At 59.5% G+C, this 57,671-nt stretch carries 54 protein-coding genes, 1 tRNA gene and 1 pseudogene (1 of these 56 running past the window's edge); 27 read left to right on the top strand and 29 right to left on the bottom strand.

Features of this window, described 5'->3' with window-relative positions; all coding sequences use genetic code 11:
- Positions 1-3: 3 nt before the first annotated feature.
- The 10 genes from RTE01_RS11260 to mltB form a co-directional block, all read right to left on the bottom strand.
- Positions 4-96, bottom strand: a tRNA-Ser gene (locus RTE01_RS11260).
- Positions 97-420: 324 nt separating this feature from the next.
- Entirely contained in the window at positions 421-606 is a 186-nt protein-coding gene (csrA, locus tag RTE01_RS11265) for a carbon storage regulator CsrA (RefSeq protein ID WP_000906486.1), read from the bottom strand.
- A 238-nt stretch (positions 607-844) separates the two neighbouring features.
- The gene (alaS, locus tag RTE01_RS11270; protein WP_134527363.1) at positions 845-3,472 is read right to left on the bottom strand and encodes an alanine--tRNA ligase; all 2,628 of its coding nucleotides are present in this window, start codon (positions 3,470-3,472) and stop codon (positions 845-847) included.
- A gap of 253 nt (positions 3,473-3,725) precedes the next feature.
- Entirely contained in the window at positions 3,726-4,226 is a 501-nt protein-coding gene (gene recX, locus RTE01_RS11275; protein WP_041147727.1) for a recombination regulator RecX, read from the bottom strand.
- Between the two features lie 135 nt (positions 4,227-4,361).
- Positions 4,362-5,420: a recombinase RecA gene (gene recA, locus RTE01_RS11280; protein WP_041146866.1), complete on the bottom strand. Its 1,059-nt coding sequence runs from the start codon at positions 5,418-5,420 to the stop codon at positions 4,362-4,364.
- 80 nt (positions 5,421-5,500) lie between these two features.
- Complete coding sequence (pncC, locus tag RTE01_RS11285) at positions 5,501-5,998, bottom strand: nicotinamide-nucleotide amidase (protein ID WP_041146867.1); 498 nt, start codon at positions 5,996-5,998, stop codon at positions 5,501-5,503.
- Between the two features lie 136 nt (positions 5,999-6,134).
- The gene (locus RTE01_RS11290) at positions 6,135-7,016 is read right to left on the bottom strand and encodes a metal ABC transporter substrate-binding protein (protein WP_134527366.1); all 882 of its coding nucleotides are present in this window, start codon (positions 7,014-7,016) and stop codon (positions 6,135-6,137) included.
- A 7-nt stretch (positions 7,017-7,023) separates the two neighbouring features.
- Positions 7,024-7,887 (bottom strand): metal ABC transporter permease, encoded by an 864-nt coding sequence (locus tag RTE01_RS11295; RefSeq protein ID WP_041146869.1) that lies wholly within the window; start codon positions 7,885-7,887, stop codon positions 7,024-7,026.
- Positions 7,884-8,594, bottom strand: coding sequence for a metal ABC transporter ATP-binding protein (locus RTE01_RS11300; protein WP_166793751.1), 711 nt, complete (start codon positions 8,592-8,594; stop codon positions 7,884-7,886). The genes RTE01_RS11295 and RTE01_RS11300 overlap by 4 nt, the downstream gene beginning before the upstream one ends.
- A gap of 203 nt (positions 8,595-8,797) precedes the next feature.
- Positions 8,798-9,874: a lytic murein transglycosylase B gene (gene mltB / locus RTE01_RS11305; protein ID WP_041146871.1), complete on the bottom strand. Its 1,077-nt coding sequence runs from the start codon at positions 9,872-9,874 to the stop codon at positions 8,798-8,800.
- A 297-nt stretch (positions 9,875-10,171) separates the two neighbouring features.
- On the opposite strand from mltB, the gene srlA reads away from it, so the two are divergent.
- From srlA to gutQ, 7 genes are all read left to right on the top strand, one after another.
- Complete coding sequence (gene srlA, locus RTE01_RS11310) at positions 10,172-10,735, top strand: PTS glucitol/sorbitol transporter subunit IIC (RefSeq protein WP_134527369.1); 564 nt, start codon at positions 10,172-10,174, stop codon at positions 10,733-10,735.
- Entirely contained in the window at positions 10,732-11,697 is a 966-nt protein-coding gene (gene srlE, locus RTE01_RS11315) for a PTS glucitol/sorbitol transporter subunit IIB (RefSeq protein WP_041146873.1), read from the top strand. The genes srlA and srlE overlap by 4 nt, the downstream gene beginning before the upstream one ends.
- Positions 11,698-11,710: 13 nt before the next feature.
- Entirely contained in the window at positions 11,711-12,073 is a 363-nt protein-coding gene (srlB, locus tag RTE01_RS11320; RefSeq protein ID WP_115192061.1) for a PTS glucitol/sorbitol transporter subunit IIA, read from the top strand.
- 17 nt (positions 12,074-12,090) lie between these two features.
- Positions 12,091-12,870 (top strand): sorbitol-6-phosphate dehydrogenase, encoded by a 780-nt coding sequence (gene srlD / locus RTE01_RS11325; RefSeq protein WP_041146875.1) that lies wholly within the window; start codon positions 12,091-12,093, stop codon positions 12,868-12,870.
- Positions 12,871-12,935: 65 nt separating this feature from the next.
- Positions 12,936-13,295: a transcriptional regulator GutM gene (gutM, locus tag RTE01_RS11330; RefSeq protein ID WP_115192060.1), complete on the top strand. Its 360-nt coding sequence runs from the start codon at positions 12,936-12,938 to the stop codon at positions 13,293-13,295.
- Between the two features lie 68 nt (positions 13,296-13,363).
- Positions 13,364-14,137, top strand: coding sequence for a glucitol operon DNA-binding transcriptional repressor SrlR (srlR, locus tag RTE01_RS11335; protein WP_041146877.1), 774 nt, complete (start codon positions 13,364-13,366; stop codon positions 14,135-14,137).
- Entirely contained in the window at positions 14,130-15,095 is a 966-nt protein-coding gene (gene gutQ, locus RTE01_RS11340; protein WP_041146878.1) for an arabinose-5-phosphate isomerase GutQ, read from the top strand. The genes srlR and gutQ overlap by 8 nt, the downstream gene beginning before the upstream one ends.
- Here the strand turns inward: gutQ and norR are convergent.
- On the bottom strand, positions 15,058-16,602 hold the full coding sequence (gene norR, locus RTE01_RS11345) for a nitric oxide reductase transcriptional regulator NorR (RefSeq protein ID WP_141335022.1): 1,545 nt from the start codon (positions 16,600-16,602) through the stop codon (positions 15,058-15,060). The two genes, gutQ and norR, sit on opposite strands and share 38 nt — an antisense overlap.
- Before the next feature lie 186 nt (positions 16,603-16,788).
- Between norR and norV the strand changes: the two genes are divergently transcribed.
- The 4 genes from norV to RTE01_RS11370 all read left to right on the top strand — a co-directional run bounded on the left by norV (position 16,789) and on the right by RTE01_RS11370 (position 20,223).
- Entirely contained in the window at positions 16,789-18,234 is a 1,446-nt protein-coding gene (norV, locus tag RTE01_RS11355) for an anaerobic nitric oxide reductase flavorubredoxin (RefSeq protein WP_134527372.1), read from the top strand.
- Positions 18,231-19,364: an NADH:flavorubredoxin reductase NorW gene (gene norW / locus RTE01_RS11360; RefSeq protein ID WP_076946050.1), complete on the top strand. Its 1,134-nt coding sequence runs from the start codon at positions 18,231-18,233 to the stop codon at positions 19,362-19,364. Before norV ends, norW begins: the two co-directional genes overlap by 4 nt.
- 90 nt (positions 19,365-19,454) lie before the next feature.
- Positions 19,455-19,679 carry a hypothetical protein gene (locus RTE01_RS11365; RefSeq protein WP_166793701.1) on the top strand — a complete coding sequence of 75 codons (225 nt, stop codon included), beginning with the start codon at positions 19,455-19,457 and terminating at the stop codon, positions 19,677-19,679.
- A gap of 319 nt (positions 19,680-19,998) precedes the next feature.
- Complete coding sequence (locus tag RTE01_RS11370) at positions 19,999-20,223, top strand: hypothetical protein (RefSeq protein ID WP_134527378.1); 225 nt, start codon at positions 19,999-20,001, stop codon at positions 20,221-20,223.
- Between the two features lie 264 nt (positions 20,224-20,487).
- Here the strand turns inward: RTE01_RS11370 and RTE01_RS11375 are convergent, their stop codons facing one another.
- Positions 20,488-22,305, bottom strand: a complete 1,818-nt coding sequence (locus tag RTE01_RS11375) for an ATP-dependent nuclease (protein WP_134527381.1) — start codon at positions 22,303-22,305, stop codon at positions 20,488-20,490.
- 682 nt (positions 22,306-22,987) lie between these two features.
- Here RTE01_RS11375 and RTE01_RS11380 point away from each other — a divergent pair.
- The gene (locus RTE01_RS11380) at positions 22,988-23,449 is read left to right on the top strand and encodes a SymE family type I addiction module toxin (protein WP_080773226.1); all 462 of its coding nucleotides are present in this window, start codon (positions 22,988-22,990) and stop codon (positions 23,447-23,449) included.
- A gap of 49 nt (positions 23,450-23,498) precedes the next feature.
- On the opposite strand, the gene RTE01_RS11385 is transcribed toward RTE01_RS11380, so the two are convergent.
- The 4 genes from RTE01_RS11385 to RTE01_RS11400 form a co-directional block, all read right to left on the bottom strand.
- Positions 23,499-24,512 (bottom strand): HoxN/HupN/NixA family nickel/cobalt transporter, encoded by a 1,014-nt coding sequence (locus RTE01_RS11385; protein WP_041146886.1) that lies wholly within the window; start codon positions 24,510-24,512, stop codon positions 23,499-23,501.
- Positions 24,509-26,743 carry a carbamoyltransferase HypF gene (gene hypF, locus RTE01_RS11390; RefSeq protein ID WP_141335024.1) on the bottom strand — a complete coding sequence of 745 codons (2,235 nt, stop codon included), beginning with the start codon at positions 26,741-26,743 and terminating at the stop codon, positions 24,509-24,511. The genes RTE01_RS11385 and hypF overlap by 4 nt, the downstream gene beginning before the upstream one ends.
- A 12-nt stretch (positions 26,744-26,755) precedes the next feature.
- Positions 26,756-27,283, bottom strand: a complete 528-nt coding sequence (gene hydN, locus RTE01_RS11395) for an electron transport protein HydN (protein ID WP_041146888.1) — start codon at positions 27,281-27,283, stop codon at positions 26,756-26,758.
- A 134-nt stretch (positions 27,284-27,417) separates the two neighbouring features.
- Positions 27,418-28,431: a LacI family DNA-binding transcriptional regulator gene (locus tag RTE01_RS11400; protein WP_134527384.1), complete on the bottom strand. Its 1,014-nt coding sequence runs from the start codon at positions 28,429-28,431 to the stop codon at positions 27,418-27,420.
- Positions 28,432-28,696: 265 nt separating this feature from the next.
- Here RTE01_RS11400 and ascF point away from each other — a divergent pair, with 265 nt between their 5' ends.
- Both ascF and RTE01_RS11410 read left to right on the top strand, forming a co-directional pair.
- Positions 28,697-30,139, top strand: a complete 1,443-nt coding sequence (ascF, locus tag RTE01_RS11405) for a PTS cellobiose/arbutin/salicin transporter subunit IIBC (protein ID WP_041146891.1) — start codon at positions 28,697-28,699, stop codon at positions 30,137-30,139.
- A 27-nt stretch (positions 30,140-30,166) separates the two neighbouring features.
- On the top strand, positions 30,167-31,591 hold the full coding sequence (locus RTE01_RS11410; RefSeq protein ID WP_041146892.1) for a 6-phospho-beta-glucosidase: 1,425 nt from the start codon (positions 30,167-30,169) through the stop codon (positions 31,589-31,591).
- A 46-nt stretch (positions 31,592-31,637) separates the two neighbouring features.
- On the opposite strand, the gene hycI is transcribed toward RTE01_RS11410, so the two are convergent.
- From hycI to hycA, 9 genes are all read right to left on the bottom strand, one after another.
- Positions 31,638-32,108, bottom strand: coding sequence for a hydrogenase maturation peptidase HycI (hycI, locus tag RTE01_RS11415; RefSeq protein ID WP_134527388.1), 471 nt, complete (start codon positions 32,106-32,108; stop codon positions 31,638-31,640).
- Positions 32,101-32,511: a formate hydrogenlyase maturation HycH family protein gene (locus RTE01_RS11420; RefSeq protein ID WP_041146894.1), complete on the bottom strand. Its 411-nt coding sequence runs from the start codon at positions 32,509-32,511 to the stop codon at positions 32,101-32,103. The genes hycI and RTE01_RS11420 overlap by 8 nt, the downstream gene beginning before the upstream one ends.
- The gene (locus RTE01_RS11425; RefSeq protein ID WP_041146895.1) at positions 32,508-33,275 is read right to left on the bottom strand and encodes an NADH-quinone oxidoreductase subunit B family protein; all 768 of its coding nucleotides are present in this window, start codon (positions 33,273-33,275) and stop codon (positions 32,508-32,510) included. The genes RTE01_RS11420 and RTE01_RS11425 overlap by 4 nt, the downstream gene beginning before the upstream one ends.
- A complete protein-coding gene (locus RTE01_RS11430; RefSeq protein ID WP_076946039.1) occupies positions 33,275-33,817 on the bottom strand; it encodes a formate hydrogenlyase complex iron-sulfur subunit in 543 nt (180 codons plus the stop codon). Before RTE01_RS11430 ends, RTE01_RS11425 begins: the two co-directional genes overlap by 1 nt.
- Positions 33,818-33,826: 9 nt before the next feature.
- The gene (gene hycE, locus RTE01_RS11435; RefSeq protein WP_045857645.1) at positions 33,827-35,536 is read right to left on the bottom strand and encodes a formate hydrogenlyase subunit HycE; all 1,710 of its coding nucleotides are present in this window, start codon (positions 35,534-35,536) and stop codon (positions 33,827-33,829) included.
- 18 nt (positions 35,537-35,554) lie between these two features.
- Positions 35,555-36,478, bottom strand: coding sequence for a respiratory chain complex I subunit 1 family protein (locus RTE01_RS11440; RefSeq protein ID WP_041146898.1), 924 nt, complete (start codon positions 36,476-36,478; stop codon positions 35,555-35,557).
- A gap of 2 nt (positions 36,479-36,480) precedes the next feature.
- Entirely contained in the window at positions 36,481-38,307 is a 1,827-nt protein-coding gene (hycC, locus tag RTE01_RS11445) for a formate hydrogenlyase subunit 3 (protein ID WP_141335026.1), read from the bottom strand.
- Complete coding sequence (locus RTE01_RS11450; RefSeq protein WP_041146900.1) at positions 38,304-38,912, bottom strand: 4Fe-4S dicluster domain-containing protein; 609 nt, start codon at positions 38,910-38,912, stop codon at positions 38,304-38,306. The genes hycC and RTE01_RS11450 overlap by 4 nt, the downstream gene beginning before the upstream one ends.
- Positions 38,913-38,994: 82 nt before the next feature.
- Complete coding sequence (gene hycA, locus RTE01_RS11455; RefSeq protein ID WP_041146901.1) at positions 38,995-39,444, bottom strand: formate hydrogenlyase regulator HycA; 450 nt, start codon at positions 39,442-39,444, stop codon at positions 38,995-38,997.
- A 214-nt stretch (positions 39,445-39,658) separates the two neighbouring features.
- Here hycA and hypA point away from each other — a divergent pair, with 214 nt between their 5' ends.
- The 8 genes and pseudogenes from hypA (at position 39,659) to RTE01_RS11495 (ending at position 46,979) form a co-directional block, all read left to right on the top strand.
- Positions 39,659-40,009, top strand: coding sequence for a hydrogenase maturation nickel metallochaperone HypA (hypA, locus tag RTE01_RS11460; RefSeq protein WP_041146902.1), 351 nt, complete (start codon positions 39,659-39,661; stop codon positions 40,007-40,009).
- Between the two features lie 87 nt (positions 40,010-40,096).
- Positions 40,097-40,969, top strand: a complete 873-nt coding sequence (gene hypB / locus RTE01_RS11465) for a hydrogenase nickel incorporation protein HypB (RefSeq protein WP_134527391.1) — start codon at positions 40,097-40,099, stop codon at positions 40,967-40,969.
- On the top strand, positions 40,960-41,232 hold the full coding sequence (locus tag RTE01_RS11470) for a HypC/HybG/HupF family hydrogenase formation chaperone (protein ID WP_041146904.1): 273 nt from the start codon (positions 40,960-40,962) through the stop codon (positions 41,230-41,232). Before hypB ends, RTE01_RS11470 begins: the two co-directional genes overlap by 10 nt.
- Positions 41,232-42,353, top strand: coding sequence for a hydrogenase formation protein HypD (gene hypD, locus RTE01_RS11475; protein WP_141335028.1), 1,122 nt, complete (start codon positions 41,232-41,234; stop codon positions 42,351-42,353). The genes RTE01_RS11470 and hypD overlap by 1 nt, the downstream gene beginning before the upstream one ends.
- Positions 42,350-43,360 (top strand): hydrogenase expression/formation protein HypE, encoded by a 1,011-nt coding sequence (gene hypE / locus RTE01_RS11480; RefSeq protein WP_041146906.1) that lies wholly within the window; start codon positions 42,350-42,352, stop codon positions 43,358-43,360. Before hypD ends, hypE begins: the two co-directional genes overlap by 4 nt.
- A 231-nt stretch (positions 43,361-43,591) precedes the next feature.
- Positions 43,592-45,664 (top strand): formate hydrogenlyase transcriptional activator FlhA, encoded by a 2,073-nt coding sequence (gene flhA, locus RTE01_RS11485; RefSeq protein ID WP_141335030.1) that lies wholly within the window; start codon positions 43,592-43,594, stop codon positions 45,662-45,664.
- Positions 45,665-45,701: 37 nt separating this feature from the next.
- Positions 45,702-45,906 (top strand): annotated as a pseudogene (locus RTE01_RS11490) (TOBE domain-containing protein); the annotation flags it as partial.
- A gap of 125 nt (positions 45,907-46,031) precedes the next feature.
- On the top strand, positions 46,032-46,979 hold the full coding sequence (locus RTE01_RS11495; protein WP_041146908.1) for an alpha/beta hydrolase: 948 nt from the start codon (positions 46,032-46,034) through the stop codon (positions 46,977-46,979).
- Between the two features lie 59 nt (positions 46,980-47,038).
- Here the strand turns inward: RTE01_RS11495 and RTE01_RS11500 are convergent, their stop codons facing one another.
- The 4 genes from RTE01_RS11500 to RTE01_RS11515 form a co-directional block, all read right to left on the bottom strand.
- Entirely contained in the window at positions 47,039-48,439 is a 1,401-nt protein-coding gene (locus RTE01_RS11500) for a glycoside hydrolase family 1 protein (RefSeq protein ID WP_141335032.1), read from the bottom strand.
- 54 nt (positions 48,440-48,493) lie between these two features.
- The gene (locus RTE01_RS11505) at positions 48,494-50,689 is read right to left on the bottom strand and encodes a CBM35 domain-containing protein (protein ID WP_134527397.1); all 2,196 of its coding nucleotides are present in this window, start codon (positions 50,687-50,689) and stop codon (positions 48,494-48,496) included.
- Between the two features lie 11 nt (positions 50,690-50,700).
- Complete coding sequence (locus RTE01_RS11510; protein WP_041146911.1) at positions 50,701-52,038, bottom strand: maltoporin; 1,338 nt, start codon at positions 52,036-52,038, stop codon at positions 50,701-50,703.
- A 228-nt stretch (positions 52,039-52,266) separates the two neighbouring features.
- Entirely contained in the window at positions 52,267-53,538 is a 1,272-nt protein-coding gene (locus RTE01_RS11515; protein ID WP_134527400.1) for a PTS sugar transporter subunit IIC, read from the bottom strand.
- Between the two features lie 174 nt (positions 53,539-53,712).
- Between RTE01_RS11515 and RTE01_RS11520 the strand changes: the two genes are divergently transcribed.
- From RTE01_RS11520 to RTE01_RS11540, 5 genes are all read left to right on the top strand, one after another.
- Positions 53,713-54,027, top strand: a complete 315-nt coding sequence (locus RTE01_RS11520; RefSeq protein ID WP_041146913.1) for a PTS sugar transporter subunit IIB — start codon at positions 53,713-53,715, stop codon at positions 54,025-54,027.
- A 10-nt stretch (positions 54,028-54,037) separates the two neighbouring features.
- Complete coding sequence (locus RTE01_RS11525) at positions 54,038-55,360, top strand: PTS sugar transporter subunit IIC (protein WP_115192044.1); 1,323 nt, start codon at positions 54,038-54,040, stop codon at positions 55,358-55,360.
- 23 nt (positions 55,361-55,383) lie between these two features.
- Positions 55,384-55,698, top strand: coding sequence for a PTS lactose/cellobiose transporter subunit IIA (locus RTE01_RS11530; protein WP_134527403.1), 315 nt, complete (start codon positions 55,384-55,386; stop codon positions 55,696-55,698).
- An 88-nt stretch (positions 55,699-55,786) separates the two neighbouring features.
- The gene (locus RTE01_RS11535; RefSeq protein WP_115192043.1) at positions 55,787-56,701 is read left to right on the top strand and encodes an ROK family protein; all 915 of its coding nucleotides are present in this window, start codon (positions 55,787-55,789) and stop codon (positions 56,699-56,701) included.
- Between the two features lie 56 nt (positions 56,702-56,757).
- Positions 56,758-57,671, top strand: the 5' portion of a protein-coding gene (locus RTE01_RS11540; RefSeq protein WP_134527406.1) for a LacI family DNA-binding transcriptional regulator. It continues 49 nt past the right edge of the window; only the first 914 of its 963 coding nucleotides appear in the window; its start codon is at positions 56,758-56,760; the stop codon falls past the right edge of the window.

Genomic DNA, 57,671 nt, shown 5'->3' on the forward strand with positions numbered 1-57,671 from the left:
AAATGGCGGTGAGGCGGGGATTCGAACCCCGGATGCAGCTTTTGACCGCATACTCCCTTAGCAGGGGAGCGCCTTCAGCCTCTCGGCCACCTCACCACACGCCTCTTTCGAGTGCTTCGAAGAACTTGTTTCTGCTCTTCGTCGCTGCGATGGCGCACATATTACTTTCTGGTACTTATAAGTCAAACAATTTTTCGAGACCTTTTTTCTGTTTGCACACTTACCGCGCAATCAGCCTGCAAAAACGGCAAAAAGAGCGTTTAATCAACAGAAATTCAGGGGTTAGAGCCAGCTAAAAGCAAAAAATAAACGCGACGGACGATGGACAAGTAACGGAAAAGAGAGGCGTCGGGAGTAGAAAAGAGAGAGAAATCGGCTGGCGGTGGGATGCGCCTCACGAAATCGCGAGGCGCGAAAGCCTTAGTAACTGGACTGCTGGGATTTTTCAGCCTGGATACGCTGGTAGATCTCTTCACGATGCACGGAGACTTCTTTAGGGGCATTAACGCCAATACGTACCTGGTTACCCTTAACCCCTAAAACTGTCACAGTGACCTCATCTCCAATCATGAGGGTCTCACCAACTCGACGAGTCAGAATCAGCATTCTTTGCTCCTTGAAAGATTAAAAGAGTCGGGTCTCTCGTATCCCGGCATTATCCATCATATAACGCCAAAAAGTAAGCGATGACAAACGCCTCACGGCGTAAGCAGTCATGGCATCACATTCTGTTAAACCTAAGTTTAGCCGATATACACAACTTCAACCCGACTTTATCGTTATCAGTGCTTCTCTTGCAAGATACCGTAATCCGAAGATTACGGCACCTATGCGTTTATAGTTATTACAGTTTTGCGCTTACCCAGCCTTTCACACTGGCTAACGCAGCAGGGAGAGCAGACGCATCGGTACCACCGGCCTGAGCCATATCCGGACGACCGCCCCCTTTACCGCCCACCTGCTGAGCGACCATACCAACCAGCTCCCCTGCCTTCACGCGATCTGTCACATCCTTAGACACACCGGCAATCAGAGAAACCTTACCATCCGCCACCGTGGCTAACACTACAACCGTTGAACCCAGCTGGTTCTTCAGATCGTCAACCATGGTGCGCAGCATTTTTGGCTCAACGCCGACCAGCTCGCTGACCAGCAGCTTAACGCCGTTAATCTCTTCCGCTTTGCTGGAGAGGTTTGCGCTCTCCTGCGCTGCCGCCTGCTCTTTCAGCTGCTGCAGCTCTTTTTCCAGCTGGCGAGTACGTTCCAGCGCGGAGCGTACCTTGTCGCCGAGGTTATGGCTATCGCCCTTCAGCAGCTGTGCGATGTCGCCCAGCAAATCGCTTTGGGAATGCAGGCTCGCAATCGCGCCTTCACCGGTCACCGCTTCAATACGGCGCACGCCCGCGGCGGTCCCGGATTCGGAGGTGATGCGGAACAGGCCGATATCGCCGGTCCGTGAAGCGTGAGTACCGCCGCACAGCTCGGTGGAGAAATCACCCATTTTCAGGACGCGAACGCGGTCATCATACTTCTCGCCGAACAGCGCCATTGCGCCAGATTCACGAGCCGCATCGATATCCATGATGTTGGTTTCGATAGCCAGGTTGCGACGAATTTGCGCATTGACCAAATCTTCAACCGCGCGGATCTCTTCCGGTTTCATCGCTTCAAAATGCGAGAAGTCAAAGCGCAGCGCTTTGTCATTTACCAGAGAGCCTTTCTGAGCCACGTGCGTACCGAGAACCTGGCGCAGCGCTGCATGCATCAGGTGGGTCGCGGAGTGGTTCAGACGGATACGCTGGCGGCGAGCGCGATCGACATCGGCCTGCACTGCGTCACCCACTTTCAGGGTACCGCCGGCCACTTTACCGATATGACCAATAGCCTGGCCGTACTTCTGCGCATCGCTGACGATAAACGAGAAGCCCGCGCCTTTCAGCTCGCCCTTATCGCCGACCTGACCGCCGGACTCTGCATAGAACGGCGTCTGATCCAGAATAACAACCGCTTCCTGGCCGGCGCTGACGCTATCAACCGCTTTGCCGTCGATGAACAGCGCGGTGATCTTGCCGTTCAGCTCGAGGCTATCGTAGCCTTTAAACTCAGAAGCACCCTCAACGCGGATCATCGCATTGTAGTCGGCGCCGAAGCCGCTGGACTCGCGCGCGCGACGGCGCTGCTCTTCCATTGCCGCTTCGAAGCCTGCTTCGTCAACTTTGATATTACGCTCGCGGCACACGTCCGCGGTCAGGTCGACCGGGAAGCCGTAGGTATCGTACAGGCGGAAGGCGGTTTCGCCGTCCAGGGTGTCGCCCTTCAGCTTAGCCAGCTCTTCGTCGAGCAGCGCCAGGCCGCGTTCCAGAGTACGGGCAAACTGCTCTTCTTCCGTTTTCAGAACCTGCTCAACCTGAGCCTGCTGCTGCTTCAGCTCTTCGCCGGCGGCGCCCATGACCTCAATCAGCGGCGCAACCAGTTTCCAGAAGAAGGCATCCTTCGCACCGACCATATTGCCGTGGCGGACGGCACGGCGAATGATACGACGCAGCACGTAGCCGCGGTTTTCATTCGACGGGATCACGCCATCAGCGATCAGGAACGCACAGGAGCGAATATGATCGGCAATCACGCGCAGCGACTTGTTGGTCAGATCGGTGGCGCCGGTCACTTTGGCGACATTCTCGATCAGCTGACGGAACAGGTCGATGTCGTAGTTGGAGTTCACGTGCTGCAGAACGGCAGCGATACGCTCAAGGCCCATACCGGTATCAACGGACGGCTTCGGCAGCGGCTCCATGGTACCGTCAGCCTGACGGTTAAACTGCATGAAGACGATGTTCCAGATCTCAATGTAGCGATCGCCGTCCTCTTCCGGGCTTCCCGGAGGGCCGCCCCAGATGTGGTCGCCGTGGTCAAAGAAGATTTCGGTGCACGGGCCGCAGGGGCCGGTATCGCCCATCTGCCAGAAGTTATCGGAGGCAAACGCGCCGCCTTTATTGTCGCCAATGCGAATAATGCGCTCACGCGGAACGCCAACCTCGTTGGCCCAGATGTCGAAAGCTTCGTCATCGGTTTCGTAAACGGTTACCCACAGCTTTTCTTTCGGCAGAGCGAACCAGCTTTCACCGGTTAACAGCTCCCATGCGTACTTGATGGCATCCTGCTTGAAGTAGTCGCCGAAGCTAAAGTTGCCCAGCATTTCAAAGAAGGTGTGGTGACGCGCGGTATAGCCGACGTTTTCCAGATCGTTGTGTTTACCACCCGCACGAACGCAGCGCTGCGAGGTGGTCGCACGGGAATAATTACGCTTGTCGAGGCCAAGGAACACATCCTTGAACTGGTTCATCCCGGCGTTGGTAAACAGCAGGGTCGGGTCGTTGTGCGGCACCAGGGAGCTGCTGGCAACTACCTGATGTCCCTTACTATGGAAAAAATCGAGAAACGCCTGACGGATCTCAGCAGTGCTCTTGCTCATAATTATCCTGAAATCAAGCTATACACTCATCCTTCACGCCGCCTCGATGCTGGCTGCGCCCGTTCACCTCAGCTACGTACCTTTGTACGCCTCAGGGACTCACTTCGTTGCTGCCTTGATGCGGCGTGAATGATTTTGTGTATAAGGAATAATCGCCCTGGGCGCTGATTGCCTTTTAAACAGCCAGCGGCCGGACGGAATAAAGTGGGAATAAGATAAGTTTTCTTTACGGGGAAGTAAAATCCCCGATGGGTCAATCTGCAAAATTTCGCCAGATTTCCTGGATATCTTCCATTAAGTAGCCGCGGTACAGCAAAAAGCGCTGTATTTTGACTTTTTCGGCAAATACGGTGGGAAGCGGATCGCCATACTTCCTCTGCGCCTGCTCTTTCGCCAGCAGCGCCCAGTCGATTTCGCACTCGCGCATTGCGCGCTCACCCTCTTCCCGGGCAATGCCTTTCTGGTTCAGCTCCTGGCGGATGCGCGCCGGGCCGTAGCCTTTGCGGCTCCGGCTGGCAATAAACTGGCGGACAAAGCGCTGGTCATCGAGGTAGCGGTTTTCGATGCACCAGGCCACAACGCGATCGACCTCTTCCGGCGTAACGTCCAGCGCCTCGGGGCCATTTTTCCCCATAACCGGCGCGGCCAGCTTGCGTCGCAGCTCCTGTTCGCTATGGTCGCGCATTGCCAGAATACGAATCGCGCGATCCAGCAGACGTGCGTAGCCGGAACGGCGGGATGAAGATTCAGTCACGGGCACCTCGATAATCAAAAAGCAAAAGGGCCGCATAAGCAGCCCCTTGTTTTCCCGTCTTGTTCACATCGCACGAGCGCTGGCGTTTGCCTGCCCTGCCACCTGAACGCTTCAGGAGATAATTACCTGACGGTATCAGAAATCCTGTTCGCTTGCTTCTTCGCTTTTACCATCAACCACGAAGTCCGGCGTAGCGTCCTGGTTGTTCAGCAGCAGTTCACGAACTTTCTTCTCGATCTCTTTCGCCGCAGCCGGGTTCTCTTTCAGCCAGGAGATAGCGTTCGCTTTACCCTGACCAATTTTGTCACCGTTATAGCTGTACCAGGCGCCCGCTTTTTCAATCAGCTTCTCTTTCACGCCCAGATCGACCAGCTCGCCGAAGAAGTTGATGCCTTCGCCGTAGAGGATCTGGAACTCAGCCTGCTTGAACGGCGCGGCGATTTTGTTCTTCACGACCTTCACGCGGGTTTCGCTACCAATGACGTTATCGCCATCTTTTACCGCACCGATACGGCGGATATCCAGACGCACGGAAGCGTAGAATTTCAGCGCGTTACCGCCGGTGGTGGTTTCCGGGTTACCGAACATCACGCCAATTTTCATACGGATCTGGTTGATGAAGATCAGCAGCGTGTTGGACTGCTTCAGGTTACCGGCCAGCTTACGCATCGCCTGGCTCATCATACGCGCCGCGAGGCCCATGTGAGAGTCGCCGATCTCGCCTTCGATTTCCGCTTTCGGCGTCAGCGCCGCAACGGAGTCGACCACCAGCACGTCTACCGCACCGGAGCGCGCCAGCGCGTCACAGATCTCAAGCGCCTGTTCGCCGGTGTCCGGCTGAGAACACAGCAGGTTGTCGATATCGACGCCCAGCTTGCGGGCATATACCGGATCCAGCGCGTGCTCTGCATCGATAAAGGCACAGGTTTTACCTTCACGCTGCGCGGCGGCGATAACCTGCAGGGTCAGCGTCGTTTTACCGGAAGATTCTGGCCCGTAGATTTCGACGATACGGCCCATTGGCAGACCGCCAGCGCCGAGGGCGATATCCAGGGAAAGCGAACCGGTGGAGATAGTTTCCACGTCCATGGAACGGTCTTCACCCAGGCGCATGATGGAGCCTTTACCGAACTGTTTTTCGATCTGGCCCAGTGCTGCCGCCAACGCTTTCTGTTTGTTTTCGTCGATAGCCATTATTACTCCTGTCATGCCGGGTGGAACCGGGTAGTGAATTCTGTTCTGTTGAAGCAATTATACTGTATGCTCATACAGTATCAAGTGTTTTGTAGAAATTGTTGCCAGAGGAGCTGCAGGGCGTAGGCCGTGGCCTGACGGCGCACCGACTCGCGGTCTCCGGCGAAACATTCCCGCTGGGTGACCCCCTGCCCGTTGGCGCAGGCCACGCCAAACCACACCGTTCCGACGGGCTTTTCCGCGCTGCCGCCGTCCGGCCCGGCCACGCCGCTCACCGAGATCGCGTAGGTGGCGCGGGCGGCACGCAGCGCGCCAATCGCCATCTCCACCACCACCGGTTCGCTCACCGCGCCGTGCTCGGCCAGCGTCGCTTCGCTGACGCCAATCATCTGCGATTTAGCTTCATTGCTGTAGGTGACAAAACCGCGCTCAAACCACGCCGAGCTGCCGGCGATATCGGTCAGTACTTTAGCAATCCAGCCGCCGGTACAGGATTCAGCCGTGCTCACCGTCGCGCCCTGCGCCTTCAGCGCCCGCCCAACCTGCTCACTCAGCTGCATTAATTCGGAATCTGTCATCGTCGCCCCGTTTAAGCCAGATAAAGAGGCCATCAAAGATAGCACTTTCAGCACAGATGTGGGGATGAGGAGATGAATTTACGAGGGGGCTTGCGAAAATGAACGGTCCCGAAGTCCGGGACCGTGGAATAGCGCGTTACTTCATGCTGCCGGCAATCAGCTCGACGTTATGGCGCATCATTTTCACGTAGCTGTCCGCCACGCCGCCCGGTTTCGACAGCGCTTCCGGATAGAGCTCGCCGCCCGGCTGCGCGCCCGTCGCGTTGGCAATCTGCTTCACCAGCCGCGGATCGAGCTGGTTCTCCATAAACCAGGTGTGCACGTTATCGGCTTTAATCTGTTTAATCAGTGCCGCAACCTGCGCGGCGCTGGCTTCGCTCTCCGACGACAGCCCCTGCGGCGCAAGGAAGGTCACGCCGTAGGCGCGGCCAAAGTAGCCGAACGCATCATGGCTGGTCAGAACCTTACGCTTAGCCAGCGGAATGGTGCTGAACTGGTTCTTCGCCCAGCCGTGAATCTCGTTGAGCTGGCCGATATAGCGCTTGCCGGAGACCTCAAGCGCTGCTTTATCCTCAGGGTCGGCTTTAACCAGTCCGCTAAGGATATTCTGCGCGTACAGCGCGCCGTTGGCGGCGTTGTTCCAGGCGTGCGGATCGGTCACCGTTTTCCCGTCCTCATCGAGGGTATGGGTTTTTACGCCCGTCGACGCCACCACCAGCTCGCCTTTGAATCCCGATGCCTTGATCAGCCGGTCGACCCACCCTTCTAGCCCGAGGCCGTTGACCACCACCACGTCGGCCTTGCTGAGCAAGGCGCTGTCCTGCGGCGACGGCTCAAAGGTGTGCGGGTCGCCGTCGGGACCGACCAGCGCATCGACGTGAACGTGCTCGCCGCCAACCTGCTGCACCATATCGCCCAGCACCGAAAAGCTGGTGACCACGTTGAGCGTTTTCGCCATCGCCCCCTGCGCCGCCAGGCCCAGCGCCAGCGCTAAAACTACCCCGGTACGTTTCTTCATATTTTCCTTACCCCATTAATTTGCGCCAGCCGACCACCAGCCGGCTGCGCGCGCCAAAAAACACCGAAATAAAAAAGATCCCGCTGGCGGTCAGCACGATGGCCGGGCCGGCGGGCAAATTCGCCGCCCACGACAGGCTGAGCCCCATCCAGGCGCAGGCGCTGCCGATCAGCGCCGCCAGCAGCAGAATGCCGGGCAGCGTTCGCGCCCAGCAGCAGGCGGCCACCGCCGGGAGCATCATCACCCCCACCGCCATCAGGGTGCCCAGCACCTGGAAACCCGCCACCAGGTTCAGCACCAGCAGGGCCAGGAACAGGCCGTGCAGCAGCGCAGGCAGCCGGCGGTTATTGACCTGCAGCCACGCGCTGTCAAAGGCCTCGCTCACCAGCCCGCGATAGAGCAGCGCAATGCAAATCAGCGTCAGGCTGGCGACCCCGGCGACGAATAGCGCCGCGTCGTTATCCACCGCCAGAATCGAACCAAACAGCAAATGCAGCAGATCGACGCTGGAGCCGCGCAGCGACACCAGCGTCACCCCCAGCGCCAGCGAGCCGAGATAAAACCCGGCGAAGCTGGCGTCCTCTTTGAGCGGCGTGCGGCGGCTGACCCACCCCGCCACCAGCGCCACCGCAATGCCGGCGATAAAACCGCCCACCGACATCGCCAGCAGCGACATACCGTTAAGCAGATAGCCCACCGCGACGCCGGGCAAAATCGCGTGCGACAGGGCATCGCCCATCAGGCTCATGCGCCGCAGCAGCAGGAAAACCCCAAGCACGGTGGTGCTCAGCGAAAGCGCCAGGCATACCACCAGCGCGCGGCGCATAAAGCCGAATTCGATAAAGGGCTGAAAGAAGGTGTGCCAGATCATGCCAGCCTCGCGGAGTCGAAGGCGGGAAGCACCTCGCCGGTCTCGCCCCAGCGGGCGTGCCGGGACTCGAGCAGCAGGGTTTCCGGGAAATAGTCGGCGACGCGCTGGCTATCGTGCAGCACCGCCAGCACGGTCTGCCCCTGCCGGTGCATCTCGAGGATCAGCGTCATCAGCTCGCGGCTGGTCGACTCATCGATCCCGGTAAAGGGCTCATCGAGCATCACCAACGGCGCCTGCTGGACCATCACCCTGGCAAACAGCATGCGTTGGAACTGGCCGCCGGACAGCGCTTCAATCGGCGTTTTCTCCAATGATGCCAGGCCAACGCGATCCAGCGCCGCGTCAATGCGCCGGCGGAACTCGCCGCCAATGCCGCGCAGGAGCGAGACCTGCGGCCAGGCGCCCTGGCTCACCACGTCCCGAACCACGAGGGGAAACTGTGATTCCAGCGAATGCCGCTGTGCCAGCCAGCCGATAACCGGTCGCGACGCGCGCCAGTGCACGCGGCCGCTCACCGGGGGGATAAACCCGGCCAGCGTTTTTAGCAACGTCGATTTACCGCAGCCGTTGAGGCCGACGATGGCCGTCAGGCTGCCCGCGGCGATAACGCCGCTTAGCGCGGGGGTGATCGCCAGCTCTTCATACCCGGCAACGAGGTTTTCCAGTTCGATCATGGCAGAGTTACCGCCCACCAGGTCGCCAGCCACAGCAGCGCCAGCAGGATGCAGGCGAAGCCTGTGCGCAGCGCGGCGGAGCTTGAAAAAAGAGAAGTGAACATCATCGCCTCATTCAATATGTTATAACATAACATTATTGGATCGGCGGAATAATGTAAATCAGCGTCAACGAAGGGAAATGCTGCAAAATGTAACAGACTCCCCTCCGGGCAGAGGGAAGTCTCGGGGAAGGCCTACTGCCCGCGGGCCTGAGAAACGGCCAGGCCGAGCTGCCAGACGGCCATCGCGTAGTGGGTGCTGTGGTTATAGCGGGTGATGGTGTAGAAGTTCGGCAGTCCGTACCAGTACTGGTAGCCGGTGCCAATATCGAGGCGCAGCAGGCTCGCCTGCTGATGGTTACCCAGCGGCTGCGTTGGCGTCAGGCCGGCCGCCGTCAGCTGCGATACGCTGTAATTGGTCTTAAAGCCGTTCTCCAGCCCCGGCGCCTGGCCCATGGCCGGAACCGCAACCAGATCGCCGCTCACCCAGCCGTGCTGCTTGAAGTAGTTGGCCACGCTGCCGATCGCATCCACCGGGTCCCACAGGTTGATATGCCCGTCGCCGTTGAAATCCACCGCGTACTGGCGGTACGAGGAGGGCATAAACTGGCCGTAGCCCATGGCACCGGCGAAAGAGCCTTTGAGATTCAGCGGATCGTCGCTTTCGCTGCGCGCCATCAGCAGGAAGGTTTCCAGCTCGCCGGAGAAGTACTCGGCGCGACGCGGATAGCTGAAGGAGAGCGTCGCCAGCGCGTCGAGAATACGGGTTTTACCCATCACGCGGCCCCAGCGGGTCTCCACGCCGATAATACCAACGATGATTTCCGGCGGTACGCCGTAGACCTGCCAGGCGCGGTTCAGCGCGTCCTGATACTGATTCCAGAACGCCACGCCGTTTTGCACGTTATCCGGGGTAATGAACTGTTTTTTGTAGCGTAGCCACGCGCCGTTCGGCCCGGACGGCGGCAGTCCGCTAGGGGCCTGGCGGTCCATCAGGCGCAGGACGTAGTCCAGACGCTTAGCCTGGGAGAGAATTTCGTGCAGCTGCTGCCGGTCAAATCCGTGCTTGCTCACCATTTTGTCGATGAACTGCTCCGCAGCAGGATTGTTGGCGAAATCTCCCCCCATATTCATAACGTTATGCTGCGGCTCCAGCAGGAAGCCACCGGATCCTCCCGTGGTCTCCGTTACTGCGGTGGCTTTAGGTTTGCTGCTACAGGCAGCGAGGAGTACGCACAGCGGGAGTAATGCCAGATAGCGACGCTTCAACATGGGGCTTCCATTTAACAAATTCGGCAAAGGGTAATTATGGTAAAGCATGCGGCCGTCAACAAGGAAGCGGCAATCTATTCGTGGACAAAATAGTCCTGCCCGCTCCCCTCGCTCCCCGTCCAAAGATCCTCTTCCCGGCCAATTTTTAGGGCAAAATTTTCATCCCACCGGCAATAAACTTTCAAATTAAAATATTTATCTTTCATTTTGCGATCAATTTAACACTTTTAAACCTTTCAAAGTGATTAAAATCAGCTGCCAGTTAGCAAGAAAAATAACGCTACAAAGGAGAGAATAATGATCGAAGTTATTACCCACGGCGCCGAATGGTTTATCGGCCTGTTTCAGAAGGGGGGCGAGGTCTTTACCGGGATGGTGACCGGGATCCTGCCTCTGCTGATCAGTCTGCTGGTTATCATGAACGCGCTGATCAACTTTATCGGCCAGCTGCGGATCGAAAAGCTGGCGCAGCGCTGCGCCGGCAATCCGGTCTCCCGCTACCTGCTGCTGCCCTGCATCGGGACCTTCGTTTTCTGTAACCCAATGACCCTGAGCCTCGGGCGCTTTATGCCTGAGAAGTACAAGCCCAGCTACTACGCGGCGGCCTCCTACAGCTGCCACTCCATGAACGGCCTGTTTCCCCATATCAACCCCGGCGAGCTGTTCGTCTATCTCGGGATCGCCAACGGCTTAACCACCCTCGGCCTGCCGCTGGGGCCGCTGGCGGTGAGCTATCTGCTGGTCGGCCTGGTGACCAACTTCTTCCGCGGCTGGGTGACCGATCTGACCACCTCCATTTTTGAGAGAAAAATGGCCATCCAGCTTGCACAAAAAGTACATCTGTCCGGAGCTGCATCATGACGCGTATTCGTATTGAAAAAGGGGCCAGCGGCTGGGGCGGCCCGCTTGAGCTGGACGCCGTAGAAGGCAAAAAAATTGTCTATATCACCGCCGGAACCCGCCCGGCGATCGTCGACAAGCTCGCCCGCCTCACCGGCTGGCAGGCCGTGGACGGCTTTAAAGAGGGGGAACCGCCGGAAGATGAGATCGGCGTGGCGATCATTGACTGCGGCGGCACCCTGCGCTGCGGCATCTATCCGAAGCGGCGTATTCCGACCATCAATATCCACGCCACCGGCAAGTCCGGGCCGCTGGCGCAATATATCCTTGAGGACATCTACGTCTCAGGCGTTAAGGAAGAGAATATCCACCCCGTCGACGGCGCCGGCGAGCCGGCCCCCCGTCAGCCCGCGGGTCGCGATTACGACGCCAGCAAAAAAATCACCGAGCAGAGCGACGGCCTGCTGGCCAAGGTCGGCATGGGCATGGGCTCCGTGGTGGCGGTGCTGTTTCAGGCCGGGCGCGACACCATCGACACGGTGCTGAAAACGATCCTGCCGTTTATGGCCTTCGTCTCGGCGCTGATCGGCATCATCATGGCCTCGGGCATTGGCGACTGGATTGCCCACGGCCTGGCGCCGCTCGCCAGCCATCCGCTGGGGCTGGTGACGCTGGCGCTGATCTGCTCCTTCCCGCTGCTGTCGCCGTTCCTCGGCCCCGGCGCGGTTATCGCCCAGGTTATCGGCGTGCTGATCGGCGTGCAGATTGGCCTCGGCAATATTCCGCCGCATCTCGCCCTCCCCGCCCTGTTTGCGATTAACGCCCAGGCGGCCTGCGACTTTATTCCGGTCGGCCTGTCGCTCGCCGAAGCCCGGCAGGAGACGGTGCGCGTCGGGGTGCCTTCGGTGCTGGTCAGCCGCTTCCTGACCGGTGCGCCAACGGTGCTGATCGCCTGGTTCGTTTCCGGATTTATTTACCAATAAGAGGTTCCTGAAGATGACCGTGATTTACCAGACCACCATTACGCACATCGGCGCCAGCGCGACGATGGCGCTGGAGGAGCAGATGCTGATTACCTTCCGCGAGGGCGCGCCGGCGGATATCGAAGAGTACTGCTTTATTCACAACCACGGCGAGCTTGTCGGCGCGCTGGCGCCGGGAGCGGAGCTGCAGCTGGGGGATCGCTGCTACCCGGTCACCGCGGTCGGCGACGTGGCGGAACAGAATCTGCGCGAGCTGGGCCATATCACGCTGCGCTTCGACGGCCACCGCGTAGCGGAGTTTCCGGGGACGGTTCACGTGGCTGGCCCGGTACCGGAGGCGATCGCCCCCGGCTGTGTACTGAAATTTTTTGCTTAGGCTGTAAGGAGAGAACTATGAGTCAGGTTGCTGTTGTCATCGGCGGAGGACAAACCTTAGGTGAGTTTCTGTGTCGTGGCCTCGCCGCGCAGGGGTATCGCGTGGCGGTGGTGGATATTCAAAGCGATAAAGCCACCCGCGTGGCGCAGGCGATTAACGCCGAGTATGGCGAAGGGACGGCGTACGGTTTTGGCGCCGATGCGACCAGCGAGGCCAGCGTCGTCGCGCTCGCCCGCGGCGTCGACGAGATATTCACCCGCGTGGATCTGCTGGTCTACAGCGCCGGGATCGCCAAAGCGGCCTTTATCAGCGACTTTGCGCTGGGCGACTTCGACCGCTCGCTGCAGGTCAACCTGGTGGGCTACTTCCTCTGCGCCCGCGAGTTTTCACGGCTGATGATCCGCGACGGCATTCAGGGACGCATCATTCAGATCAACTCAAAATCCGGCAAGGTGGGCAGCAAGCATAATTCCGGCTACAGCGCGGCGAAGTTTGGCGGCGTCGGCCTGACCCAGTCCCTGGCGCTGGATCTGGCGGAGTACGGCATTACCGTGCACGCGCTGATGCTCGGCAACCTGCTGAAGTCGCCGATGTTCCAGTCGCTGCTGCCGCAGTACGCCCACAAGCTGGGCATTGCCGAAGATGAGGTCGAGCAGTACTACGTCGACAAGGTTCCGCTCAAGCGCGGCTGCGATTATCAGGACGTACTCAACGTGCTGATGTTCTACGCCAGCCCGCAGGCCTCTTACTGCACCGGGCAGTCCATCAACGTCACCGGCGGGCAGGTGATGTTTTAACCGCCGGTTCCCGGATCGCGCCGCGGTCCGGGCTCTTCCCGATACCACGCCTCAAGGAGATATTTATGGTTAGCGCATTGATTACCGTCGCCGCCATCGCCTGGATAGCCCAGCTCGCCTTCGGCGGCTGGCAGATCCGCCGCTTTAACCGCGCGTTTGATACGCTCTGTCAGCAGGGCCGCGTCGGCGTCGGGCGCTCGGCGGGCCGCTTCAAGCCGCGGGCCATCGTCGCCATCGCCGTTGATGAACACGACCGCGTCAGCGGCACCCTGCTGATGAAGGGCCTGACCATCTTCGCCCGTCCACAAAAAATCCCGGCGCTTGAGGGCAAACTTTTGCAAGAATTGCGGCCGGATATGATCTTTCCCCATGATCCGCTCTGTCGGAATGCACTATCATTAGCGCTTAAACCGAAACAGGTATAATTTCGTTGTAAAAGTAAATATCTTGCGAAATTATCACATCGAAACTTTAAACGCAGGATGTAACCGCTATGAAACCACGTCAGCGACAGGCAGCTATTCTTGAGCATCTGCAGTCGCAGGGTAAGTGCTCGGTCGAGGAGCTGGCGCAACACTTCGCTACCACCGGCACGACGATCCGCAAGGATCTGGTGACCCTCGAACACGCCGGCACCGTCATTCGCACCTACGGCGGAGTGGTATTGAATAAAGACGAAAGCGACCCGCCTATCGATCATAAAACGCTGATCAATACCACCAAGAAGGCGCGTATCGCCGAAGCCGCCGTGCGTTTTATTCACGACGGCGACTCGATTATCCTCGATGCCGGCAGTACGGTGCTGCAGATGGTCCCCCTGCTCAGTCGCTTCAATAACATCACCGTCATGACCAACAGCCTGCATATCGTCAACGCCCTCTCTGAGCTTGATAACGAACAAACGATCCTGATGCCCGGCGGCACCTTTCGCAAAAAATCAGCCTCCTTTCACGGACAGCTGGCGGAGAATGCCTTCGAGCAGTTCAGCTTCGACAAGCTGTTTATGGGGACCGACGGCATCGATCTGAACGCCGGGGTCACCACCTTCAACGAGGTTTATACCGTCAGCAAAGCGATGTGCAATGCCGCCAGGGAGGTGATCCTGATGGCCGACTCGTCGAAGTTTGGCCGCAAAAGCCCAAACATCGTCTGCGGCCTTGAAAGCGTGGATATGCTGATTACCGATGCCGGTATCGACCCGACCTTCCAGCGGGCGCTGGAAGAAAAAGGCATCAAAGTGATTATAACTGGAGAAGATCATGAGTAACTTTCTGTTAGAAGCCGGACGCCAGACCCTGCAGCTGGAGCTCCAGGAGGCGAGCCGCCTGCCTGAACGCCTGGGCGACGACTTCATCCGCGCGGCGGAAACCATCATCCACTGCGAAGGCAAACTGATTGTTTCCGGTATCGGCAAATCGGGCCATATCGGCAAAAAGCTGGCGGCGACCTTTGCCAGCACCGGCACGCCGGCGTTTTTTGTCCACCCGGCGGAGGCGCTGCACGGCGATCTGGGGATGCTCGACGGCCGCGACGTGATGCTCTTTATCTCCTACTCCGGCGGGGCGAAGGAGCTCGACCTGATCGTGCCCCGGCTGGAAGAAAAATCGATTCCTCTGCTGGCGATGACCGGCAAATCGAAATCCCCGCTGGCGCTGGCGGCCAGGGCGGTGCTGGACATTGCCGTAGAGCGCGAGGCCTGCCCGATGCACCTCGCCCCGACCTCCAGCACCGTCAACACCCTGATGCTCGGCGACGCCCTGGCGATGGCGGTGATGCAGGCCCGCGGCTTCAATGAAGAGGATTTTGCCCGCTCGCATCCGGCCGGCGCGCTCGGCGCGCGGCTGCTGAATAAGGTCCATCATCTGATGCGTCGCGACGAAGACGTGCCGCGCGTTGACGTCACCGCCAGCGTAATGAGCGCCATGCTTGAACTCAGCCGCACCGGGCTGGGGCTGGTGGCGGTATGCGATGCGCAAAACCGCGTCGAGGGCGTATTCACCGACGGCGACCTGCGCCGCTGGCTGGTGGGCGGCGGCACCCTTGAGGATACCGTCAGCCGCGCGATGACCCGCAACGGCGTGACGCTGCAGGATCAAAGCCGCGCGGTTGATGCCAAAGAGCGCCTGATGAAGCACAAGATCAGCGCCGCTCCGGTAGTGGATGAGCGCGGCCAGCTGGTCGGCGCGATTAACCTGCAGAACTTTTATCAGGCCGGGATTCTTTAAGCCCCAGACGCTTCGCCAGCCGATGCAGGTTGGCGACGTCCAGCGCCAGCGCCCGGGCAGCCGCCGCCCAGCTGCGGTTATTCTCCGCCAGCGCCCGGGCAATCGCCTCACGCTGGAACGCCTCCGTCGCCTCGCGCAGGTTTATCGCCTGCGTCGGCGCCAGCGGCGCGGCGCTCGGCAGGTTTGGCGCTTCGCCGGCAAACTGAAAGTGCTGCGGCGCCAGCACGATGTCATCACCCGCCTGGGTCGCCCGCGCCAGCACCACCGCGCGATGAATCGCATGCTCCAGCTCGCGGACGTTGCCCGGCCACGGCCAGGCGCCCAGCCTTACCCGCGCGGCGCTGCTTAACACCACCTGCCCCAGCCCCATCCGCAGGCGGCACTGCTCGCAGAAATAGCCCGCCAGCAGCACCACGTCCTGGTCCCGCTCGCGCAGCGCCGGCACCGACAGCGGAAAGACGCTCAGCCGGTGATAGAGATCGGCGCGAAAGCGCCCTTCTACTACCTCCTGGCGCAGGTCGCGGTTGGTGGCCGCCAGCACCCGCACGTCCACCCGCAGGCTGCGATCGTCCCCGACGCGCTGAATGTCGCCATATTGCAGCACGCGCAGCAGCTTCGCCTGCAGCGCCAGCGACAGCTCGCCAATTTCATCGAGGAACAGCGTGCCGTTATCGGCCATTTCAAACTTGCCGCTGCGGTTGCTGATAGCCCCGGTAAACGCCCCTTTGACGTGGCCGAACAGCTCGCTCTCGGCCACGCTTTCCGGCAGCGCCGCGCAGTTGAGGTAGACCAGCGGATTGGCGGCGCGCGGCGAGCCCTGATGTACGGCTTTCGCCACCAGTTCCTTGCCGGTGCCGGTTTCACCATCAATCAGCACGTTGAGATCCGATGCCGCGACGATACCAATCTCCTTTTTCAGCTGCAGCATCGGCGCCGAAAGGCCAATAATCTCCTGACGATCGGCGGCCGGGTAGCTTGCGCTCGGCTCCGGCAGCACGTTCTGGTTCTCCAGGCGGGCGATCAGCAGCGCATTGTTCAGCGCCCCCGCCACCAGCGCGGCAATCAGCCGCAGCTCCTCATCGCTGAAGCTGTCAAAGCGGTCGGCGTCCATGCCGTCGAGGGTCAGCGCGCCGATCAGCGTCTGCCCGGCAAACAGCGGTAGCCCAACGCAGGCGTGAACCTTGAGGCTTTCCTGGCCGGGGATCAGCCCGTCATACGGGTCCGGCAGGTCGCTATCCGCCGGGAAGCGCACCACGTCGCCGGCGCGGGCGATCGCCTCCAGCCGCGGATGCCCTTCGAGGGAAAAGCGCCGCCCCAGCACGTCCTGGGCGAGGCCGTCGATCGCCAGCGGCACAAACTGGTGCGCCTCATAGCGCAGCAGCGCCGAGGCATCGCAGCCGAGGATCTGCCGCAGGGTGGTAATCAGGCGCGGGAAGCGGTCGGCGTGGCCGATATCGCTTTGCAAATCAATGGCGATTTTCGCCAGCGCCTCTACGGAAAAGCTCATCGCTGCCTCACTGTCATTTTGACAATCACAATAGTCATAACGACTATTTTAACCATTGTCATTTTGACATCAATGTTTTTAACGAAAAATAATAAACAGAACAAAATCAAATAATTAAAAAGTTGGCACGCAACTTGATATAAGCAAAACATCTATTTTGAAAACGCTGAATTAATTGAGGTTGCTATGTCTATTCTGGTTAAAAATAACATTCATTGGGTTGGCCAACGCGACTGGGAAGTGCGCGATTTCCACGGAACCGAATATAAAACGCTGCGCGGCAGCAGCTACAACAGCTATCTCATCCGCGAAGAAAAGAACGTCCTGATCGATACCGTGGATCACAAATTCAGCCGCGAGTTCGTGCAGAACCTGCGCAGCGAAATCGACCTCGCCGATATCGACTACATCGTGATTAACCATGCGGAAGAGGACCACGCCGGGGCGCTGACCGAGCTGATGAACTCGATCCCGGACACCCCGATTTACTGCACCGCCAACGCCATCGACTCCATCACCGGCCACCACCATCACCCGGAATGGAACTTTAACGTGGTGAAAACCGGCGACAGCCTCGATCTCGGCAACGGCAAGCAGCTGATCTTCGTGGAAACCCCGATGCTGCACTGGCCGGACAGCATGATGACCTATATGACCGGCGACGCGGTGCTGTTCAGCAACGACGCCTTCGGCCAGCACTACTGCGACGAACACCTGTTCAACGACGAAGTGGATCAGACCGAGCTGTTCGAGCAGTGCCAGCGCTACTACGCCAACATCCTGACGCCGTTCAGCCGCCTGGTGACGCCGAAAATTACCGAAATCCTCGGGTTCAACCTGCCGGTGGATATGATCGCCACCTCCCACGGCGTGGTATGGCGCGATAACCCGACGCAAATCGTCGAAATGTACCTGAAATGGGCGGCGGATTATCAGGAAGACCGCATCACCATTTTCTACGACACCATGTCCAATAACACCCGCATGATGGCCGACGCGATCGCCCAGGGCATCACCGACATCGACCCGCGCGTGGCGGTGAAAATCTTTAACGTCGCCCGCAGCGACAAAAACGAAATTCTCACCAACGTGTTCCGCTCAAAAGGCGTGCTGGTGGGCACCTCGACCATGAACAACGTCATGATGCCGAAAATCGCCGGCCTGGTAGAAGAGATGACCGGCCTGCGTTTTCGCAACAAGCGCGCCAGCGCCTTTGGCTCCCACGGCTGGAGCGGCGGCGCGGTTGACCGTCTCTCTACCCGCCTGCAGGATGCCGGCTTTGAAATGTCCCTGAGCCTGAAGGCGAAGTGGCGCCCGGACCTGGATGCGCTGGAAGTCTGCCGCGAGCACGGCCGCGAAATCGCTCGCCAGTGGGCCCTCTCCCCGCTGCCGGCCAGCGCTGATAAAAAAGCGTCGGCTGAACAGCGCGACTGCGCCGCGGCAGCGGCGGCCGACCTCGGCCCGTCAATGCAGTGCAGCGTGTGCCAGTGGATCTACGATCCGGCGAAAGGCGAACCGAACCAGGACGTCCAGCCTGGCACCCCGTGGAGCGACGTACCGGAGAACTTCCTGTGCCCTGAGTGCTCTCTCGGCAAAGATGTCTTTGACGTTCTGGCAACGGAGGCAAAATGAGTGATGGCATCGTCATCATCGGCTCGGGCTTCGCGGCCCGCCAGCTGGTCAAAAATATTCGTAAGCAGGACCCGCAGATCCCGCTGACGCTGATCGCCGCCGACAGCATGGATGAGTACAACAAACCGGATCTCAGCCACGTCATCAGCCGCGGTCAGAGCGCCGACGATCTGACCCTGCAAACCGCCGGGGAGTTTGCCGAACAGTATAATCTGCGCCTGTTCCCGCATACCTGGGTGAGCGATATCGACGCCGAGGGCAAAGTGGTCAAAAGCCAGGATCGCGAGTGGCGCTACGACAAGCTGGTGCTGGCCACCGGCGCCGCGCCCTTTATTCCGCCGGTGCCGGGCCGCGAGCTGATGCTCACCCTCAACAGCCAGCGGGAATACGGCGCCGCCCAAACCCGGCTCCACGACGCGCGGCGCGTGCTGATCGTCGGCGGTGGGCTAATTGGCTGCGAGCTGGCGATGGATTTCTGCCGCGCCGGCAAAGCGGTGACGGTGGTCGACAACTCCGCCAGCGTACTGTCGGCGCTGATGCCGCCGGAGGCCAGCAGCCGCCTGCAGCATCGGTTAACCGATATGGGCGTGCACCTGATGCTGAAAACCCAGCTCGAAGGGCTGGAGCAAACCGCCGACGGCATCCGCGTAACCGTCGATCGCCAGCGCAGCGTGACCGTGGACGCGGTGGTTGCCGCCGCCGGCCTGCGCCCGGAAACCGCCCTGGCGCGTCGGGCAGGCCTTGAGATTAACCGCGGCGTGGTGGTCGATAGCCGCCTGCGCAGCAGCCATCCGGCAATTTTTGCCCTCGGCGACTGCGCCGAAATTAACGGCATGGTGCTGCCGTTCCTGCAGCCTATTTTGCTCAGCGCCATGTGCCTGAGCAAAAATCTACTGGAGCAGCCGGGCGAGCTGAAGCTGCCGCCGATGCTGGTGAAGGTAAAAACCCCGGATCTCCCGCTACATCTGGCCGGAGATACACGGCGCGAAGACCTGACGTGGAATATCGTGGCCGCCAACGACGGCCTGGTGGCTAAAGGCGTGGATGCGGAAAACCAGCTGCGCGCCTTTGTGGTCAGCGAAGACCGGATGAAAGAGGCCTTTGCGCTGCTGAAGCAGCTGGTGAGCTAAGCGCTTTCCCGGGTCGCGACGTCAACGCCTTGCCCGTGTATGGATACCCTCGTTACACAACCCTCTCTTGAGTTGTGTAACGGGGGCATATTGCGTTCGTATATCCGGCCCTCTCTCAACACCATCACCATCACCATCACCCTCACCCTCACCCTCACCCTCACCCTCACCCTCACCATCGTATACGGCCACGATGCTATCTGCGCGCCTGCTTCCCTTCGGGCTGGCGGCTTTTTGTCAGAGCGCTTTCAGCCAGGCCAGCTGATTATCCGAGCCTCGCTTAACAGCTTAAAAGCTGTTTTCTCATCACTGTAATCCTGGTTTAACAGCCCGAAGGATGTGTCAGAACCAACGACGACTGCGGCCCGCTTATTATGAGACATGTTTATCTGGTAACAATGCTCAACCAATTGCGTCTATTGCTGCCTGGTTTCGCAAAGTGAATGGGCTAACGCCAAAAGACGTGTGTGAAAGGTTAAGAGTGCCCTGCAGGCTTACGCTCCCCTGCCACGGACAGAATCACCGCAAAATCCTTCAGGATGAAAATTAGTTTTACCCCTACATTTAGTGGTGGTTAAGTGAAAGGGTTTTATCTATTCTGCTTTTATCAGCGAGCAGGCCGGAGTCACTCTTTGTGGATAATCCCATTCTTCAGAAAATCCTCATTATCGTTATTCTCATCCTGTGGGTAATCGATGAATTCCGGACCAGGAAAAGAAAAACCGCTGACCCCGCTATTGAAGCCGCTGATGCCAGGGAACGCCATCAATGGCGCTATCTCAGATGGGGGTTCCGGGCAATACAAGCGGCAGCGACGGTGTATATCGTCGTTCAGCTGATTCAGGTATTACTGAGATAGATGACACAGGCAGGTACAGCTGGACAGAGACATTTTACTGTCCAAGTGGGCCTCGGTGGGCGCCGTGGTGTAGGTGCCATGAGTGCTAGGAGCGGACATTGAGAACGTTACTGCACATTAGGTCAATGTATATAAGCACTTGGTCTGGATGTTGTATTGATTTTTTTAAATCATGATAGAGTCTGCCATATTCTCTGGTCGTTTAAAACAGCCCTCTACTGGAGAGGACTGTTATTTGATAATGGTTATTTTAGCCTTACAAGATTAGATGCTCCAGATTTCAGGGTTCTTTAACGACTCAATCTGAGCTTTATTACTAGCATAAAATGCGTGATACATGCCCACCATTTCTTCGTTGGATTTAATGAAAACTGATGGATCTTTATTTAAAACTTTACTATATTTTTCAAAAATCGCCAAATATTCAGGAGATAAAGCATCCGAAAGAATTGAGATGACAGTTTCAACTTTATTTGATGGGTTGAAATCATTCAAAAACATCCCTTCAAAATGAGGTATTTGTATAAATACCATTGGTGTTTTACTTTTAACACATTCGTTCATTATGGATAGATTTGTCCCCCAAGCCCCATTACCAGAAACATTCCCTTTCCTTAAGCATTTTGGAATATCGGAGTCATGTACTGCTATATAACTGACATCAAAATGATTTAATATTTTAGCAAAGGTTTTTATATTTCCTTTTCCTAGACAGTCAATGATGTGATAATCAACCCCAACAACCTCGCATATTTTGTTTATGACAATCTTTTCAGTGGGCCCTTCAACTAATATTATATTATCGTAAAAGAAAAACTCATTAACCATTGGGTTGCACAATCTGATCATTTTCATATTATCTTTTTCTTCGTCAGAAAAAGACAACTCATCCGTAGATATTGTTTTATTTAAAGACTTGTCTTTTTCTATCCTAATTATAGTGGTGTGTTTTTTAGATAAGTCTATAAATACAGGGGAGTGCGTTGTAGCCATCACCTGCCAGTTTTCATTTGTCGCAGCGAAATTATAAAGTGATTCCCTCGCATCTCTAATTACTGGCGGGTGAAGGAATGACTCTGGCTCATCAATTAACAAAATATATTGTTTTTTCTCAACAGAGACTGCTTTACCTTTAGATTTGGATTTTTTAATTTTATCTCGTGCATGAGATTCGTGAGTCAATATTTGCAAAGCAGACCATAAAACGGAGCGGCGAACGCCATGGCCTTGGTTCTCGAGAAGAGAACCACTTACCCCATCCATTTTTACTGTAAGGTTAGATTCTGAAACCATAACATCCGCATCTACGGGATCCTTGGACAGTATATTTAATTCCAGTTCTAGCCCGGGGAAAACCGATGATGACGATTCAGATACTTGCTTTAGAAGATCATCGATTTTTGATTTGGAATCCTTCATAAGAGTGTCTGTTAGCTCTTGTATTTTCTGTATTATTTCAGCTTTACTTTCTCCTGTTTTCAGTAATTCATCTTTTGCATCTTCCTTTAGGAAACTTATGATTATTTTTTTTGTTTCGTCCATGGATTTATCTGGACTTATTCTTATTGGCTGAGGAACTCGACTTTGTAGTAAAGTGTCTAGCCCCCCTGAACCCCCATCAGAAAATATACGCTTACCCGAAGCCTCATCAAGGCCATAGGATTGTTTTTGAGCTGGTTTTTCCGGATCTGACCAGATCCACTTAACACAATAATAGCGTTTACTTTCCAGTGGTATGCTTTTTTCCTCCCAGTCTCCCCCATACTTTCTTGCCATATTTCTCCTATCCAGAGCATCATCTTTATAAAACCATTTATCACCACCTAATGTACGAATATCATCATCAGTGACATCAGTGAAAATACCACACATTTCGATTGGTATAGATATATCTGAATTATAAAAATCATGAGCAGTCAGACCTTTTGATGAGCCTAAAGACGCAAATTTTTCATACGCATCTAATATCGTAGACTTCCCTGAGTTATTTGGTCCAATTAGCACAACTATATCATCGATGTATACTTCTATTTCATCTTTTATAGATTTGTAGTTTTTAATGTTAAACTGCTGTAGTCTCATTGCGTGTTATCCTTTTTCTATAAAAAATAACTATTGCTAACACAAGCTAACATAATTGGAGATCAAGGTGACAGTCTATTAATTAATACCAGAACATGCTGTGATACACGTTGTATAAACGTTACTTCATTCTCCTCTTCTGTATGATTTGCTGCCGCTTTTAGGTGTCGGAGGCTTCCATTTATCTTTTCTTTTTCTCAATCAACAACTTCTTTTCTAGTGCTTACAAAGTTGGATTCTTGAAACTGAAGATGTCCGCTCCTCCCCATACCAGCCCTTTAGCATCACCGTTCACCTTGTTGCCTGTACTCTGACTCGTCCCAGTGTCCAGGTGACGGAATGAGGTATTCCACAGCCCGCCGTTCTGGCAAAAGGCATTGGATAGATACCCTCAATCCCGCTACCCATGACAAAATCCCCGTGTACTCTTATTAATAATGCAACGTTGCATGATCTTATATTCTTTCCTGAATCCCCTTCGCATTAATCAATGTTGTCCATGATATATATACTGTGTTTTTATTCAGTGCAGTATAATAAATAAACCCAGATAAAACCCTCACCTGTCATAACGGAAGGATGGAAGGATGGAATAAGCAGGAAGATTTTTAAAGAGCGCGGTATGAAAGTGTTACCAGCACTTCCACACCGCTAACCACAGACAACTAAACAGGAGTTGAATATGGCTGAGCAGAATTTTAAGCCAGAAAGTGCTATTGCCAAAATAGATTCTGATGAATCAGAAACGAGTGGTAAAAATTGCGAGCTGGAACGTAAAAAATCCGTTAAGCACTTGCAGAATAAATCCACAACGGAGTCACCACTACCGCTTGACCGCACGGAGTTTTATGACCGTATGCGGCATGACTATATCCCGCTCCAGGGTGACTGGCTTTCGCAGGCCGGATTTACGTCGGGTATGCCGGTAAAAATCAGAGTGATGCCAGATTGCATTGTGATCACCGCCCAGAACAGCCGGGAGCTGTTCGGCTGTGCCGAAGGGTTAAGCGCGGCTCATTTCAGCAAGAAGAAAATGGACTTGTGGATCAAGACGTTTCCCGGTGCGCTTAACGATACCGGTGACCTGCCGGTCATCCGGCGGGAGAATCCCCGCTATGATTGCCTGAAGCGAAGCCGTGACTGACCCTTAAGGTAAAATCCCGGCTCAGGCGGCCGGGACGATATCCCCCGACCTACTGCGCCAGATTATCGTATCCGCGCCAGCGATAGTTAATCACCGACAGCACCCAGCAGGCGACAAACAGCCCGATGACTACGAAGCCGGCGTTGCCAAGATTATCGTTCAGCGCCGCCACCCAGCGCCACGGCCCGCCGCTGAGCGCAAACTTATCCATCAGCAGGCCCAGCGCCTCCATGCCGCCGATAAACAGCGCCACCACCACCGAAGTCCCGGTAATGGTCATATTGTAATAGAGCTTGCGCTGCGGCTTGCTGAACGCCCAGCCGTAGGCGCCGACCATCAGCACGTTATCGAGGGTATCCACCAGCGCCATGCCGCTGGCAAACAGCGCCGGGAAGACCATAATCGACCAGATAGAGATGCCGCTCGAGGCGCTGGCGGCCGAGATCCCCAGCACGCCAATCTCGGTCGCGGTATCAAACCCGAGGCCGAACAGAAAGCCCACCAGGTACATCTGCCAGCTGCGGCTAATCAGACGGAAAGTTTTGCCGAACAGCCAGCTCATCATGCCGCCGCCCGCCGCCACCTCATCGCTCACCTTCTCCCCGCGCTTCCACGCCTGAAAGCTGCGCCAGACGCTGCGCAGAATAACCAGATTGATAAAGGCCATCAGCAGCAGAAACAGCGCCGAAACGGCGGTGCCGATCGCGCTGCCGGTATCGTGAAACCAGCTCATTTGCTGGCCGAACGCCGTCGCGGTGGCGGCAATGGCGGCGGAGGCCAGCACCACAATCGACGAATGTCCCAGAGAGAACCAGGCGCCCACGCCGAACGGACGCCGCCCCTGCTGCATCATCTTGCGCGTCACGCTATCAATCGCCGCAATATGATCGGCATCGACCGCATGACGCAGGCCGTATCCCCAGGCCAGCAGGCTGGCGGCCATCAGCGCGCCGCTGTCGCCAAAGGCCTGCCACGCCCAGACCCAGGCGACCAGGTTGGCCACAATAAGCCCCAGCACCAGCGCTGCGGCGCGCGGCTGCTGGCGTAAAATCGTCACTATCATGAGGGTGTCCTGTGAGCCTGCCAGCGGGCGGCGGCGACCGCCGCCTGACCAAACGCGATGGCTCCATCACCGGCAGGCAGCTGATGCGGAAACAGCAGAGTAAAATCCGCCAGATAAAACGTCAATCGGCAAACCAGCAGCCGGTTGTGCAACACCCCGCCGCTAAACACCAGCGTAGAGATGCCGCACCTGGCGGCGTGGTCGCGCACCATTGCCGCCAGCCCGCGAGCCAGCGCATCGTGAAAGGCCCAGGCCTTGTGCGCCGGCTGCGCCTGCCAGCCAAACCACAAGCGCCAGAAGGTGGCGAGATCCAGCTGGCCGTCGCGCCACGGCAGGCTAACCGGATGGTCGACACCCTCGCAGGTCGCCGCCAGCGCCTCCAGCCGGCAGGCCGCTTCCCCTTCGTAGCTCAGCGTGGTCGGCGCGCAGCCCAGCGCGCAGGCCACGGCATCAAACAGCCGCCCGCAGGAAGAAGCCTTTGGCGCATTAATTTCCCGCTCGACAGCGCGGGCGACCAGCGGCCACGCCTGCCGGAGCAGAGCCTCGGTTTCGGGATAGTGTTGCCAGTCCAGCACAAAGGCCAGGCAGTGGGCCAGCAGGTTACGCCACGGCTGACGCGCCGCCAGATCGCCGCCGGGGAGCGCCACCGCCGGCAGGCCCGCCAGATGCTCGCACTGGCGGTAGTTCACCCGCAGGCATTCGCCGCCCCACAGCGCGCCGTCCTCCCCCATGCCGATACCGTCCAGCACCAGGGCGATGACGTCCCCGCCCGCCAGCGGCCAGCCATGCTCCGCCAGGCAGGCGGCGGCGTGGGCGTGGTGATGCAGCACCCGCTCGGTCGGCAGCGGCATCGACGCCGCCCACTTTGCCGAACGGTAGCCCGGATGCGCATCGGCCACGATCCCCTGCGGGGTAAAGGCGTAAATCTCCTGCATCAGGCGCAGCGCCTCGCGCCACTGCGCCTCCACGCCCTCATCGCCGAGGTCGCCAAAATGCTGGCTCAGCACCGCTTCACCGCCGCGCACCAGGCAGAAGGTATTTTTCATATCCGCGCCGAGGCACAGCAGCGGCGGGAGGTCGTGAAACCCCGGCGGCAGCGGCAGCGCGTCCGGCACGTAGCCGCGCGAACGACGCAGCATCTCCCCGCTTTGCCGCACCACGGAATCATCCATCCGCTGCACGATATCGCGGTTATGCAGCAAAAATCCGTCGGCAATCCCGGCTAAATCCGCCAGCGCCCGCTCGTTAGTCAGCGCCGGAGGGCGCCCGCTGAGGTTGCCGGAGGTCATCACCACCGGGCGCGCCAGCGCCTCCAGCACCAGGTGCTGGAGCGGGTTCGACGCCAGCATAACGCCCGCCTCCGCCAGCCCCGGCGCGATATCGTCGCACAGGCCGTCGATCCGCGTTTTATCCACCAGCACCACCGGCGCGGCGGGCGCCGACAGCAGCGCCCGCGCCTCGGCCGGCAATCCCTCCGCCGTCGGCAGCATCACCGCCAGCGGCTTAGCCGGGCGATGCTTGCGCTGGCGCAGGGTCGCCACGGCGCCCGCGTTTCCGGCGTCGCAGGCGAGATGGAAGCCGCCAAGCCCTTTAATTGCCACAATCTGTCCGGCAGCAATCCGCTCCACTGCCGCCCGCAGCGCCGCCTCGCCGTAGCAGCTCTCCTCCCCGCTGCGCCACTCAAGCCGCGGCCCGCACGACTCGCAGGCCACCGGCTGGGCATGAAAACGCCTGTCGGCCGGATTGCGGTATTCGGCTTCGCAGGACGGGCACAGCGGGAACGGCGCCATCGCGGTAAACGGGCGGTCGTAGGGCATGGCGCGGATAATGGTAAAGCGCGGTCCGCAGTGGGTGCAGTTGATAAACGGGTAGCGGTAGCGGCGCTCCTCGGGATCGTTCATCTCCGCCAGGCACGCCGGACAGGTGGCGGCATCGGGAACGATCTGCGTGCGCATGGTTCCGCCTGCGCTCCGGCGGATGGTGAACGCCTTAGGCAGGGCCTGCCAGACAAACGGCGCGGCCCGCGCGCTGTCGATTCGCGCCAGCGGCGGACAGTGGCGAGCCAGCGCGGGGATAAACTCCGCCTCGTCGCCCAGCAGGCGCACCAGCACGCCGTCGCCGTCGTTGCACACGTCGCCGAGGCGCCCTAAGCGCTGCGCCAGCTGCCAGACGAAGGGGCGAAATCCCACCCCCTGCACCTTGCCGCGGATGCGGATTTCCACCCCGTTCATGCCGCTATCGTCCTACCAGGCCAGCGCCGTACGACGACGTTTTTCAATATTCATCTGCTCGAGCTTGTTGCGGTCAACGCAGATAAGCGCGTGCGTCGGGCAGACGTCCATACAGGCCGGCCCCTCTTCGCGATGATGACAAAGGTCGCACTTATTGGCTTCGGCTTTTTCCGCCGTCACGTTCAGGCCCGCGCCGCTATTGCGGATCACCGGACGCACCACCACTTCCATCGCCCCGTACGGGCAGGCCACGACGCAGGTTTTACAGCCGATGCAGCGCTCCTGCATCACGTGGACAAAGCCCTTATCGCGGCTGATGGCCCCGTTCGGGCAGACGTTAGCGCAGGGCGCGTCTTCACACTGACGACAGGCGGTGGCCGTCGACACGTTGACGCCCTTGATCACATGGATACGCGGTAAAAAAGATTTTGGCGTCAGCGCGGCGCAGTCCTGATTGGCCTGATGAGAGACCACGCAGGCGACTTCGCAGGTGCGACAGCCGATGCATTTGCTCGCGTCGGCAATAATGAAACGGTTCATCCATTTCTCCAGCAGTAAGAAGGTTACGCGCCGGAGTATGCATAATACGTTCCAGTTTTTATCGCATTGATAGTAAAAGGAATTAATTAGCTGTTTTCTGTCATCGTCAGATGTGACGATGACAGATGACGATCTCAGACGCCGGGGCCAGCGGTAAGAGAATCGCGCTCAATCAGCTCGCCGGGGAAGGTTTGCTGGAATTTTAGATCGCCGCCGTCGAGCATAAAAATCAGCCGGTTAATGCTCTCTTTGATCATCTCCGTCACCGGAATTTTGACGCTGGACAGCGCCGGGATCATATAGGGCGCCAGCACGATGTCATCGAAGCCAATCACCGAGACCTGCTCCGGCACCTTCACGCCGTGCAGATGCAGCTGCTTCATCGCACCAATCGCCATATCGTCGTTGCTCGCCACCAGCGCGCTGTAGCTAACGCCGCGCTGACGCAGCGTCTCAACCCCGGCCGCGCCGGTTTCCGGCGTCCATTTGCCCTTCACGATCAGCGCGTCGTTGAGCGCGATATCGTGCTGGGTCAGCGCCTCTTTGTAGCCGGCGAGACGCTCGATGCCGGTCGGTGAATCCAGCGAGCCGGTGATAAAGGCAATTTCGCGATGGCCGCGGGCGATGAGCTGGCGTACCGCGGCCAGGGCCGAGGCTTTTTGATCGGACCAGACGCAGTGGCTGGCGTTGCGCCGCAGGCGGCGGTTAAGCACCATGATCGGCCTTTCGTGCTGCTCAACGATGGCGTCCATTTCATCGACGCTCAGAAAGCGCGGGTAGATAATAATCGCGTCGCAGCGCAGGTCGAGGAGGTACTGAATCGCCTCCCGCTCCTCGTCGGCGCTGTGCTTGCCGTCGGCGAGGATCAGCTGACGCCCCTTGTCTTCGGTCATCCGCGCCACCTGAAACAGCAGCTCGCTGAAGTAAACCCCGTGATAGAGGGTATTGGTGACCACCAGCCCCAGGGTCTGGCTCTTTTTGGTAGCCAGATTGCGCGCCAGCAGGTTCGGCCGGTAGCCGCTTTCGGCAACGGCCTGGAACACGCGATCTTTCGTCTCCTGGCTGACGTAGCCGTTGCCCGATAGCACCCGTGAAACCGTCGCCTTCGACACCCCTGCGCGCTTAGCGACCTCCAGCATCGTTGCCATGTTGTTCTTCCTGTTGCAAAAGATGCCCGCAGTGTACTGCACGCCCTGCCGTTTTACAGCCTTGACGCGCGCGCCGGGCAGATTCTTTTCTGCGGTATAAGCCGATCAAAATCACAAAACGGAAATATGATTTTTTTAGATCTTGTTTGCGAAGGTGAAACTAATCATGATTTTGTGGAACCGGTTTCCTACCTATGCACGCTGCCCTGCCGCTTTGCGGCGCGGTGAAAAGCCAGTACCCCATTGATAAACAGGATAAAATCCGATGTCTAAAAATTATGCAGCCCTGGCACAGCAGATCGTCTCGGCGATTGGCGGCGTTGATAACGTCACCGCCGTCACCCACTGCATGACCCGCCTTCGTTTCGTGGTCAAAGACAACGAGCGGGTGGATAGCGCGACCCTAAAAGGGCTGAAAGGCGTACTGGGCGTCGTGCGCAGCGATAACCAGTGCCAGGTGATCGTCGGCAACACCGTCTCCCAGGCCTACCGCGAAGTCGTGAGCCTGCTGCCGGGTGAGATGCGCCCGGCGGAGCCCGTGGGCAAGCCGCCGCTGACCTTCAGGCGGGTCGGTGCCGGGATCCTCGATGCGCTGATCGGCACCATGTCGCCGCTGATCCCGGCAATTATCGGCGGATCGATGGTCAAGCTGCTGGCGATGATCCTCGAGATGAGCGGCGTCCTGCCGAAAGGCGCGCCGACGCTCACCATCCTGACGGTGATTGGCGACGGCGCCTTCTTCTTCCTGCCGCTGATGGTGGCCGCCTCCGCGGCGGTCAAATTCAAAACCAATATGTCGCTGGCAATTGCCATTGCCGGGGTGCTGGTGCACCCGAGCTTTATCGAGCTGATGGCTAAGGCCGCTCAGGGCGAACACGTCGAGTTCGCCTTTATTCCGGTCACCGCGGTGAAATATACCTACACCGTGATCCCGGCGCTGGTGATGACCTGGTGCCTCTCCTATATCGAGCGCTGGGTCGACAGGATCACCCCGGCGGTGACGAAAAACTTCCTTAAGCCGATGCTGATCGTGCTGATCGCCGCGCCGCTGGCCATTCTGCTGATCGGCCCGCTCGGGATCTGGATCGGCAGCGCCATCTCGGCGCTGGTTTACACCGTACACCACTACCTCGGCTGGCTGTCGGTGGCGATTATGGGCGCCCTGTGGCCGCTGCTGGTGATGACCGGGATGCACCGCGTCTTTACGCCGACTATCATTCAGACCATTGCCGAAACCGGCAAAGAGGGGATGGTGATGCCGTCAGAAATCGGCGCCAACCTGTCGCTGGGCGGCTCGTCGCTGGCGGTGGCGTGGAAAACGAAAAACCCGGAGCTGCGCCAGACGGCGCTGGCGGCAGCAGCCTCGGCTATTCTGGCCGGGATCTCCGAGCCGGCGCTGTACGGGGTCGCAATACGGCTTAAACGCCCGCTGATCGCCAGCCTGATCAGCGGCTTTATCTGCGGCGCGGTAGCCGGCATCGCCGGGCTTGCCAGCCACTCAATGGCGGCGCCGGGGCTGTTTACCAGCGTCCAGTTCTTCGATCCGGCGAATCCGATGACCCTCGTCTGGGTCTTCGGCGTGATGGCGCTGGCGGTGGTGCTGTCGTTTGTGCTGACCCTGCTGCTCGGCTTTGAGGATATCCCGGTGGAAGATGCCGCCGCCGATGCCCGACAGCGCCAGGCGACGGCCGAAGCATCGCACGCCTGAACATAATTTTTGACACAGAGGTAACGCATGGCGACTTTTCCAAACGGATTTTTATGGGGCGGCGCACTGGCCGCCAACCAGGCTGAAGGGGCATATCTGGAGGGCGGCAAAGGGCTAACTACCGTCGATACCCTTCCCCACGGCGCCAGGCGCCTGCCGGTCAAGCTGGGGCTGGAAAAGCGCTTTCAGCTGCGTGACGATGAGTTCTATCCCAGCCATACGGCGATCGATTTTTATCATCGCTATAAAGAGGATATCGCCCTGATGGCGGAGATGGGCTTTAGCGTATTTCGCACCTCTATTGCCTGGAGCCGCCTGTTCCCCAACGGCGACGAGCAGGAGCCGAATGCGCAGGGGATCGCCTTCTACCGCTCGCTGTTTGAGGAGTGTAAAAAGCACAATATCGAGCCGCTGGTGACCCTGTGCCACTTCGACGTGCCGATGCATCTGGTGACCGAGTACGGCTCCTGGCGCAATCGCAAAATGGTCGGGTTCTTTACCCACTACGCCCGCACCTGCTTTGAAGCCTTCGACGGGCTGGTGAAGTACTGGCTGACCTTCAACGAAATCAACATCATGCTCCATAGCCCCTACTCCGGCGCCGGCCTGGCGTTCGAAGAGGGGGAGAATCAGGATCAGGTGAAGTACCAGGCCGCGCACCACGAGCTGATTGCCAGCGCCCAGGTGACCAAAATCGCCCACGAGGTGAACGCGCAAAATCAGGTGGGCTGCATGCTGGCGGGCGGCAATTTCTACCCCTGGTCCTGCAAGCCGGAAGATGTGTGGATGGCGCTGGAAAAAGATCGCGAAAACCTGCTCTTTATCGACGTGCAGGCGCGCGGCGCCTGGCCGGTATGGGCGGCGCGGATGCTCCGCGAGAAGGGCGTGACGATTGTCAAAGAGCCGGGCGACGACGAGATCCTGCGCAACACCGTCGATTTTGTCTCCTTCAGCTACTACGCCTCGCGCTGCGCCTCGGCGGAGATGAACGCCAGCAATACCAACGCGGCCAATATCGTGAAGTCGTTAAAAAACCCCTATATTCAGGCCAGCGAATGGGGCTGGGGAATCGACCCTCTCGGCCTGCGCATCACCATGAATATGATGTATGACCGCTACCAGAAGCCGCTATTCCTCGTGGAAAATGGCCTCGGCGCGCGGGATGAAATCGACGCCAACGGCGAAATTAACGACGACTACCGCATCAGCTATCTGCGCGAGCACATCAAAGCGATGGGCGACGCTATCGAAGACGGTATCCCGGTAATGGGCTACACCAGCTGGGGCTGTATTGACCTGGTGGCCGCCTCCACCGGCGAGATGAGCAAACGCTACGGCTTCGTCTACGTTGACCGCGATGACGCCGGCAACGGTACCCTCGACCGTAAGCGCAAGAAGTCGTTCTGGTGGTATAAAAAGGTCATTGCCAGCAACGGCGAAGACCTCGAGTAGCGGCAATTCCCCGGAGAAGCGCCGCCGCCGCCTCTCCGGGGAAACCTTACTCCGCCACCGCCTCCAGCGGAGCAAATCCGCCGAGGCCCTGCCAGCCGTTCAGCCGCCGGTAAACCTCGGCCACCGCGTCCTTAATCGGCTGGGTCATCGGATAGTAGAAGCCGACGATATCCGGCTGAATGCCTAAGAAAATCACCTCGCCAACGTCCTCTTTCAGCTGATCGATCAGATAGTTGAGCGGCATATTGTGGGTGGTCATCATAAACATCTCGGCGATGTCGTCGGGATCGACGATGCGGATCTCGCCGGGGTTAAGCCCCATATCGGTGGCGTCGACGATCAGCAGGCGGTCGGGGCGCAGCTCGCGGATCGCGACGACGTCGTTTTCCGGGGCGCTGCCGCCGTCAATCACTACCCAGCCGCCCGTCGGGTTTGCCGCGCACGTTTCCGCCAGCAGCGGACCCGCGCCGTCGTCGCCCATCATGCTGTTGCCCACGCAGAGTAAAACGTCAGTCACGGAGTCTCCTCACCATCAGATAGATGGCGCTTTCCTGGTGAATATCGTGAAGCATGCTGAGCATCAGCCTGCTCCACGCCTGCTGCGCCGGCGTCTGCCCGGCCTGCGCCTTATCGAAGGCGTTGGCCAGCATGGTGACGTGATTGCTGTCGATAACGATTTCGCCGTACTTCGGCACGCCTTCCATTTTACGCCGGGCAGTGCTGCCCGCCTCAAGGGTGGCGATCCACGCCAGGTACTCATCCCACGGGCAGCTCAGCGCCGTTTCCAGGCAGTCGATAACCCCGAGATGGTGACCAATCGCCAGGCTGTAATAGACAACCTGCTGCGCCTGGTCAGGCGTGGCGTCGTTCTCATCGATAAATTTACGGCTCAGCTGGCTGAATACCACCGTTTCGCTCATCGGATGCGCGCCTCCTCAACCACCTGATTGAGATGGGTGACTATCTCGGTCAGACGCGGATCTTTTTCCGCCTCCAGCCAGCGCACAACCTGGCTGTCGCCCTGGCCGAGCAGGCGCATATAGTCATCGGCAATCTGCCGACCGTAGCGATAGCCCGCCAGGCGGCGCGCTTCGCGGTCGATGCGCACCCGCAGCGGCTGGACCATATTCGGATGCAGAATTTCCGCCGCCTTCTCATCCTGCTCGCCCGGCAGCCGGGCGTGAATTTTCTGCTCCAGCAGGCCTAGCGCCATGGCAAAGCCGTACAGCGTCGCCGCCGGCGTCGGCGGGCAGCCGGGAATATAGACATCAACCGGCACAATTTTGTCGGTGCCGCCCCAGACGCAGTACAGGTCATGGAAGATGCCGCCGCTGTTGCCGCAGGCGCCGTAGGAGATGCAGATTTTCGGGTCCGGTGCGGACTGCCAGGCGCGCAGCGCCGGTGAGCGCATGGCGCGGGTCACCGCCCCGGTGAACAGCAGGATATCGGCGTGACGCGGCGACGGAACGACCTTTATTCCGAAGCGTTCGGCATCAAACAGCGGCGAAAGGGTGGCAAAAATCTCAATTTCGCAGCCGTTGCAGCCGCCGCAGTCCACGCGGTACACGTAGGCGGAACGCTTAATACTCTTCAGCAGCGATGCCTTCATGCTGGCGATAGACTCATCTACCGTCATCGGCACAGGAATGCCGTTTTCATCGCGCGGGCCCAGTAAATTGCTCATCAGCTGGCCTCTCTCATATGGCGAGTCAGTTCAATACGATCGGACGGCACCAGGCACTTCTGGCGCTTGCACTCCGGGCAGGTCTCGAAGCTTTCGCGGTGCAGCTCGGCGCGGGTGTCGCCGTTGTGCTCCAGCAGCGCGATGGCGTAATCGATCTCTTTTTGCACGGCGAAAGGACGCGCGCACGCCCGGCAGCGGCAAATATCAAAGCGCGACTGCTGGAGGAAATCCTCTTTCTTCCACACCGCCAGCTCGTACTCCTGCGAGAGCTTAATCGCCGCCGTCGGGCACACCTCCTCGCAGCGGCCGCAAAAGATGCAGCGCCCGAGGTTGAACTGCCACGCCAACTGGTGAGTGACGAGGTCGGTCTCCACCGTCAGGGCATTCGACGGGCAGGCGTTAACGCAGGCCGCGCAGCCGATGCACTGCTGGGGGCTGTGCTCCGGCTTGCCGCGGAAGTTTTTATCTACCGGCATCGGCTCCAGCGGGTAAGCGTGCGTCGCGGCACCGGTCTTAATGACTTTTTTGATAAAGGTAAACATGGCGGCTCCTTATTTCAGCGGCGAGTTTTTACGCTCGATGCTGTAGCGCTCCAGCTCTTTGTACGGCACCACTTTGCTTTTCTTCTTCCGCACGTCGACCACGGTCATTCGGTCGGTACAGGAGTAGCAGGGATCGAGGCTGCCGATAATCAGCGGCGCATCGGAAACGGTGTTGCCGCGCAGCATATAGCGCAGGGTCGGCCAGTTGGCGTAGGTCGCCGCCCGGCAGCGCCAGCGGTAGAGCTTCTGGTTATCGCCGGTCATGCTCCAGTGGATATCATCCCCGCGCGGCGCTTCCGAGAAGCCCAGCGCAAAACGGTGTGGGATATAGGTGAAGCCGTCCACCATCAGCGGGCCGCCCGGCAGATTGTCGAGGCCAAAGTCGATCATATTCAGCGCGGTGTAGACCTCGTTGATGCGCACCTTGAGGCGCGAAATCACGTCGCAGCCCTGCTCGCTGTGCACTTCCATCGGCAGCAGGCCGTAGCCGACGAACGGATGGTCGGCGCGGGTATCGCGCGCGTGGCCGCTGGCGCGCACCATCGGGCCAACGTTGCTGAAGTCGCGGGCGATTTGCGGGTCGAGGCGGCCGATGCCGACGGTGCGCTGCGCCATGTTCGGCGTGCTGAGCAGCATCTCCACCAGCTCCTGCACGTCGCGGCGCATCTGCTGCGCCAGCTGGCGGGTCTGGATCATATCCTCTTTCAGCAGGTCGCGACGGATGCCGCCAATCAGGTTCAGGCCGTAGGTTTTACGCGCCCCGGTGAGGATCTCCGCCATTTTCATCGACGTCTCGCGTACGCGGAAGAACTGCATAAAGCCGGAGTCGAAGCCGGTGAAGTGGCAGGCGAGGCCGAGGTTGAGCAGGTGCGAATGCAGACGCTCCACCTCCAGCAGAATGGCGCGGATCATCTGCGCCCGCTCCGGCACCACGATGCCCATCGCGTTCTCAACCGAGGTGGTGTAGGCGGTGCTGTGGGCAAAGCCGCAGATGCCGCACACCCGGTCGGAGAGGAAGGTCACTTCGTTGTAGCCCATCCGGGTTTCCGCCAGCTTCTCCATCCCGCGATGGACGTAGAACAGGCGGTAGTCGGCGTCGATAATATTTTCGCCGTCAACGAACAGGCGGAAGTGGCCCGGCTCATCGGAGGTGACGTGCAGCGGGCCAATCGGCACCACGTTATTCTTCTTACTGCCCAGCTCGTTAATGAACTCGTAGGTTTCCGCATCGGTGGTCGGCGCCGGGCGCTGACGGTAATCCATGCTGTCTTTGCGCAGCGGGTAGAGTTCGTCCGGCCAGTCGTCCGGCAGCACCAGACGGCGCTCGTCCGGCAGGCCAACCGGCAGCAGGCCGTACATGTCGCGCACTTCGCGCTCGCCCCATACCGCCGCGGGCACCCGCGGCGTCACCGACGGATATTCCGGCTTATTGGCGTCCACTTCCACGCGCACGGTTATCCAGCATTTGGTCCCCTGCTCCATCGACAGCACGTAGTAAACGGCATAGTGGCCGTTGAGCTTGCGCTCGTCGTTGCCGAACAGCACCGACAGCCAGCCGCCCTGCCGGTAGTAGAGAAACTCCACCACTTCCGGGAGATAGTTAATCTTCACCGTGACGGTGAGCTGATCGTTGGTCTGCCAGGCCTCGTCCAGCACCACGCCCGGGAAGGCCTGATGCAGCGCGGCGAGATAGCGTTGACCCGGTTTTTCTTCGTTCATATATAAAACTCTCTTAAATCACGCCACCAGCAAGGAGACGAAGGCTAAAAAGGCAAAGCCAAAACCGGCCCAGGTAACGCGGGACGTGGCACAAAAGCGCAGGCGCGCCATGCTGTTTTCAAACAGGGCAATAATCAGGACGCCGGCCACCAGCTTGACGACCGCGACGACCAGCGCCAGCAGCAGCCCGCCGACGCTAAAGCTGGTCATCTGCCCCCACGGAATAAACACGCCGACAAACATCTGCAGGACCACCAGCTGCTTGAGGCTAATCCCCCATTTCAGCACCGCGAAGCCGCTGCCGCTGTATTCGGTCAGCGGCCCTTCCTGCAGCTCCTGCTCCGCCTCGGCAAGGTCGAACGGCAGCTTGCCCATTTCGATAAAGGTGGCAAAAGCGCAGGCGGCCAGCGCGAGGAGCAGCGGAATGCTGCGCGCGGCGGGCCAGTGGTAGACGGTATCGGTGATGCTGCTGATATGGGTTGAGCCGGCAACCTGCGCCGCCACCCACAGTCCCAGCAGCAGAATCGGCTCCACCAGCACGCCGAGCATCGCTTCACGGCTGGCGCCGATAGCGGTAAACGGGCTGCCGGTGTCGAGCCCGGCGATCGCAAAGAAGAAGCGGGCGATGGCAAACAGATAGATCAGCGTAATCAGGTCGCCCAGCCCCGCCATCGGCGAGTCTACGGTGACCACCGGCAGCGCGGTGGCGATGGTCAGCATCACGCCGACCATCACGTAGGGCATCAGGCGGAATACCCAGCCGGAGGCGTCGGGGCCGATACTCTGGCGCCCCAGCAGCTTGATAATGTCCCGATACTCCTGCAGCACGCCCGGCCCGCGGCGGTTATGCAGACGGGCGCGGGCAACGCGGGTGATGCCGGACAGCAGCGGCGCGGCGGCAAACAGCACCAGCGCCTGCAACAATGCAACGAATACGCTCATTCTCAGGCTCCTCGTGAAATGACAATAACCACCAGCACCGCCAGCTCAATCAGCGCAACGCCGCGCAGCAGCGCGGGCGCGGAGCCGCTGTGCCAGCCGGGGATCAGGCGTACCGGGTTTAGCCAGTGGCGCAGCTTGAGCAGCGGGGCAAAGGCCTCTTTGACCGGCATCGCGAAGCCGTGAGCGGTCACCACCATCGATTTCTCATGGTCGTAGCCGCAGACCCACGCCGCGCCGCGGGAGCGCGACGGCAGGCGGTCGCCTTTGAAGAAAATCATCAGCAGCAGCGGCAGCAGCGGGCAGGCGATCAGCAGAATGGCGATCGGCGGCTGCGACACCACGCTCGCGACCTGAGCCTGAGCCGGCACCACGCCGCCCACCAGCGGCAGAAGCCACGGCGCGGCCACCCCGCCAATCACGCAGCAGAGCGCGGAAAGCACCACGCTGAAGGTCATCAGCCACGGGGCGCAGGTGGCGTTTTCCGCCTGCTGGCTCCGCGGCGCGCCGAGGAAGGTGACGCCGTAGACTTTGGCCATGCACATCACCGCCAGAGCGCCGGTCATCGCCAGGCCCACCGCCAGCATTGGCCCCAGCAGGCGGCCGATAAACGCCCCGCCGGTGCTGAGCTTAAAGAACGACTGATAGATAACCCACTCGCCGGCAAAGCCGTTCAGCGGCGGCAGCGCCGCCATCGCCATCAGGCCCACCAGCATAGAGAGCGAAATCAGCGGCATTCTTTTACCGATGCCGCCGAGCTTTTCGATATCGCGGTGGCCGGTGCGGAACCACACCGCCCCGGCGCCAAGGAACAGCGTGGTTTTGAACAGACCGTGGTTGATTAGGTGATACATCCCGCCGATAAAGCCCAGCACCATCAGGCTGGCGTTATTGAGGGCCACGCCGGTGACAAACGCGCCGAGCCCCAGCAGGATGATGCCGATATTTTCCAGGCTGTGATACGCCAGCAGGCGCTGGATGTTGTGCTCCATCAGCGCGTAGAGCCCGCCGATAAAGGCGGTGATCATCCCCAGTACCAGCAGCAGCACGCCCCACCACAGCGGCGGCACGCCGCCGGCCAGGGAGACCGTCAGGATGCCGAACAGCCCCACCTTCATCACCACCGTGGAGAACAGCGCGGCGGCCGGCGCGCTGGCGTCGGCATGGGCCTGCGGCGCCCAGCCGTGCAGCGGAATAACCCCCGCCAGCAGCGCAAAGCCCGCCAGCGCCGGGAGCCACAGCAGCATCTGCTGCGGAGCGCCGGCGGCCAGCAGGCTAATCTGCGCCAGATCGAGCGTGCCGTAAAACGACCACACCAGCCAGCAGCTCCATGCCAGCAGCAGCGTGCCGAAGCGGCCCAGCGCAAACCACAGCTTGCCGGACTGCGCGCAGCCGGTGAGAAAGGCGCCGCACAGAGCCATAATTTCCGCCATCACCACCAGGCTGCCGAAGCTGGTCGTCACCACGGCGCAGGTGGCGGCCGCCAGCAGCAGGTTGACCAGCAGGCCGTTCGCTTTCACCTCTGGATGACGGTGCCAGGAGATATTAAACAGCGAAATCGGCAGCGCCGAGAGGCCGATGGCCAGCAGCCACAGGGCGTTAATCCCGCTAATCCGAATCGGCAGGGAGAGCATCTGCAGCATCCCGGCGCTCACCCGGCCCGGCATCAGCAGCGTCCCCATTCCGACGACGATCAGCATCGCGCTGGCTACCGCCCCGCCGATCCCGGCAATCGCGCCGCTGAGCGGCTTTTTCAGGCTAAAGAGCAGCGCCAGCACGGCGCTGACGGCGTACCAAACCACCGCCTGATTGACTAAAGAGATGATGTTCACTTCACGCCCCCCTGTTGCGCCTGAAACAGCGACAAATCGCCGAGGTCGGCATTAAAAGTCAGCTCGCGCTTGCGCCTGCTGGCCTGGGCGATATCGCGGATATCCACCAGCAGCAGCGCCTTTGTCGGGCAGGTACGCACGCAGGCGGGTCCCTGCTCATCGAAATGGCACAGATCGCATTTCACCGCGATGGCGCGCACGCCGGGTACCCAGTCGAGCAGCGAACTGACGCGGGCGGGCGCGGGCGGCGCGGCGGGCGCCAGCGGCGTATTGGCGTTTGCCGGAATATCCAACGGCCGGCTGCCGGAAAATTCGATCGCGCCAAACGGGCAGGCGATGCCGCAAAGCTTGCAGCTTACGCACAGGCTTTCGTTTAGCTGGACCGCGCCGTCGATGCGGTTAATCGCGTTAACCGGACACACCGCGGCGCAGGGGGCGTCTTCGCAGTGGTGGCACATCTGCGGCGCAGATTCTTTTTCATTACGCATGACCTGCAGTCGCGGCATCGCCTGCAGGCCCTGCTGGCGATGCGTCTCAGCGCATGCGGCTTCGCAGGTGCGGCAGCCGATACAGACGGTGGAGTCAGCAATTACAAAACGGTTCACCGGGTCTTCCTCGGGTGAAAGTCATTTTTGACGAAATCAGGTGGTGCAGATGTCATTTTCGACACTCGTCGACACCTTGCGCTTAGTGGGCCCGCTGCAGATGGCTTAAATCCACCGGCTGGTCCTGTTCCATGGCCTCATACAGGCGGTCGTACACGGTCGCCACGATCGCCAGATAGTGCTCCAGCACCTGCTCGCGGGAGCGGTTGCTGATGCGCCCGTCGACGGTGCCGTCGGAGGCCAGCGTCGCCTGCGCAATCAGGCGCTTATCTTCGCCATTTTTGCTTTCTACGTAGTATTCGATGGTGTGGCTGTTAAAGCCTTCCGCCAGCGCGACAAACACCTGAAAGTGGCCGAACAGCACGAAGCACAGCTCTTTGTCCGGCGCGCAGCTCATCGCATGATGCAGGCGCGCTTTCGACAGGGTGATGCCCTGAACCAACGAGTTGCAGTAGGTGTGCCACTGCTCCTGATGCTGGCGGTGACGATCGGCGATGTAGTCCGCCTTTTCACTTATTTCCCAAATAGTCATCTCGGATCCCCCGGTTGCATGAGATGCACTGCACAAGCATTTTCCATGCCAGTTTTTATGTATTTGATATTTAAAGAAATTAATAAAAACAGGGGCCTTCAGCGACATGTCGATGACGTCACCAGGCCATCGTCATCGACAGTTTCCCCGACCGTACCGATGCCCTGGCATCGTTATTGCATATACGGTCAATTACGGCGATGTGGAGGCCACCATGCACGAAATCACTCTTAGCCAGCGGGCGCTGGAAATTATTGAACAGCAGGCGCAGCAGGCCGGCGCGCGGCGGGTCAGCGGCGTGTGGCTCAAGGTTGGGGCCTTTTCCTGCGTCGAGGCCAGCGCGCTGACCTTCTGCTTTGAGCTGGTGTGCCGCGGCACGCTGGCGGAAGGCTGCGAGCTGCATATCGCCGAGCAGCAGGCCGAATGCTGGTGTGAGTCCTGCCAGCAGTACGTGCAGCTGATCTCTCAGCACGTGCGGCGCTGCCCGCAGTGTCAGAGCGACGGGCTGCAGATAGTGGCGGACGACGGCTTACAGATTCAGAGAATAGAAGTGATCCCCGCCTGATTCGGCCGGGATCGCGGCGGCCGACGCGAGAGCGCGGCCAGCACAGAAACAACGTGCAGTATGACGGGATAGATCAGGAGTAAAACTATGTGTACCACCTGCGGCTGTGGGGAAGGCAACCTTTATATAGAAGGTGACGAACGCAACCCCCACTCGGCGTTTCGCAGCGCCCCCTTCGCGCCGGCCACGCGCCAGCCGATGATCATTACCGGTGTCAAAACCGACGGCTTTACCCCCAGCCGCTCTGCCGAGGGCGACCTGCACTACGGCCACGGCGAGGCGGGTACCCATGCGCCGGGAATGAGCCAGCGTAAAATGCTGGAGGTTGAAATTGACGTGCTGGATAAAAACAACCGCCTGGCCGCCCGCAACCGCGCCCGCTTTGCGGCCAAAGGCCAGCTGGTGCTGAACCTGGTCTCCAGCCCCGGCTCCGGTAAAACCACCCTGCTGAGCGAAACCCTGCTGCGCCTGAAGGCGAAAAGCGCCTGCGCGGTGATTGAAGGCGACCAGCAGACGGTCAACGACGCGGCGCGCATCCGCGCCACCGGCACGCCGGCCATTCAGGTCAACACCGGCAAGGGCTGCCACCTCGACGCGCAGATGATCGCCGAGGCCGCTCCGCGCCTTGAGCTTGCCGATGGCGGCATCCTGTTTATTGAAAACGTCGGTAACCTGGTGTGCCCGGCGAGCTTCGATCTCGGCGAGCGGCACAAGGTCGCGGTCCTGTCGGTAACCGAAGGTGAGGACAAGCCGCTGAAGTACCCGCATATGTTCGCCGCCGCCAGCCTGATGCTGCTGAACAAAATCGATCTCCTGCCGTACCTCAACTTTGACGTTGAGCAGTGCCTCGCCTGCGCGCGGGAGGTGAACCCCGAGATTGAGATAATCCTGCTTTCCGCCACCAGCGGCGAGGGCATGGAGCAGTGGCTCAGCTGGCTGGAGGCGCAGCAATGTGCATAGGCGTTCCGGGACAAATTTGCGCCATTGAGGGCAACCAGGCCAGGGTTGAAGTCTGCGGCATCCAGCGCGAGGTCGACCTAACCCTGGTGGGTGCCGTCGATGAGCTGGGCCAGCCGCGGCTCGGCCAGTGGGTGCTGGTGCACGTCGGCTTCGCCATGAGCATCATTAATGAAGCCGAGGCCCGCGATACCCTCGCGGCGCTGCAAAATATGTTTGAGGTCGAGCCGGACGTCGGCGCCCTGCTGTTCGGCGAGGAGCGATAATGCGTTTCGTTGATGAATACCGCGCGCCGGAGCAGGTGCTGCAGCTGGTGGAACATCTGCAGGAGCGCGCTCGCCTGCTGCCGCATACCGCCGCCCGCCCGCTGCGGATTATGGAGGTCTGCGGCGGCCATACCCACGCCATCTTTAAGTTCGGTCTCGACCAGCTGCTGCCGGAAAATATCGAATTTATCCACGGCCCCGGATGCCCGGTCTGCGTCCTGCCGATGGGCCGCATTGACGCCTGCATTGAGATTGCCGGCCGTCCGGGGGTTATTTTCTGCACCTTCGGCGACGCGATGCGCGTCCCGGGAAAAAATGGCTCCCTGCTGCAGGCAAAATCGCGCGGCGCCGACGTGCGCATCGTCTATTCGCCGGTCGATGCCCTCAGGCTGGCGCAGCAAAACCCCGACCGCGAGGTGGTATTCTTCGGGCTGGGCTTTGAAACGACCATGCCCGCCACCGCGCTGACCCTGCGCCAGGCGCGCGAACGCGGCGTCGAAAACTTCTTCTTTTTCTGCCAGCACATCACCCTGCTCCCGACCCTGCGCAGCCTGCTCGATACTGCGGACAACGGTATCGACGCCTTCCTCGCCCCCGGCCACGTCAGCATGGTCATTGGTACCGAAGCCTACGGGTTTATCGCCAGCGACTACCGCCGACCGTTAGTGGTCGCTGGATTCGAACCTCTTGATCTACTGCAAGGCGCGGTGATGCTGGTTGAGCAGACAATAGCGCGGTGCAGTCAGGTCGAGAACCAGTATCGTCGCGTGGTCCCTGATGAAGGTAACCCCCTGGCGCAGCGGGTGATTGCCGAGGTGTTCTGCCTCTCCGGCGACAGCGAATGGCGCGGGCTTGGGGTTATCAGCGATTCCGGCGTTCGGCTGACGCCTGAGTATCAGCGTTTCGACGCCGAAGCCCATTTTCGCCCGACGCCGCAGCGCGTCTGCGACGACCCGCGAGCCCGCTGCGGCGAGGTGCTGACCGGGCGCTGCAAACCGCATCAGTGTCCGCTATTCGGCCAGGTCTGTAATCCGCAAAGCGCGTTCGGCGCGCTGATGGTCTCATCAGAAGGCGCCTGCGCCGCCTGGTATCAATATCGCAGTCAGGAAAACGAAGTATGAAAAGCATCCAGTTAGCGCACGGCAGCGGCGGTCAGGCGATGCAGCAGCTGATCGCCTCCCTGTTTATGCAGGCCTTCGCCAACCCGTGGCTGGCGGAGCAGGAGGATCAGGCGCGGCTTGATCTGGCGCAGCTTGCCGCCCAGGGCGATCGCCTCGCCTTCTCAACCGACGGCTACGTTATCGATCCGCTGTTCTTTCCCGGCGGCGATATCGGCAAGCTGGCGGTCTGCGGCACCGCTAACGACGTGGCGGTGAGCGGCGCTCTGCCGCGCTATCTCTCCTGCGGATTTATTCTCGAAGAGGGGCTGGAGATCGCCACCCTCGAGAAGGTGGTTAACAGCATGGCGCAGACCGCGCAGGCGGCGGGCATCGCCATCGTCACCGGCGATACCAAAGTCGTGCCGCGCGGGGCGGCGGACAAGCTGTTTATCAATACCGCCGGGATCGGCGCAATCCCCTCGGCGATCCGCTGGGGAGCGCGGCAGATTGCGCCCGGCGACGTGCTGCTGGTCAGCGGCACGCTGGGGGATCACGGGGCCACCATTCTCAATTTACGCGAAGGACTCGGGCTGGACGGGGCGCTCGCCAGCGACTGTGCGGTACTCACCCCGCTGATTCAGTCGCTGCGCGACCTTCCCGGAGTGAAAGCGCTGCGCGATGCCACCCGCGGCGGCGTTAACGCGGTGGCCCATGAGTTTGCCGCCACCAGCGGCTGCGGGATTGAGCTGAATGAACGCGAGCTGCCGGTCAACGATACCGTTCGCGGCGTTTGCGAACTGCTGGGGCTCGATGCCCTTAACTTTGCCAATGAAGGCAAGCTGGTTATCGCCGTCGCTCGCGATGCGGCGGAAGCGGCGCTGGCCCGGCTGCGGGCCCACCCGCTCGGCCGCCACGCGGCGATAGTTGGCGAAGTGGTTGCGCGCAGCGGCGTGCGGTCCGTCGGCCTGTACGGCGTTAAGCGCACGCTGGATCTTCCTCACGCCGAGCCGCTGCCGAGAATTTGTTAACGGTGCGGGCCCCCGGATTGCGGCTAACGCCTTATCCGGGCTACAACACTGCGCCCACCTGTAGCCCGGCTAAGCGCAGCGCGAGCCGGGAAAAGCCAGCATGATTATCCAGCCCAAACCAGCGGGCACCCACGGATGGGTTAATGGCGGTCACAACCGCTTTATTAACAGACTATTATTTGTGTCATCACTTTCTTCTGCGCCGCTTTGCGGCGCTTTTGGACTTAAGCAATGTCGTATACACCGTTGGGCGATTTTGGACAGCAGGGTCTGTTCGACATCACCCGAGTTTTATTACAGCAGCCCGATCTGGCCGCGCTGAGCGAAACGCTGACGCGTCTGGTCCGGCAATCTGCGCTGGCGGATCGCGCCGCTATTCTTCTGTGGAACGCCGGCAATCACCGGGCGGCCAGATACGCCTGCGACGAAGCAGGCCTGCCGGTGAGCTACGAAGATGAGACCGTGCTGGCCCACGGGCCGGTGCGGCGCCTGCTCTCGCGCCCCGACGCGCTGCACTGCGACCGCGCCACCTTTGTCGAAGCCTGGCCGCAGCTGGCCGATAGCGGCCTCTACCCGTCGTTCGGCTATTACTGCCTGCTGCCGCTGGCGGCAGAAGGCCGCATCTTCGGCGGCTGCGAATTTATCCGCAACGATGCCCGTCCGTGGACGGAAAAAGAGTATCAGCGCCTGCACACCTTCACGCAGATCGTCGCCGTGGTCACCGAGCAGATCCAGAGCCGGGTCAGCAATAACGTTGATTACGATCTGCTGTGCCACGAGCGCGATAACTTCCGCATTCTGGTTGCCATCACCAACGCCGTGCTCTCCCGGCTGGATATCGACGAGCTGGTCAGCGAGGTCGCCAAAGAGATCCACCGCTATTTCCGCATCGACGCCATCAGCGTGGTGCTGCGCAGCGGCCGCAAAGGCAAGCTGAACATCTACTCGACCCACTACCTCGACGCCAGCCATCCGGTGCACGACCAAAGCGAGGTCAACGAAGCCGGGACGCTGACCGAGCGGGTGTTCAAAAGCAAAGAGATGCTGCTGCTCAATCTGCACGAGCACGACTCCCTGGCGCCGTACGAAAAAATGCTCTTCGAGATGTGGGATAACCAGATTCAGACCCTGTGCCTGCTGCCGCTGATGTCCGGCAATACCCTGCTTGGGGTGCTGAAGCTGGCGCAGTGCGATGAGAAGGTCTTCACCACCACCAACCTTAAGCTGCTGCGCCAGATCGCCGAGCGCGTGTCGATCGCCGTCGATAACGCGCTGGCGTACCGCGAGATCCAGCGCCTGAAAGAGCGGCTGGTGGATGAGAATCTCGCGCTGACCGAGCAGCTCAACAACGTCGAGAGCGAGTTTGGCGAGATAATCGGCCGCAGCGAAGCGATGCACAGCGTGCTCAAGCAGGTCGAAATGGTGGCGCACAGCGACAGCACCGTGCTGATCCTCGGCGAAACCGGCACCGGTAAGGAGCTGATTGCCCGCGCGATCCATAACCTCAGCGACCGCAACGCCCGGCGGATGGTGAAAATGAACTGCGCGGCGATGCCCGCCGGGCTGCTGGAGAGCGACCTGTTTGGCCACGAGCGCGGGGCCTTTACCGGCGCCAGCGCCCAGCGCATCGGTCGCTTTGAGCTGGCGGACAAAAGCTCGCTGTTTCTCGATGAGGTCGGCGATATGCCGGTCGAGCTGCAGCCGAAGCTGCTGCGCGTGCTGCAGGAGCAGGAGTTTGAGCGCCTCGGCAGCAATAAGCTGATCCGCACCGACGTGCGGCTGATCGCCGCGACCAACCGCGATCTCAAGCAGATGGTCGCCGATCGCGAGTTCCGCAGCGATCTCTACTACCGGCTCAACGTTTTCCCGATCCACCTCCCGCCGCTGCGCGAGCGTCCGGACGATATCCCGCTGCTGGTCAAAGCCTTCACCTTTAAAATTGCCCGCCGTCTGGGGCGCAATATCGACAGCATTCCGGCGGAAACCCTGCGCACCCTGAGCCGCATGGAGTGGCCGGGCAACGTCCGCGAGCTGGAAAACGTCATTGAGCGCGCGGTGCTGCTGACCCGCGGCAGCGTGCTGCAGCTGTCGATGCCCGAGCTGAACATCGAGCCGGAGCCGATGGCGGCAGAAATTCTGCCGCAGGAGGGCGAGGACGAGTATCAGCTCATCGTGCGGGTGCTGAAAGAGAGCAACGGCGTGGTTGCCGGCCCCAAAGGCGCCGCCCAGCGGCTGGGCTTAAAGCGCACCACCCTGCTGTCGCGGATGAAAAGATTGGGCATCACCAAAGATGAACTGGTATAGGTTCGACAGGCACGCAACCCGCTGCCCAGGAGATTCTATGGCGGTATCAGCGCGTAATCAGCTCACCGCCACGGTGAGCGCGGTAGCCACGGGCGCAAGTGACCGATGAGGTTGAGTTAACCCTCGCGGGCGGCGCAAAGCTGGTGGCTATTGTCATCCACAGCAGCAGGGAGGCGCTGGGCCTGGTCGCAGGCAAAGAGGCCATTGCGCTGATCAAGGCCTCGGCGCTTCCGATCGCCACCCGCGCCTGAGTCAGACCAGAAACGCCGTTTCATTTCACTTTAAATGAAACGGCGTTCTGTGAAGCAACTCGCGTTAACCGCCGCTAATCAATGATAAATAAGCATTTTCCATACCGGAGATGCTCATGACGCGTTTACCCCTGACGGCGGCCGTCGCGCTGCTTTTATCTTCTCAGACGGCGCTGGCCGCGCTGCCGACGCTGACGGTTTGGCCCGATGGCGAAGCCCCCGGCGCCAAAAACAGCCCTGCCCGCTACGCCCTCGTCGATCGCAGCAAGGACCCGGCGCTGCCCGACCGCGCCGTCACGGGCATTCGGGCGCCGGAAATTACCGTCTATGCTGCGGAAAAACCCAACGGCATTGCGCTGCTGGTCACCCCCGGCGGCTCCTATCAGCGGGTGGTACTGGATAAAGAGGGCAGCGACCTCGCCCCCGTTTTTAACGCCGAGGGCTACACCCTGTTTGTGATGACCTATCGGATGCCGGCAGATGGCCACGCAGAGGGCAGCGACGCGCCGCTGGCCGACGCCCAGCGCGCGCTGCGTCTCCTGAGGGCGCGCGCCGCCGACTGGCATATCGACCCGCACAAAATTGGCGTCATGGGCTTTTCCGCCGGCGGTCACGTCGCGGCCAGCCTGGAGACCCGCTATAACGAGCAGGTATATACCGCCGTGGATGCTATCGACGGGCAGAGCGCGCGCCCGGACTTCGTGGTGCTCGGCTATCCGGTGATCGCCATGGATCCCGCAATTGCCCATCCCGGCTCGCGCCGGGCGCTGATTGGCGAGGAACCGACGGCAGAACGGCTGCGCCGCTATTCGCCGGAGCAGAACGTCACCCCGGAGACGCCGCCGACCTTTATCCTGCACGCGGTGGACGACCCGTCGGTGCCGGTAGATAACTCGCTGGTGATGTTTAACGCGCTGCGCGCCCAGCGGGTGCCGACGGAGCTGCATCTGTTTGCCGAAGGCAAGCACGGCTTCGGGATTCGCGGGGCCCGGGGACTGCCCGCCGCCGAATGGCCGCAGCTGGCGATGAACTGGATAGCCTCGCTGCCGGCGGTAAAAAAGTAACCCCTTTCTGAGCACACCCCGGAGAGGGCGTTGCCGCAATCCGGGGCCCGTGCGCAGGGCTATTTTTCGACCGTAAATCCGTTACCGGCGGCCAGCTCGGCAAACCACAGCGCGTTGCGCTTGATCTGCCGCTCGCCGGTTTGCAGATTGAGCCGCCAGAAACCGTAGCGCCGCTTGAAGGCGTTAATCCACGACCAGTTATCGATAAAGGTCCATTGATGCACGCCAAAGCAGCTGGCGCCGTCGGCGATAGCCCGATGCAGCTCAACCAGATGCTCCTCCATCAGGTTGATACGAAACGCGTCATCAATCACCCCGTCCTCCCCCGGCTCCCCTTCGGACTGCAGATCCATAGCAATGCCGATTTCAGCGAGATACCACGGGATATTGCGGTAGTTGTCGCGGATATTAAGGGCAATATCGTAAATCGCCTGCGGCAGAATTTCGTTATTGTCGCGGTAGGGATTAAAGCGCCCCTGCGGATTAACGTAGTTTTCGAAGTAAAACTCGGGGGTAAAATAGTCCAGCGTGTAGTCGCTCTCACGCGCCTTGACCCGGCGAGGGACGTAATAGTTGACGCCGAGGAAATCGATACGCGAGGAGGTTATCAGCTCGGCATCCCCTTTTGCGATTTCCGGCAGGCAGCCGTGTACGGCAAGAATTTCGCACAGCTCCTTCGGAAACTGGTGCTTAACCAGCGGATCGAGGAAGCTGCGGTTAAAGAACAGATCCGCATACCAGGCGGCTTTTTTATCCTCCGCGCTATCGCTGCGGGGATAGGAGGGGGTCAGGTTCAGCACCACGCCGATCTGACTCTCAAGCGCCAGCTCGCGGAACGCGCCCACCGCCTTCGCGTGGGCCAGCATGATGTTAAACGCCACCTGCGCCGCCAGCCTGCCGTCCTTTTTACACGGATAGTGGAAATCGTACAGATAGCCGCCCTCCACCGGGACAATCGGCTCGTTGAAGGTTATCCAGTACTTCACCTTATGGCCGAACAGCTCGAACGCGGTGCGGGCAAAGCGGGCGAAAAGCTCGGCGACGTGGGCCGATTCAAAACCGCCGTACTGCTTCTGTAGCGCTTCCGGCATATCGAAGTGGTAGAGGTTGATCATCGGTTCGATACCGCTCTCGATCATCTCATCAAGATAGTCGTTATAGAAACGCACCGCCGCCGCGTCGGGGGCGCCGGTTTCAAAATCGGCGATCAGCCGCGACCACTGAATCGAGGTGCGAAAGGAGTTGAAGCCGGTCTGCTTCATCAACGCCACGTCCTGCGGATACTGGCGGTAGGTATCGCAGACGACCTGCGGGCCCACCTGCTGATAAAAACGCTCCGGCTGAGCGGCAAACCAGCTGTCCCAGATGGAACGATGCGGTTTGTCGGTTACGCCTTCCGTTTGCGGGCCGGATGCCGCCGCGCCCCAAAAAAAACCGTCCGGAAACTGATACCGGGTCATAACGCCTCCTGTAAGTTAAAAAAGGCTGCGCGCAACGGGCGCAGCCAATAGGTACTACTCTGCAATCACTTCGATCGATTTGATAAACATATATCCCCAGTCGCCGGCAAATTTGCCAAAGTCGATGCGGTTGTCGCCGGCTTTCAGCTCCACCGGCACCTGCAGCTGCTGGCCCTGCTCATCGGTTGCCGGGAATTCGACCGCTATCGGCGTGCCGCCGTTAACGATAAACGAGTTTTTCTTACCGCCCCATTTGCCGTTAAAGGTCACCCGCAGCTGATACTTGCCGCTCCACGGCGCCGCCACCTGCCAGCTCACCCTGTCGCCATCGTTGGCAAAGGGCCCGAGGAAGCCGTCGGCGCCGGTCGTCAGCGCATCTTTCTCGCTGTTGGCCGCCGCAATCTTGCCCCGGCTGACGTCAAAGATTTCGCCCGTAAAACGGCAGTAGTCGGCGGGCGCTTTGCCCGCGGCTTGCGCTACCGTTACCCTGACGGTTTTACGGCTTTTAAGCAGGCCGTCGTCGGCGGTCAGGGTCAGGGCGTACTCGCCGGGGCCGCTGAACCAGACGCGGGTTTCCGCTCTATCGCTGGCGCAGAAATGGGCCTGCTCGTTGCCGCCGCTGCTCCAGCTGACCTTGACGCTATCGTCCGGAAGGGCGTCATCGCGCCAGCTGGCGGCAAGCAGCAGCCCCCGGTCCTGGGTGGTGGTTAAGGCCTCGGGCAGATCCACCACCGGCGGCTGATTCTCCTGAGTGTGCTTAACGCTAATCACGTTGGAGGGGGCCGAGGTCCCGCTCTCATTTTTAGCCACCACCCGATAAAAGTAGGTATGACCCAGCTGCAAAGTGCGATAGCTATCGCGGAACAGATTCATGGTTAACGGATCCCACTCGTTCACGCCGTCGGAAATATCGCTCCCCACCACTTTCCAGGGTCCTTGTGCCGACCCGGCGCGCTCCACGTCATAGGCGCGTCCCACCGCCGCCCCCATCCAGTTGATGGCAAAGGGTGAGTCCGTCTCCCGCAGCTTCGGCGCGTCCGGCTTCGGCAGCGGCGGCGCGCTCTCCTGCCCGGCCATCTGCGCCGAGGCGGTACGCACCAGGTTCACCACCTCCATCTCCTGGTTGGATTTTCCTTCCACCGGGAAGCCAGGCAGATGGTAGCTGTAGTGGCCGGTTGACTCTTTGTGCCAGTAGAAGCCGCCGTCGTGACGATGGCCGCGGAAGCCCCAGATCAGCCCGCCCGCCGCACGCGCGCCGTCGACCTCGCTGTGGACGATCGACTGCATAATGGCGTTGAGCTGCTGCGCATCCAGCAGGCCGAACTCGCCGACCATGTACGCTTTTTTGCCGCCGGCCGACCGCAGGTCCTTCTTCACCTGCTCAGGATGGTTGTTCTCGGCGTTGGTGTAGTAATGGTTGCTGACGATATCGACGTTGGGATCGTTTAGAGCAAAGTCGTTGATTTTCTTATAGGTACCGTCAACCACCAGCTGATGCGGCGCCCATTTTTTGATCCACGCGGCGGTCTGCTGCAGGAACGCCGCGTTGGTATTCTCCAGTTCGTTACCGGTTTCCCATGCCATAATGGCCTTTTCGTCGTAGTAGGCACGGCCGGTCACGCTGTTGGTCCGCGTGATCACCTGACGGATCACGTCGAGATAGGCCCGGTAGGTTTGACTGTCGGTGCGATAAAAGTCTGCTGGCTTTTCATGATAAAACGCCGCCAGCTGCTCGCGGCCGCCCCACCACCACCAGTGATCGATAAAAGGCAGGATCAGGCGCAGCCCCTGCTTGTCCGCTTCGGCAATCATATTGTCGTAAACCCGCATCGCCTTTTCGTTCAGGCGCGGCATGCCGTCCGCGGTTGCCGGCGCCAGGATATGCGTTTCGCGCCCGCAGGCCTTATCAAACGCCTGCTGAACGGAGAGGACGTACACGCGCTGCGCTTTCGCGCCGGTCTGCACCATCGCCCTGATCCAGTTTTCCTGCTCGTCGGCGGTCGGCCATCTGAAATACTGCCCCCAGCCGCGGGTATCGGCCCGGCACGGGCCGCGCGCATCGTCCTCAATGCGGTGTAGCTCCGGCGTATGAATTCCGGCAAAGCGGAAAACCTTGTCGCCATCCTTCAGCATCGCGCCATCGCGGGTAATAAAGTTCTCGAAGTGTGAGCGTTCTGCCGCCATGACCCCAGCGCTTCCCAGGGCCGACAGCAGCGCTATCAGCACAACCTTTTTCACGGGATAAATCATCGTTTCGCTCCTTAGAACCACACTTCGGCCTGGACGCCAAAATTCAGCGTGTCGGTGTCACCGCTGCGCGAATAGCCACCGGCAGAAATGGTATTGGTGCTCCAGTCATAGTTACCGTCGAGGGCGTCGGAGACGCCTTTATCCCACTTCGCGTAGGTGACAAAAAAGCGCAGCTGCGGTCGGGTCCAGTAGCCGGAATCAAAGGTTAACGTCGGGGCGATAGTGACTTTGGTCAGGCCGCCTTTTCCTTTGCCATCAACCCCTTTGTAGTTGCTATCATCGAGATATTCGTAGCCCAGCTCGTACTGCATGGCGAAGTTTTTGGTAATTTGCTGATACGGGCGGATCCCGGCGACCCAGCTTGAGCGGCCCCAGCCGTTCGCATCGTCAGTCCACCACCGGTAGTTCTTATCCTTCTGGTAGTAGGCAAAGGTAGAAACCTCCCAGTCCCCCATCGAGGCAAGGTTATCCAGCACCACGCGCCAGGACTGGGTATCTTCAAGGTTGGCCCATCCCCAGCCGTTTTTCCCCAGCGAATCGCCCGCTGCCAGGCCGCGTCCGTACTGGAAGACCACCCGCGAGTAGCCGCCGGTCAGGCCGTAGAAACCATCGAAGTTATAGACGCCGGTAATGCCGTAGCCTTTTTCGGCCGCCGTCGGGTGGTTCTCATTGCGGTTCATATGGTGGCCGATAAGCTCCAGGTCGAGGCCGGTGCCGGCAATCTTTTTAAACCACAGGTTGAGGGAGTAGTCGTCCGGGTAGCCCTGATCGCCCTTATCGACCGGGTAGGCTTTGGTTTCATCGGTTGGGGAGAAGGCGTAGACCCCGGCATCGAAGCGGGCGAAGCCCAGATCCATGTTATCGAAGCCGCCGCCGGTGCCGTTGTATTGAATGTACTCCCAGTCGAACTGGTGGCTGGAGGTGTTGGAGCTGCTGTAGCGCTTACCGCCCCAGAAGGTCATCTCCGGCGCGAAATCGAGATTCGACAGCTCGGCAAAGCCTTCACGGAACTGCACATCGTGACCGTCGTCATCCTGACAGTTCCAGTCAGAGGTGCATTTCGACTGGTGGGTAATATTGGCCTGGATCCGCGCCACCGCGCCGGAGTCAGACTTCAGCGTTACGGTGGGGATCAGCTCGATCTTGGTGTCCTCTTCGTTGCCGAGGCGCCATTTCCCGTCCGGCATCAGGCCGACGGAGTCGGCGCGGTTGCCGTCAGAGTTGGCAAGAATGCCGGATCGGATATAGCCGTGCAGCGCAAAATCATATTGCGGATCGGCGCTGGCGCAGTCGCTCATTACCGCCAAAGCGAGCAAAGACAGAGGTATTGATGAGTTAAGCCTTATCATTATTTTTTTCCTTCGTTCGTTATTTTTTTATTAACAGGGTCTGGAACGTCAGGAAATTTACGGATCAAAAACGGAAATGTACATCCACAAACGGAAAGCGCTTTCCGTAATTGCCGGATTAGTTCACAAAATTGATTATAACCAGCAAGAATTCGTGACTCTCGTCACATAAATAGCTCCGACATAAAAAAGCCCGCATTCGCGGGCTGGTTTCATTGCGGGAACGGGCTAGCGTTCGGCGTCGGCGAGCTGGCGCTCGTAGACCTTGAAGAAGGGGCGGTACAGCATCCACGAGTTGAAAATGGCGAACAGGCTCATGCACAGATTTTTCCAGCTGCCATTCGCCGACCACGCCGCGCCGAGCGGCGACGGCATCGACCAAGGTAGCATCGCCACCGCGCGATCGAGGATGCCAAGGTGCGTTAAATACCATGCGATACAGGCATTTATCAGCGGCACGAAAATAAACGGCAGCAGGAATACCGGGTTCATAATGATCGGAAAGCCGAACAGTATCGGCTCATTGATGTTAAACAGGGACGGCAGCAGGCCGATTTTTCCCACGCTTTTCAGCTGCCGGGAGCGGCTGCGCATCGCCATAAAGACCAGCGGCAGGGTGGAGCCAATACCGCCAATCAGCAGGTAGAAATCCCAGAATCCCTGGAGATAGATATGCGGCAGCGTCGCGGCGCCTGAGGCCAGGGCCTGCTGGTTTTCAAAGAGATAGGTCATCCAGAAGGGATTCATGATGCCGGTAATAATCAGAGCGCCGTGAATGCCGACAAACCAAAGCAAGTTACAGATAAATAAAGAGATAAGTACCGCCGTCAGGGTATCGGATGCGATAACCAGCGGCCGCACCGCTTCGCTGATAAGCTCCGGTAATATTCTCCCGCAGGTCTGCAGCAGGACGGCGTTGATGACGCTAATGGAGAGCATCACCACCAGCAGCGGTATCAGTAGCTGAAAACCGTTGCGGGTCATCAGCGGGACCTCTTCCGGCAGCCGGATGCACCAGCCCTTCCTGTAGAAAAAACGAATTATTTCAATTGAATAGACGCTTGAAATAAGCGCAGTGAATATCCCCATCCCGCCGAGGAAGATATTGGTCGCGCCGTTATCGCGAAAGCCGATAAACAGCAGGAAGGCCAGGCAGCCGGTCAGGCCGCACAGCCGCTCCGGCAGGCGATACTGCTTGGCAAGGCTGGCGCTGGCGCCGAAGGCCACGATCAGCGCCACCAGGCCAATGGTCAGCTCAAACGTCGGCAGCAAGATCGGCCGCAGCTGCAGGTAAAACTGGCCAAACGCCGATGCGCCGTTAATGGAAACGGGCGGAAACAAAATGGGTACCAGCAAACTACCAACAATCACAAACGGCATGGCCAGCGCGAAGCTATCGCGCATCGCCGTAATGTGGTTATTGCGCGTCAGAACGTTGGCCAGCGGCGCCAGCCGCTGCTCGATGATGTCGACGGCAACATTCATCAACTGAAAGTTCATAGTGCTACCTTTTGAGATTTGTATTTACGCCGCGATGATGGCGCACAACCACATAAAGTAAAAGCCTGCCATAGGTGATCGTTGTCACAATTAATAAATCCACAAACGGAAAGCGCTTTCCGTTTTGTATCCCGATGACTATAGTCCGGACATCTAACCCATCGGGAGCCGTATATGAAAAAGATAATGTTGTGTTGTTCTGCGGGGATGTCCACCAGCCTGCTGATGAAGAAAATGATCGACGAAGCGGAGAAGCGAGGCCTGGCGGTTGAGATCAGGGCCTTCGGCGTGGCGGAGTTCGCCGAGCAGGTTGCGCACTACCAGGTCGTGCTGCTGGGCCCGCAGGTTAAATACATGCAAAAGGATCTGCAAAAACAGGCCGACCGCTACGGGATCCTCGTGGAGCCCATCAACATGATGGATTACGGCATGCAGAAAGGCGGTGCGGTGCTCGATTTCGCGCTCGCTCTGATCGATAACAAGCATTAAGGGAAAGAAGATGAGCTCTCTGTACGCCAAACTGATCGCCGTGATCGAGCAAAAAATTACCCCGATGGCCGGCGCCATCGGCCAGCAAAAGTACGTCACCTCGATTCGCGACGGCTTTATTACCGCCCTGCCCTTTATGATCGTCGGCTCCTTCCTGCTGGTCTTTATCTTTCCGCCGTTTTCCCCGGACACCAGCTGGGGCTTTGCCCGCGCCTGGCTGCAGTTCTCCCTCGATCATCGTGAAGCGCTGATGCTGCCGTTTAACTTCAGCATGGGGGTCATGACGCTGTTTATTGCCGTCGGCATCGCGGCAAGCCTGGCGAAGCACCATAATCTGGACTCGTTGACCGCCGGCATGCTGTCGCTGATGTCATTCCTGCTGGTCGCCGCGCCGCTGAAAGACGGGCAGATCTCCACCGCCTATTTCTCCGGCCAGGGGATCTTCACCGCTATTCTGGTGGCCATTTACTCTACCGAGCTGTACGCCTTCCTCAAGCGCCACAACGTAACCATTCGCCTGCCGCCAGAGGTGCCAGCGGGCGTTGCGCGTTCGTTTGAAATCCTTATCCCGGTGCTGGCAGTGGTGCTGACCCTCCACCCGCTCAACCTGTTTATCGAAGCGCAGCTGGGGATGATCATTCCGGAAGCGATCATGTCGCTGGTGAAACCGCTGGTCGCGGCCTCCGATACTCTGCCGGCGATCCTGATCTCGGTGCTGGTATGCCAGGTCCTGTGGTTCGCCGGGATCCACGGCGCGCTGATCGTCACCGGAATTATGAACCCGTTCTGGATGGCGAACCTGTCGATCAACCAGGCGGCAATGGCCGCAGGCACCGCCATTCCGCATATCTACGTGCAGGGCTTCTGGGATCACTATCTGCTGATCGGCGGCGTGGGATCGACCCTGCCGCTGGCGCTGATGCTGCTGCGCAGCAAGGCCGTTCATCTGCGAACCATTGGCCGAATGGGCGTGGTGCCGGGCGTATTTAACATCAACGAACCGATTCTGTTCGGCGCGCCGATCATCATGAACCCGCTGTTCTTCCTGCCGTTCGTGCTGGTTCCGATGATTAACGCCACCCTCGCCTGGTTTGCGCTGAAGCTGGATCTGGTGAGCCGCGTGGTCTCAATGACGCCGTGGACCACTCCGGCCCCTATTGGCGCCTCCTGGGCGGCAAACTGGAGCTTTAGCCCGGTGATCATGTGCCTGATCTGTATGGGAACCGCGATGGTGATGTACCTGCCGTTCCTGCGCGCTTATGAAAAGCAGCTGCTGAGCCAGGAAAGCCATAACGCCGAAACCGGGTCGCAGGCCGCGACGCAATCCGCATAATTTAGATTATTCAGGGGTAAGTTATGGAATTAGAAGAACAGGTCATGGGCATTATTATCAATGCCGGCCAGTCGCGCAGCCTGTGCTACGAAGCGCTGAGCTGCGCCAAAGAGGGTGATTTTGACGCTGCCGATGCAAAGATGAAAGAAGCGACCCATTTTTCCCGCGAAGCGCATCTGGTTCAGACCCAGCTGATTGAGGCCGACGAGGGCGAAGGCAAAACCAAAATGACGCTGGTCATGGTTCACGCCCAGGACCATCTGATGACCTCAATTCTGGCGAAAGAGCTGATCGCCGAACTGATCGCCGTTTATCGCTCGCGGCCGCTGCACGCGTAGCGTTTACCCGGCGCCATTAGCCTGAAGCTCCGGTCGCGCTGCGCCGGGGCTGCGGGCAACCTACGCGCCATCCCGTATTGAGGCAACTATGCTACATCTTGGTTTAGATATCGGCGGCACCAAAATGGAAGCCGTTCTGCTCACCCCCCAGGGCGAGTGCGTCTATCGCCAGCGCCGCCCAACGCATAAAGAGAGCTACGAGGCGTTCATCCACCAGCTGCTCGGCCTGATCGAGACCGTGCGCGACTGGAGCGAGCGCCCGTTTTCGATTGGGGTCGGCCTGCCCGGCGCTATCGACCCGCAGAGCGGCTTGATCAAAAACTGCAACTGCCTGGTGCTGAACGGCCACGATCTGCGCAGCGATCTGATGCAGCGGCTCGGCCAGCCGGTGTGGATCGCCAACGACGCCGACTGCTTCACCCTTTCCGAAGCGGTAGACGGCGCGGGCGCAGGCGCAACGACGGTCTTTGGGGTGATTATCGGTACCGGCTGCGGAGGCGGCATTGCCGTCAATCAGCAGCTGCTAAGCGGGCCCAACGCGATCGCCGGCGAGTGGGGCCACAACCCGCTGCCGGGCTATACGCCGCAGCGGGATGGCCCCGCTCAGGCCTGCTACTGCGGGAAGCAAAACTGCATTGAGAGCTTTATCTCCGGCAGCGGATTTGCCCGGCGATACGGCGAGCAGGCGCAGGCGGAAGCGATAGTTGAGGCCGCGCAAAATGGCGATCCGCAGGCGCTCGCCCACTGGCGGCACTTTATCGACGCCTTTGCCCGCAGCCTGGCCTCGGTGATTAACATCCTCGATCCGCAGACGATCGTGCTGGGCGGTGGCCTGTCCAACGTCGGGCAAATTTACCGCGATCTGCCCCCCGCCATCGTGCCCTATCTGTTCTCCGATAGCTGCCATACCGCGATCAAACAGGCCCGCTTCGGCGACGCCAGCGGCGTGCGCGGCGCGGCCTGGCTCCCTGTTCTGGCGGGCGCTGAAGGCCGGTGGCGATAGACACTTTTTTCAGCAGGTATGCTAAGCTAGGCGAAAATATCCAGACAGAAAAGACCATGCCAACCATTGATGATGTTTCAAGATTAGCGAATGTCTCCAGAGCGACGGTTTCTCGCGTGCTGACCGGCACCCGTGGCGTTCGCGAGGAGAGCCGGGAAGCCGTGCTGCGAGCCGTTGAAGAGCTCAACTATCGCCCGAGCTTTGCCGCGCAAAACCTCGCCAGTCAGACATCAAATCACGTTGCCCTGGTTATCCCGACGCGCGACGAGAGCAGCGGAGCGCGACTGCTTCCCCAGCTGTCGCAGGCCCTCAAGGGATTAAACAAAAATCTGCTGGTGCAGTACGTCACCGACGGGGTGGAACAGGCAGCGGCGGTGGACGACCTTCAGCGCCAGTGCGTGGCGGTGGTGGTGCTCGGCGCGGTCTCGCCGGACGCCCCGCGCAACGTTATCTCCTTCGACCGCTTCAGCGTGGCGGGGATCAACAACCAAGGCTACGACTACGCCTTTGCCACCGAAAGCGCCTGCCGCTACGTCATCGGCAAGGGCCATCGCAATATCGCGCTGTTGACCGATAACGCCGACGATGACGCCAGCCGCCAAATGCTCGAAGGCTACCGGAACGTGCTGCAAAACTACTCCATTCCCTTTAACCGTCAGCTGATGCTGGCGGCTAACGATGACGTTGAGCAGGCGCTGCTGACGCTGATTAACAGCTTCAGCAAGTATTCGGTCATTATCGTCAAGCGCGATCGCTACGCGGCGGAAGCCATGCGCCTGCTGCGCGAGTTTAACGTCGCCGTGCCGCAGGAGGTGTCGCTGCTCAGCCTCGAGGACTCCCCGCTCGCTTCGCTGCTCAATCCGCCGCTGACCTGTATCTCATGGCCGCTTGAGCAGCTGATGGAGAGCTGTATTCAGCGGATCCGCAGCCTGATTGACGAACGCCCGGCGTTTAGCGCCGAGGGCCGCAC

It is taken from the genome of Klebsiella terrigena, assembly GCF_006539725.1.
Taxonomy (GTDB): domain Bacteria; phylum Pseudomonadota; class Gammaproteobacteria; order Enterobacterales; family Enterobacteriaceae; genus Klebsiella; species Klebsiella terrigena.

Coding starts and splice junctions, on each gene's coding strand:
- csrA (WP_000906486.1), bottom strand. CDS start 606: ATGCTGATTCTGACTCGTCGAGTTGGTGAGACCCTCATGATTGGAGAT.
- alaS (WP_134527363.1), bottom strand. CDS start 3,472: ATGAGCAAGAGCACTGCTGAGATCCGTCAGGCGTTTCTCGATTTTTTC.
- recA (WP_041146866.1), bottom strand. CDS start 5,420: ATGGCTATCGACGAAAACAAACAGAAAGCGTTGGCGGCAGCACTGGGC.
- pncC (WP_041146867.1), bottom strand. CDS start 5,998: ATGACAGATTCCGAATTAATGCAGCTGAGTGAGCAGGTTGGGCGGGCG.
- RTE01_RS11290 (WP_134527366.1), bottom strand. CDS start 7,016: ATGAAGAAACGTACCGGGGTAGTTTTAGCGCTGGCGCTGGGCCTGGCG.
- RTE01_RS11295 (WP_041146869.1), bottom strand. CDS start 7,887: ATGATCTGGCACACCTTCTTTCAGCCCTTTATCGAATTCGGCTTTATG.
- mltB (WP_041146871.1), bottom strand. CDS start 9,874: ATGTTGAAGCGTCGCTATCTGGCATTACTCCCGCTGTGCGTACTCCTC.
- srlA (WP_134527369.1), top strand. CDS start 10,172: ATGATCGAAGTTATTACCCACGGCGCCGAATGGTTTATCGGCCTGTTT.
- srlE (WP_041146873.1), top strand. CDS start 10,732: ATGACGCGTATTCGTATTGAAAAAGGGGCCAGCGGCTGGGGCGGCCCG.
- srlB (WP_115192061.1), top strand. CDS start 11,711: ATGACCGTGATTTACCAGACCACCATTACGCACATCGGCGCCAGCGCG.
- srlD (WP_041146875.1), top strand. CDS start 12,091: ATGAGTCAGGTTGCTGTTGTCATCGGCGGAGGACAAACCTTAGGTGAG.
- gutM (WP_115192060.1), top strand. CDS start 12,936: ATGGTTAGCGCATTGATTACCGTCGCCGCCATCGCCTGGATAGCCCAG.
- srlR (WP_041146877.1), top strand. CDS start 13,364: ATGAAACCACGTCAGCGACAGGCAGCTATTCTTGAGCATCTGCAGTCG.
- gutQ (WP_041146878.1), top strand. CDS start 14,130: ATGAGTAACTTTCTGTTAGAAGCCGGACGCCAGACCCTGCAGCTGGAG.
- norR (WP_141335022.1), bottom strand. CDS start 16,602: ATGAGCTTTTCCGTAGAGGCGCTGGCGAAAATCGCCATTGATTTGCAA.
- norV (WP_134527372.1), top strand. CDS start 16,789: ATGTCTATTCTGGTTAAAAATAACATTCATTGGGTTGGCCAACGCGAC.
- norW (WP_076946050.1), top strand. CDS start 18,231: ATGAGTGATGGCATCGTCATCATCGGCTCGGGCTTCGCGGCCCGCCAG.
- RTE01_RS11375 (WP_134527381.1), bottom strand. CDS start 22,305: ATGAGACTACAGCAGTTTAACATTAAAAACTACAAATCTATAAAAGAT.
- RTE01_RS11380 (WP_080773226.1), top strand. CDS start 22,988: ATGGCTGAGCAGAATTTTAAGCCAGAAAGTGCTATTGCCAAAATAGAT.
- RTE01_RS11385 (WP_041146886.1), bottom strand. CDS start 24,512: ATGATAGTGACGATTTTACGCCAGCAGCCGCGCGCCGCAGCGCTGGTG.
- hypF (WP_141335024.1), bottom strand. CDS start 26,743: ATGAACGGGGTGGAAATCCGCATCCGCGGCAAGGTGCAGGGGGTGGGA.
- hydN (WP_041146888.1), bottom strand. CDS start 27,283: ATGAACCGTTTCATTATTGCCGACGCGAGCAAATGCATCGGCTGTCGC.
- RTE01_RS11400 (WP_134527384.1), bottom strand. CDS start 28,431: ATGGCAACGATGCTGGAGGTCGCTAAGCGCGCAGGGGTGTCGAAGGCG.
- ascF (WP_041146891.1), top strand. CDS start 28,697: ATGTCTAAAAATTATGCAGCCCTGGCACAGCAGATCGTCTCGGCGATT.
- RTE01_RS11410 (WP_041146892.1), top strand. CDS start 30,167: ATGGCGACTTTTCCAAACGGATTTTTATGGGGCGGCGCACTGGCCGCC.
- RTE01_RS11420 (WP_041146894.1), bottom strand. CDS start 32,511: ATGAGCGAAACGGTGGTATTCAGCCAGCTGAGCCGTAAATTTATCGAT.
- RTE01_RS11425 (WP_041146895.1), bottom strand. CDS start 33,275: ATGAGCAATTTACTGGGCCCGCGCGATGAAAACGGCATTCCTGTGCCG.
- RTE01_RS11430 (WP_076946039.1), bottom strand. CDS start 33,817: ATGTTTACCTTTATCAAAAAAGTCATTAAGACCGGTGCCGCGACGCAC.
- hycE (WP_045857645.1), bottom strand. CDS start 35,536: ATGAACGAAGAAAAACCGGGTCAACGCTATCTCGCCGCGCTGCATCAG.
- RTE01_RS11440 (WP_041146898.1), bottom strand. CDS start 36,478: ATGAGCGTATTCGTTGCATTGTTGCAGGCGCTGGTGCTGTTTGCCGCC.
- hycA (WP_041146901.1), bottom strand. CDS start 39,444: ATGACTATTTGGGAAATAAGTGAAAAGGCGGACTACATCGCCGATCGT.
- hypA (WP_041146902.1), top strand. CDS start 39,659: ATGCACGAAATCACTCTTAGCCAGCGGGCGCTGGAAATTATTGAACAG.
- hypB (WP_134527391.1), top strand. CDS start 40,097: ATGTGTACCACCTGCGGCTGTGGGGAAGGCAACCTTTATATAGAAGGT.
- RTE01_RS11470 (WP_041146904.1), top strand. CDS start 40,960: ATGTGCATAGGCGTTCCGGGACAAATTTGCGCCATTGAGGGCAACCAG.
- hypD (WP_141335028.1), top strand. CDS start 41,232: ATGCGTTTCGTTGATGAATACCGCGCGCCGGAGCAGGTGCTGCAGCTG.
- hypE (WP_041146906.1), top strand. CDS start 42,350: ATGAAAAGCATCCAGTTAGCGCACGGCAGCGGCGGTCAGGCGATGCAG.
- flhA (WP_141335030.1), top strand. CDS start 43,592: ATGTCGTATACACCGTTGGGCGATTTTGGACAGCAGGGTCTGTTCGAC.
- RTE01_RS11495 (WP_041146908.1), top strand. CDS start 46,032: ATGACGCGTTTACCCCTGACGGCGGCCGTCGCGCTGCTTTTATCTTCT.
- RTE01_RS11500 (WP_141335032.1), bottom strand. CDS start 48,439: ATGACCCGGTATCAGTTTCCGGACGGTTTTTTTTGGGGCGCGGCGGCA.
- RTE01_RS11505 (WP_134527397.1), bottom strand. CDS start 50,689: ATGATTTATCCCGTGAAAAAGGTTGTGCTGATAGCGCTGCTGTCGGCC.
- RTE01_RS11510 (WP_041146911.1), bottom strand. CDS start 52,038: ATGATAAGGCTTAACTCATCAATACCTCTGTCTTTGCTCGCTTTGGCG.
- RTE01_RS11515 (WP_134527400.1), bottom strand. CDS start 53,538: ATGAACTTTCAGTTGATGAATGTTGCCGTCGACATCATCGAGCAGCGG.
- RTE01_RS11520 (WP_041146913.1), top strand. CDS start 53,713: ATGAAAAAGATAATGTTGTGTTGTTCTGCGGGGATGTCCACCAGCCTG.
- RTE01_RS11525 (WP_115192044.1), top strand. CDS start 54,038: ATGAGCTCTCTGTACGCCAAACTGATCGCCGTGATCGAGCAAAAAATT.
- RTE01_RS11530 (WP_134527403.1), top strand. CDS start 55,384: ATGGAATTAGAAGAACAGGTCATGGGCATTATTATCAATGCCGGCCAG.
- RTE01_RS11535 (WP_115192043.1), top strand. CDS start 55,787: ATGCTACATCTTGGTTTAGATATCGGCGGCACCAAAATGGAAGCCGTT.